General features: G+C 65.8%; 49 protein-coding genes, 1 tRNA gene and 4 pseudogenes (1 of these 54 cut by a window edge). 15 read left to right on the top strand and 39 right to left on the bottom strand.

All coding sequences use genetic code 11. The features are described 5' to 3' along the window. The 3 genes from H7U32_RS06610 to H7U32_RS06600 form a co-directional block, all read right to left on the bottom strand. Positions 1-667 carry the 5' portion of a carbohydrate ABC transporter permease gene (locus tag H7U32_RS06610; RefSeq protein WP_204469159.1) on the bottom strand. The gene continues 197 nt to the left of window position 1, outside the view, so 667 of the gene's 864 nt are visible here — the first part of the coding sequence; its start codon is at positions 665-667; its stop codon lies beyond the left edge, outside the window. 1 nt (position 668) lies between these two features. After that, complete coding sequence (locus H7U32_RS06605; RefSeq protein WP_204469157.1) at positions 669-1,709, bottom strand: carbohydrate ABC transporter permease; 1,041 nt, start codon at positions 1,707-1,709, stop codon at positions 669-671. Positions 1,710-1,836: 127 nt separating this feature from the next. Beyond that, positions 1,837-3,120, bottom strand: a complete 1,284-nt coding sequence (locus H7U32_RS06600) for an ABC transporter substrate-binding protein (protein WP_204469155.1) — start codon at positions 3,118-3,120, stop codon at positions 1,837-1,839. Positions 3,121-3,339: 219 nt separating this feature from the next. On the opposite strand from H7U32_RS06600, the gene H7U32_RS06595 reads away from it, so the two are divergent. Further along, positions 3,340-4,554 (top strand): LacI family DNA-binding transcriptional regulator, encoded by a 1,215-nt coding sequence (locus H7U32_RS06595; protein WP_239457575.1) that lies wholly within the window; start codon positions 3,340-3,342, stop codon positions 4,552-4,554. A 137-nt stretch (positions 4,555-4,691) separates the two neighbouring features. Here the strand turns inward: H7U32_RS06595 and H7U32_RS06590 are convergent, their stop codons facing one another. The 7 genes and pseudogenes from H7U32_RS06590 to H7U32_RS06565 all read right to left on the bottom strand — a co-directional run bounded on the left by H7U32_RS06590 (position 4,692) and on the right by H7U32_RS06565 (position 12,528). Then, positions 4,692-5,561, bottom strand: coding sequence for an ATP-binding protein (locus tag H7U32_RS06590; protein WP_239457574.1), 870 nt, complete (start codon positions 5,559-5,561; stop codon positions 4,692-4,694). Positions 5,562-5,614: 53 nt separating this feature from the next. Then, positions 5,615-5,854, bottom strand: a pseudogene (locus H7U32_RS10795) (AAA family ATPase); the annotation flags it as partial. Between the two features lie 278 nt (positions 5,855-6,132). Next, complete coding sequence (locus H7U32_RS06585) at positions 6,133-6,873, bottom strand: MFS transporter (protein WP_204469153.1); 741 nt, start codon at positions 6,871-6,873, stop codon at positions 6,133-6,135. Then, a complete protein-coding gene (locus H7U32_RS06580; protein WP_323804602.1) occupies positions 6,846-7,316 on the bottom strand; it encodes an MFS transporter in 471 nt (156 codons plus the stop codon). Before H7U32_RS06580 ends, H7U32_RS06585 begins: the two co-directional genes overlap by 28 nt. Before the next feature lie 96 nt (positions 7,317-7,412). After that, positions 7,413-9,317 (bottom strand): glycoside hydrolase family 43 protein, encoded by a 1,905-nt coding sequence (locus H7U32_RS06575; protein WP_204469150.1) that lies wholly within the window; start codon positions 9,315-9,317, stop codon positions 7,413-7,415. Positions 9,318-9,581: 264 nt separating this feature from the next. Further along, positions 9,582-10,928, bottom strand: a complete 1,347-nt coding sequence (gene xylA / locus H7U32_RS06570; protein ID WP_204469148.1) for a xylose isomerase — start codon at positions 10,926-10,928, stop codon at positions 9,582-9,584. 682 nt (positions 10,929-11,610) lie between these two features. Then, positions 11,611-12,528 (bottom strand): EamA family transporter, encoded by a 918-nt coding sequence (locus tag H7U32_RS06565; protein WP_204469146.1) that lies wholly within the window; start codon positions 12,526-12,528, stop codon positions 11,611-11,613. A gap of 164 nt (positions 12,529-12,692) precedes the next feature. Here H7U32_RS06565 and H7U32_RS06560 point away from each other — a divergent pair, with 164 nt between their 5' ends. Continuing rightward, positions 12,693-13,976, top strand: a complete 1,284-nt coding sequence (locus H7U32_RS06560) for an O-acetylhomoserine aminocarboxypropyltransferase/cysteine synthase family protein (protein WP_204469144.1) — start codon at positions 12,693-12,695, stop codon at positions 13,974-13,976. Between the two features lie 11 nt (positions 13,977-13,987). Further along, positions 13,988-14,776, top strand: a complete 789-nt coding sequence (locus H7U32_RS06555) for a YdcF family protein (RefSeq protein WP_204469142.1) — start codon at positions 13,988-13,990, stop codon at positions 14,774-14,776. Between the two features lie 19 nt (positions 14,777-14,795). Here H7U32_RS06555 and H7U32_RS06550 read toward each other — a convergent pair whose 3' ends face one another. Further along, entirely contained in the window at positions 14,796-15,425 is a 630-nt protein-coding gene (locus H7U32_RS06550; RefSeq protein WP_204469141.1) for a pentapeptide repeat-containing protein, read from the bottom strand. 344 nt (positions 15,426-15,769) lie between these two features. On the opposite strand from H7U32_RS06550, the gene H7U32_RS06545 reads away from it, so the two are divergent. Then, positions 15,770-16,552: a hypothetical protein gene (locus H7U32_RS06545; RefSeq protein WP_204469139.1), complete on the top strand. Its 783-nt coding sequence runs from the start codon at positions 15,770-15,772 to the stop codon at positions 16,550-16,552. Positions 16,553-16,693: 141 nt separating this feature from the next. Further along, the gene (locus H7U32_RS06540; RefSeq protein ID WP_204469137.1) at positions 16,694-18,067 is read left to right on the top strand and encodes an ATP-binding protein; all 1,374 of its coding nucleotides are present in this window, start codon (positions 16,694-16,696) and stop codon (positions 18,065-18,067) included. Here the strand turns inward: H7U32_RS06540 and H7U32_RS06535 are convergent. After that, on the bottom strand, positions 18,003-18,665 hold the full coding sequence (locus tag H7U32_RS06535) for a YczE/YyaS/YitT family protein (RefSeq protein ID WP_204469136.1): 663 nt from the start codon (positions 18,663-18,665) through the stop codon (positions 18,003-18,005). The two genes, H7U32_RS06540 and H7U32_RS06535, sit on opposite strands and share 65 nt — an antisense overlap. A 174-nt stretch (positions 18,666-18,839) precedes the next feature. On the opposite strand from H7U32_RS06535, the gene ettA reads away from it, so the two are divergent. Together ettA and H7U32_RS06525 are read left to right on the top strand one after the other, a co-directional pair. Further along, positions 18,840-20,519, top strand: coding sequence for an energy-dependent translational throttle protein EttA (gene ettA / locus H7U32_RS06530; RefSeq protein ID WP_204469134.1), 1,680 nt, complete (start codon positions 18,840-18,842; stop codon positions 20,517-20,519). A 164-nt stretch (positions 20,520-20,683) separates the two neighbouring features. Continuing rightward, a pseudogene (locus H7U32_RS06525) lies at positions 20,684-21,577 on the top strand (acyl-CoA thioesterase); the annotation flags it as partial. A gap of 121 nt (positions 21,578-21,698) precedes the next feature. Here H7U32_RS06525 and H7U32_RS06520 read toward each other — a convergent pair. The 6 genes from H7U32_RS06520 to H7U32_RS06495 all read right to left on the bottom strand — a co-directional run bounded on the left by H7U32_RS06520 (position 21,699) and on the right by H7U32_RS06495 (position 29,622). Continuing rightward, positions 21,699-23,240 (bottom strand): glycoside hydrolase family 28 protein, encoded by a 1,542-nt coding sequence (locus H7U32_RS06520; RefSeq protein ID WP_204469132.1) that lies wholly within the window; start codon positions 23,238-23,240, stop codon positions 21,699-21,701. 42 nt (positions 23,241-23,282) lie between these two features. Continuing rightward, on the bottom strand, positions 23,283-24,095 hold the full coding sequence (locus H7U32_RS06515) for a sialate O-acetylesterase (RefSeq protein WP_204469131.1): 813 nt from the start codon (positions 24,093-24,095) through the stop codon (positions 23,283-23,285). Between the two features lie 76 nt (positions 24,096-24,171). Further along, positions 24,172-25,242 (bottom strand): LacI family DNA-binding transcriptional regulator, encoded by a 1,071-nt coding sequence (locus tag H7U32_RS06510; protein ID WP_275051227.1) that lies wholly within the window; start codon positions 25,240-25,242, stop codon positions 24,172-24,174. A gap of 30 nt (positions 25,243-25,272) precedes the next feature. Then, the gene (locus tag H7U32_RS06505; protein WP_204469127.1) at positions 25,273-27,504 is read right to left on the bottom strand and encodes a glycosyl hydrolase 115 family protein; all 2,232 of its coding nucleotides are present in this window, start codon (positions 27,502-27,504) and stop codon (positions 25,273-25,275) included. Between the two features lie 179 nt (positions 27,505-27,683). Then, positions 27,684-28,700 carry a carbohydrate ABC transporter permease gene (locus tag H7U32_RS06500; RefSeq protein WP_239457573.1) on the bottom strand — a complete coding sequence of 339 codons (1,017 nt, stop codon included), beginning with the start codon at positions 28,698-28,700 and terminating at the stop codon, positions 27,684-27,686. Next, positions 28,693-29,622: a carbohydrate ABC transporter permease gene (locus H7U32_RS06495; RefSeq protein ID WP_204469126.1), complete on the bottom strand. Its 930-nt coding sequence runs from the start codon at positions 29,620-29,622 to the stop codon at positions 28,693-28,695. Before H7U32_RS06495 ends, H7U32_RS06500 begins: the two co-directional genes overlap by 8 nt. 1,462 nt (positions 29,623-31,084) lie before the next feature. Between H7U32_RS06495 and H7U32_RS06490 the strand changes: the two genes are divergently transcribed. Further along, entirely contained in the window at positions 31,085-31,864 is a 780-nt protein-coding gene (locus H7U32_RS06490; protein WP_204469124.1) for an SGNH/GDSL hydrolase family protein, read from the top strand. Here the strand turns inward: H7U32_RS06490 and H7U32_RS06485 are convergent. From H7U32_RS06485 to H7U32_RS06440, 10 genes and pseudogenes are all read right to left on the bottom strand, one after another. Next, positions 31,797-32,342, bottom strand: a complete 546-nt coding sequence (locus H7U32_RS06485) for a DUF3180 domain-containing protein (RefSeq protein WP_204469122.1) — start codon at positions 32,340-32,342, stop codon at positions 31,797-31,799. The genes H7U32_RS06490 and H7U32_RS06485 overlap by 68 nt on opposite strands. Further along, positions 32,339-32,809, bottom strand: a pseudogene (locus H7U32_RS10790) (2-amino-4-hydroxy-6-hydroxymethyldihydropteridine diphosphokinase); the annotation flags it as partial. The gene H7U32_RS06485 and the pseudogene H7U32_RS10790, both read right to left, overlap by 4 nt. A gap of 337 nt (positions 32,810-33,146) precedes the next feature. Further along, complete coding sequence (gene ftsH / locus H7U32_RS06475) at positions 33,147-35,234, bottom strand: ATP-dependent zinc metalloprotease FtsH (protein ID WP_204469118.1); 2,088 nt, start codon at positions 35,232-35,234, stop codon at positions 33,147-33,149. Continuing rightward, entirely contained in the window at positions 35,231-35,803 is a 573-nt protein-coding gene (hpt, locus tag H7U32_RS06470) for a hypoxanthine phosphoribosyltransferase (protein WP_204469116.1), read from the bottom strand. Before hpt ends, ftsH begins: the two co-directional genes overlap by 4 nt. Further along, positions 35,781-36,914 carry a tRNA lysidine(34) synthetase TilS gene (gene tilS, locus H7U32_RS06465; RefSeq protein WP_204469114.1) on the bottom strand — a complete coding sequence of 378 codons (1,134 nt, stop codon included), beginning with the start codon at positions 36,912-36,914 and terminating at the stop codon, positions 35,781-35,783. The genes hpt and tilS overlap by 23 nt, the downstream gene beginning before the upstream one ends. A 48-nt stretch (positions 36,915-36,962) precedes the next feature. Continuing rightward, positions 36,963-38,399 (bottom strand): D-alanyl-D-alanine carboxypeptidase/D-alanyl-D-alanine-endopeptidase, encoded by a 1,437-nt coding sequence (locus H7U32_RS06460; RefSeq protein ID WP_204469112.1) that lies wholly within the window; start codon positions 38,397-38,399, stop codon positions 36,963-36,965. Between the two features lie 24 nt (positions 38,400-38,423). Further along, positions 38,424-40,076, bottom strand: coding sequence for an ABC transporter permease (locus H7U32_RS06455; RefSeq protein WP_204469110.1), 1,653 nt, complete (start codon positions 40,074-40,076; stop codon positions 38,424-38,426). After that, complete coding sequence (locus H7U32_RS06450; RefSeq protein ID WP_204469108.1) at positions 40,073-40,981, bottom strand: ABC transporter ATP-binding protein; 909 nt, start codon at positions 40,979-40,981, stop codon at positions 40,073-40,075. The genes H7U32_RS06455 and H7U32_RS06450 overlap by 4 nt, the downstream gene beginning before the upstream one ends. An 85-nt stretch (positions 40,982-41,066) precedes the next feature. Continuing rightward, positions 41,067-42,293 (bottom strand): glycosyltransferase family 2 protein, encoded by a 1,227-nt coding sequence (locus tag H7U32_RS06445; RefSeq protein ID WP_204469180.1) that lies wholly within the window; start codon positions 42,291-42,293, stop codon positions 41,067-41,069. Next, positions 42,293-43,792, bottom strand: a complete 1,500-nt coding sequence (locus tag H7U32_RS06440) for an AI-2E family transporter (protein ID WP_204469106.1) — start codon at positions 43,790-43,792, stop codon at positions 42,293-42,295. The genes H7U32_RS06445 and H7U32_RS06440 overlap by 1 nt, the downstream gene beginning before the upstream one ends. A 100-nt stretch (positions 43,793-43,892) precedes the next feature. Between H7U32_RS06440 and H7U32_RS06435 the strand changes: the two genes are divergently transcribed. Beyond that, positions 43,893-44,774 (top strand): glycosyltransferase, encoded by an 882-nt coding sequence (locus H7U32_RS06435; protein ID WP_204469104.1) that lies wholly within the window; start codon positions 43,893-43,895, stop codon positions 44,772-44,774. 158 nt (positions 44,775-44,932) lie between these two features. After that, positions 44,933-45,286, top strand: coding sequence for a cupin domain-containing protein (locus tag H7U32_RS06430; RefSeq protein WP_204469102.1), 354 nt, complete (start codon positions 44,933-44,935; stop codon positions 45,284-45,286). A gap of 113 nt (positions 45,287-45,399) precedes the next feature. On the opposite strand, the gene fucO is transcribed toward H7U32_RS06430, so the two are convergent. After that, positions 45,400-46,551, bottom strand: coding sequence for a lactaldehyde reductase (gene fucO / locus H7U32_RS06425; protein WP_204469100.1), 1,152 nt, complete (start codon positions 46,549-46,551; stop codon positions 45,400-45,402). A 329-nt stretch (positions 46,552-46,880) separates the two neighbouring features. On the opposite strand from fucO, the gene H7U32_RS06420 reads away from it, so the two are divergent. From H7U32_RS06420 to H7U32_RS06405, 4 genes are all read left to right on the top strand, one after another. Then, positions 46,881-47,882: a DUF362 domain-containing protein gene (locus H7U32_RS06420; protein WP_204469098.1), complete on the top strand. Its 1,002-nt coding sequence runs from the start codon at positions 46,881-46,883 to the stop codon at positions 47,880-47,882. 195 nt (positions 47,883-48,077) lie between these two features. Continuing rightward, positions 48,078-48,821 (top strand): virulence RhuM family protein, encoded by a 744-nt coding sequence (locus H7U32_RS06415; RefSeq protein WP_239457572.1) that lies wholly within the window; start codon positions 48,078-48,080, stop codon positions 48,819-48,821. A gap of 324 nt (positions 48,822-49,145) precedes the next feature. Continuing rightward, positions 49,146-50,237 (top strand): L-lactate dehydrogenase, encoded by a 1,092-nt coding sequence (locus tag H7U32_RS06410; RefSeq protein ID WP_239457571.1) that lies wholly within the window; start codon positions 49,146-49,148, stop codon positions 50,235-50,237. A 119-nt stretch (positions 50,238-50,356) separates the two neighbouring features. Then, positions 50,357-50,428 (top strand) — tRNA-Glu (locus H7U32_RS06405). Positions 50,429-50,578: 150 nt separating this feature from the next. Here the strand turns inward: H7U32_RS06405 and H7U32_RS06400 are convergent. After that, entirely contained in the window at positions 50,579-51,076 is a 498-nt protein-coding gene (locus tag H7U32_RS06400; RefSeq protein ID WP_204469096.1) for a hypothetical protein, read from the bottom strand. Positions 51,077-51,120: 44 nt separating this feature from the next. Then, positions 51,121-51,588: a hypothetical protein gene (locus H7U32_RS06395; RefSeq protein WP_204469094.1), complete on the bottom strand. Its 468-nt coding sequence runs from the start codon at positions 51,586-51,588 to the stop codon at positions 51,121-51,123. Positions 51,589-51,683: 95 nt separating this feature from the next. Here H7U32_RS06395 and H7U32_RS06390 point away from each other — a divergent pair, with 95 nt between their 5' ends. Next, on the top strand, positions 51,684-51,962 hold the full coding sequence (locus H7U32_RS06390) for a helix-turn-helix transcriptional regulator (RefSeq protein WP_204469092.1): 279 nt from the start codon (positions 51,684-51,686) through the stop codon (positions 51,960-51,962). Between the two features lie 20 nt (positions 51,963-51,982). Here H7U32_RS06390 and H7U32_RS06385 read toward each other — a convergent pair whose 3' ends face one another. From H7U32_RS06385 to H7U32_RS06350, 8 genes and pseudogenes are all read right to left on the bottom strand, one after another. Beyond that, entirely contained in the window at positions 51,983-52,372 is a 390-nt protein-coding gene (locus H7U32_RS06385) for a hypothetical protein (protein WP_204469091.1), read from the bottom strand. A 197-nt stretch (positions 52,373-52,569) separates the two neighbouring features. Continuing rightward, on the bottom strand, positions 52,570-53,928 hold the full coding sequence (locus tag H7U32_RS06380; protein ID WP_204469089.1) for a hypothetical protein: 1,359 nt from the start codon (positions 53,926-53,928) through the stop codon (positions 52,570-52,572). Continuing rightward, complete coding sequence (locus tag H7U32_RS06375) at positions 53,925-54,218, bottom strand: hypothetical protein (protein WP_204469087.1); 294 nt, start codon at positions 54,216-54,218, stop codon at positions 53,925-53,927. Before H7U32_RS06375 ends, H7U32_RS06380 begins: the two co-directional genes overlap by 4 nt. Then, positions 54,215-54,469: a helix-turn-helix domain-containing protein gene (locus H7U32_RS11805; protein WP_204469085.1), complete on the bottom strand. Its 255-nt coding sequence runs from the start codon at positions 54,467-54,469 to the stop codon at positions 54,215-54,217. The genes H7U32_RS06375 and H7U32_RS11805 overlap by 4 nt, the downstream gene beginning before the upstream one ends. Before the next feature lie 110 nt (positions 54,470-54,579). Next, complete coding sequence (locus H7U32_RS06365; protein ID WP_204469083.1) at positions 54,580-55,155, bottom strand: hypothetical protein; 576 nt, start codon at positions 55,153-55,155, stop codon at positions 54,580-54,582. Further along, positions 55,152-56,354: a tyrosine-type recombinase/integrase gene (locus H7U32_RS06360; protein WP_204469081.1), complete on the bottom strand. Its 1,203-nt coding sequence runs from the start codon at positions 56,352-56,354 to the stop codon at positions 55,152-55,154. Before H7U32_RS06360 ends, H7U32_RS06365 begins: the two co-directional genes overlap by 4 nt. A gap of 405 nt (positions 56,355-56,759) precedes the next feature. Then, positions 56,760-57,005 (bottom strand): hypothetical protein, encoded by a 246-nt coding sequence (locus tag H7U32_RS06355; protein WP_204469079.1) that lies wholly within the window; start codon positions 57,003-57,005, stop codon positions 56,760-56,762. After that, positions 57,002-57,259, bottom strand: a pseudogene (locus tag H7U32_RS06350) (IS3-like element ISBlo10 family transposase); the annotation flags it as partial. The pseudogene H7U32_RS06350 and the gene H7U32_RS06355, both read right to left, overlap by 4 nt.

The following is a 57,259-nucleotide window of genomic DNA, read 5'->3' as shown; positions in this document are numbered from 1 at the left end:
TATAGGCGTTCCAGCTCTGTACGAAGGCGAGGATGCCCACCGTAGCCACGCCAGGCCAGCTCAGCGGCAGCACCATGCGCCAGAAGAACCCAAGGCGGGAGCAGCCATCCAGCTCGCAGGCTTCCTCAAGCTCCACCGGGATGGATTTGAGGAACGGCACGAGGATGATGACGGCTTGCGGCAAGCCGAACGCAATCTGCGGCAGGATGATGCCCAGATGGGAGTTGATGAGGTGCAGATAGCGCAGCAACAAGTACAGCGGGGTGATCGCCACGGTGATGGGGAACATCATGCCAGCGGCGAACAGCGCGTACATCACGCCGTTGAGCCGGAACCGATACCGCGCGATGACAAAGCTCACCATCAAGGCGAGCGCCACGATGCCGACCATCGTACCCAGCGACACAATCAAGGAGTTGACGAGCTCGGTCCAGAATGTCGGCGAAGTGACCACCGTGTGGTAGTTCGCGAAGTTCCATGGGTTCGGCAGACCGGCGGGATCTTGGGTGATCTGCGAGTTGGTACGGAATCCTCCGAGGATGATGTACAGCACCGGCCCCACGCAAATAGCGACGAGCACCAGCGAGAAGAAATAGACGATGGGGTTGCCCCACGGGGTTTTGGATGATTTCTTGAGCGCATACGGGTTCTTGATCGCGGCGGTCATCTCACGCCACCTCCTTCGCTACGACGGCATGGCCCTTCCTGGCGAGCTTCGCCGCTTCCTTCTGCGCGCGCTTCTCGCGACGCTTAGCATCCTTCTCGTCAGTGATCGCGCCCTCGAGGTCCCGGTTGAGAATGAACCTCTGGTAGGCGAGCGAGATGACAAGCGAAATGATGAAGATGACCACGGCGACCGCCGAGCCATAGCCATAGTTATTGGCAAGCCGGCCTTCGCGCACCATGTAGGTGGCCATCGTGGAGGTGCCCGCCGTGGACGACACGTACTGACCCCAAACGATGTACACCAAGTCGAACAGCTGCAGGGAGCCGATGATGGACAGGAACGCCCAGATACGGATGGTCGGGGCCAGCAGCGGCAGCGTAATGCGCCACTGCATCTGCCAGAAGCTCGCGCCGTCGACTTTGGCGGCTTCGTACAGTTCCTCGGGAATGGCTTGCATGCCGGCAATCATCAGGATGACCGCAAAGCCGATGTATTTCCAGGTGATGATGAACATCAGCGTCCAGATAGCGATATGCGGATCGGAGATCCAGTCGGCACCGCTCAATCCGATTTTTTCCAGCAAAGCATTGACCGCGCCTGCGCTCTGGAGCATCAGGCTCCATCCCGTACCGACGATGACCTCGGAGACGACATACGGCACGAAGATCAGCGTGCGGATGATGGCCCGCCCCTTGAACTTCTGGTTAAGCAGCAGCGCGAACAGAATCGCAAGCGGCCCCTGGATGACCAAGGACATGACCACGACGAACATCGTGTGGCCGACGGCTTGCTGGAAGTTCGGGTCGGTGAGAATCATCTTGTAATTGTCGAAGCCGATGAACTCGCCGTTAATGGAGGGGGAACCGTACCCTTTCCACCTGTAGAAGCCATAGTAGGCGGCCATGAACACCGGCAGAATCACGAACCCGAGGAACATGATAAGCGCCGGCGCGGAAAGAATGGTGATTTCAATGCCTTTGCGCCGCTTATCGCTCATCGATGAGCCACGGCGCCGTCTATCCATCTTCGTTGTCCTGGACATTGTGCACTTTCCTTAGAACTGATATTGAAGAGCCGTGGCACCGTCTGCGGCACGCGCCACGGCTCATCGATTGCCTGTTGGGAGCGGAGCGCCGGCCCATCCTTCCTCGGATGGGCCGGCCGCTCCGTCAGCCCTTGGCAGCCGCCGACTCCACGCCCTTGATGATGTCCTCAGCGGAGCCCTTGCCCGCCATCATGTTGACCACACCCTCGTTGAGGGCGTTGCCGACATTCTGGCCGAAAAGCGTGTCAAGCCACAGAGACATGCTCTTAGCCTTGCCGTATACCGCAAGCGACTCCTTGAGAGCCGGATTCTCCACGACTTCCTGTGCATCCTTGGAAGCCGGGATAGTGGAAAACGCCTTCGCGTACTTCTCCTGGTAGTCCTTCTCGGAGATGAAGTTGAGGAAGTCCACGGCCTCTTCCGGAGCCCAGGCGCCCACGGCCATCGCGTTCATACCGCCCATAACGGCAGTCGGATCGCCCTCGCCACCGTCCACAGTCGGGAAAGCAAAATAACCGAGGTCAGCCATATCCTTCTTATCCGGTGTCAAATCGCGAATCACGCCAGGATCCCAGCCTCCCATAAGCTCCATTGCCGCCATGTGGTTGGCGACAAGGCCGGCGGACGAGCTCGCGCCCTGCTGGGCGGGGGTGGTCAGGAATCCCTTGTTGAAGGCGTCAAGGTCGATAAGCTTCTGCACATCTTCGCCCGCACGCGTCCAGCAGGCATCCGTGAACTTCATGCTCTTCGTCGACTTGTCGAACGTATCGGAAGAGCACTCGCGCAGCGCGAACCAATACCACCAGTGGGCGGCGGGCCAGGCGTCCTTGGCGCCGAGCGCGATGGGCGTGATGCCAGCGTCCTTGAGCTTCTGCACCACCTGCACAAACTCGTCCCAGGTGGTGGGGGTCTCGGTGATACCGGCCTTAGCGAACAGATCCTTGGAATACCAGATGCCACCAGGCTCCACGGACTGCGGAACCGCATACACCCTGCCATCAAAGGTTTCGCCCTTCAACGCGGTGGCCATCTGGGTTTTCACCGTGTCGGATAGCTTATCGGTCAGGTCCATAACCTGGCCGGCGTCGATAATGTCCTGAAGCTTCTGACCACCACGAGCGAAGAAGACATCAGGCGCGGAGTCCGGATCCTGCAGGGCGGTCTGGAGCTTGCCGTCCAAATCCTCATTTTGGATGGCTTCCATCTTGATGGTGACGTTGCTGTGTTCCTTCATGTAGTCAGCGGCGGCATCATCCCAGAACTTCTTGCCATCGCCGGTGGTGGAGTTGTGCCAAACGGTGAACTCGACCTTGCCGTCCGCATTGGCATCGCCCCCGCTGCCACAGGCGGCCATGCCGACCATGGTGGCTACAGCGAGTGCACTTGCGGCGATACGCTTGAACCTCATCGTTGTCCTCCTTAACAACCCATGCACCCCGTCGGCACATGGAAGAAACTTTCAAAGCCGCCTCATCCCGCTAAAACCACAAAGTTTTGGCGTTCGGAAGCAAATCAACTTAAGCTATATTTTCGAAAGTCTCCTGTCTTTTTTCGACAATCCATACGATAACACCCTTTAATCAAATCGTCAAACTTTAAAGCATCAAACAACCGAACGAAGCGTAAAATGCCTGATATTCCAAGGCTTATGCATCTCCGGCACAAGACTCGCCGAGACAAGCCAATCAAAATCGCACAGATTCATACAACTCGAAAGTTTCGTGATATGGTAGACATCATGACAACCACGGACATCCGCACCAGAACAGCCCCTACGTCCGACGCCCATGATACGCACACTGGCAGAGAGGCACGGGCGCATCGCCCCCAGCTGGCTGACATCGCCGAGCAAACCGGCTTTTCTCTGGCCACCGTGTCCAAGGTGCTCAACGGACGGACTGATGTCTCCGAGCAAACACGCCACACCATCAACGAGGCGCTCCGCGCCAACGGCTATGTGCGGCGAAAGAACAGCCGCAAACCCAATCCCACCATCGAGATCGTCTTCGAATCCTTCGACACCATCTGGGCACTGGAAATCCTCCGCGGAGTCATTCACGCGGCACAGATGGAAGAATTGAGCGTCATCACCACGGAAAGCGGCGACCGACGCCACCCCGGCGCAGATTGGATCGACGGAGTGCTGCGGCGTGCACCGGTCGGCGTCATCCTCGTGTTCTCCAATCTGACAAACAAGGAACGGGAGCGTCTCGTAGAGTACAACATTCCCACGGTCATCCTCGACCCCTCCGGAGACCCCTCACCCGAGAACCTGTCCATCCAAGCGGACAACTGGACCGGCGGTCTCATCGCTACCCGGCATCTATTGTCCTTGGGACACACGCGCATCGGCATCATCACCGGCCCGATGACGATGATGTGTTCGCGCGCCCGTCTTGACGGATATTCCGCGGCATTGGCCGAGCGCGGACTCGTCTACGACGCCTCGCTGGTGCGCGAAGGCGATTTTCACACCGAGGAGGGCCGGCTGCAAGCCATGTCCCTTCTCGCAGATCCGCAGGCACGTCCCAGCGCGATCTTCGTGGAAAGCGACCTCATGGCCATGGGAGTCTACGAGGCGGCGCGCAGCCTGGGCATCCGCATCCCCGAGGACCTATCCGTGGTGGGATTCGACAACATCCAGACCGCCCAGTTCATGAGCCCGCCGCTGACCACCGTCACCCAGCCTCTGGAGGAGATGGGCGCCACCGCCACACGCACCATCCTCGACCGGCAGCACGGCCTGCAGGTCCAACCTCGGACGATTCTGCCCACCACGCTGGTCGTGCGAGATTCCACCCAGCGTGCCGATGACGCGGACGATGCCCTGCCCGACTTTTGACCTTCGCATTTCGGCGCCGCCACAACCAGCCATCGCGCGCTCGCCACAGGCGCGTACGCCGGCTCCTGGCTCGACCGGACACGAGTCCGGTCGAGCCAAGCCACCCTCACGTTGCAGGGCAAACCGTCTGTTCGCATTCACGGCGCGAGCATGGCGAGCGGCACCACATACACGCCGTCGTCGCGCCGGTATGCCGCCTGCGTGCCAGTGAGCACCATGAGGAAGGACGGCGTCCCTTCCCTGCTCTGGTCCACACGATCGGCGAACTTGAGCAAATGCGCGGCAGCTTCGTTGATCTGCCGCGAGCCCAGCTTCACTTCGATGGGCGCCCAGCGCCCATCTTCCAACGTGACCACGGCATCCGCCTCAAGCCCTGTCTTGTCCCGGTAATGACGGACCTCGCCGTGCATCGCGTCGGCATACACGCGCAGGTCACGCACGCACATGGACTCGAACAACAAACCGAAGGTCTCGAAATCCTCCAGCAGTTTGGCCGGTGTCACGCCCATCACAGCAGCAGCGATAGACGGGTCGACGAAATGCCGCGTACGGCTGGTTCTGACCACCGTCTTGGACCGCAGCCGCGGGTTCCATGCCTCGAGGTCCTCGACCACGTACGCACGGGACAGCACATCCAGATAATCGGCGACGGTGTCCACGGACGCCGGCTCGCCGCTCATGTCCGCGGCGATTGTGGTCGTCGCCGCCTCCGACGAGAGGTTACGGGCATATGAGCGCATGATTGACCGCATCCATGTGCGGTTGCGAGACACGCCATCCATCTGTCCGATGTCGGAATCCAGCAACTCCCTGACGTAATCCGCGGCCATGTCTAGCACGTCGTCGCCATCGCCGCCCACGACCACCTCGGGCCAGCCTCCGCGGCACGATGTGAACGCAATCCGCTCGATGTCGAAATCCACCAGTCCAGACACCTCGGCGGCCCCGTCGAACAACGCAGACAACGACACTGCCCCACTGGATTCACCCGATTCGAACAACGACATGGGCGCATGGTCATCCGCAAGATGCGGCCCACTCCGGAATGGCTCGGACGTTCCCCATCCCGAGCCGGTGTCAAAGATCCGGTGAGGATGAACCGACCACGCCCATGGCCCCGGTCAATGGCATACCGCACCGCATCCCACAACTGCGATGCCATCTGCCACTCGTCAATCAGCCTCGGCTCGGCGCCAACGAGCAGCGCGGATGGCTTGGCATCGGCCAATGCCAGCAGTGCGGCGCTCCTATCGGGATCCTGCATATACACTTGGCTTGCCGAACGCCGCTGCGCTGTCACAGTCTTGCCGCACCACTTCGGTCCGACGATTTGCACCGCACCGGAAGTGCGCAGCTTGCGTTCCAACACCCCGTCCGCCACACGAGGCAAATAACACCCTCACTCTCCAGCCATACCCATCCCCTCTAACCCTTGCTGTTCCAACGATTTTCTCAGCGTATTCCCCGAGTTGGCCGGTTTTCGTTCCCCGAGTTGGCCGGGTTCCGTTTCCGCGGTTCTGGCCCACACGGCACGACGCCGCCTATGGCCGAGCACTAGGCGCCCGCCGTCGGCACCGCCTACCGCACGCGGCGGATCGACGCGAACAGGGCTGCCGCTGCGAGCACGGCCACGGCCTGGCCCACGAACGCACCGCCGTACCCGACCACGCCGATGACCGCAGCACCAGCGAACGATCCGCCGACACCGCCCAGCGTGTTCGCCAGATTGAGGAAGCCCAGGTCCTTGGCCGCGGCCGCGGGATCCGGCAGCACTTCGACGCTGATGGTCTGGATCAGCGACGAACTCGCCCCGTTAGCCACGCCGACAATCGCCGAGAACGCGACCAATCCTCCCGGCGTAGGCACGAGGAACGGCACCAAGGCGCCCACGGCCATCATGCAGGCGGTGACGACCGTCAGCAGCTTCGGCCGGCCGATCCGGTCGGCGATCGGCCCGGCCACCAGGCAGCACACGAGCCCGACCGCCAGCGTGATTGCCGAGGTGACCGACAGCATGCGCTGCGAACCGGTCTGGTCCAGGCGCAGGTAGTCCTGCAGGATGTACAGCATGTAGTTCGAGACTATGCCGCTGCCCACCGTCAGCAGGAACCGCGCGGCCAGGGTTTTGTAGAAGTCACGGGCGCCATGCGTGGGGAACATGACCATGCCCAGCAGCTCGCGCGGGCGGAACGGGACCTTCGGATCGTCGAGGTTGCTCCGCTCCCCCGCCAGCAGCGCGGAAAGCACGCCACCGGCCAACGCGACCGCCGCGAACACCTCCACGCCCAACGTCACATCCTCGAGGAACTGCGCGACCACGAGGATGCCGCCTGCCCACCGATCATCTGCCCGAGCCCGTAGGCGGACGACATCGTGCCACGCCACCGCGGCGGCACCCGGTCGGACAGCTGCGCGATCATCGCCGCGGCCACGCCGTTGACGACGAGTTCGTACAGGCACCACCAGGCGAGCATCGCGCCGATGCCGTCGGCACGGCTGAACGCGACCAGCACCAGGCAAGACAGCGCCAAGCAACCGATGATCCACGGCTTGCGCTTGCCGAACCGCGTGCGCGTGCGGTCGGAGCAGGCGCCGAGCACAATGTTCGCCACAAGCGCGATGAGCATGGCCACGGTGGAGAACATCATGACCAGCGAGACCTTGTTCGCCGGGTCGATGTCACTGATTCGCTGCGGCAGCAGCGTGGCGATGGCGCCCTGGTGCGGCGCAAGCCAGGCGGCCGGTCCGATCACCAGCGCAATCGCCAGCCGCCAAGGCAGGCGTGCGGCATTATCCTCGGAGCCGCGCGCGATGCCTACTCCGAGCCCCGTCTGCGCCGCGCCACGCTTTTTCCACGATCATCGGCTCCCGTTCCACGCTGCCGGCAGGGGCGGCATCCCGGCCCCTTCGCCAGTCAGCACGCCGGCCAGGCAGCCGACGAAGCCGCCGGCCCATTCGGTGCTCAGGAACCGTGCGTCATGCCGGCCGAGCACGCGGGTGCCGCTGGGGAGGGCCGCGCCACCGGCCACGGCGTCGGCGGCCTGGCGCAGGTCGTCGGCCCGTCCGCAGGCGATGACCGTCAGCGCGTTGTCGCGTAGCAGCACGGCGACAGCACCGCCCGCCTCCCCGTAATCATGGGGTTCCACATGGTCGCCGTCGATCAGCGTACAGGAGACGCGCGCGTGCGCCGGTTCCCCGGACGCCGTCAGGACCGACAGACCGGACGGAGCTGCGACCGACTGCCGGACCACGGCCAGGTGGGTCGAGTTCTGGCGGATGACGAGCGTGCCGCCGGCGGGGACGGGCATCAGCACATTGTCCGAGGCGATGCGCGCGTACCGGACGCCGGTTTCGTCGCGGATGATGAGGTCGGCCTCGCGGTCGGCGTCCAGCAGCCGGCTTCCGGCCGCGGCGCCGGCCCCAGCATCGTCACTGCCGCGGCCCAGGCCGATGGCGACGCGCGCCCCGCGCCCATCGGCGACCTCGACCATACCGGGACCGGCCCAATCGCGGGCGTCGCTGGCATCATCGGCGTCATCCGCATCGCCGCGGCCATCCGCCGGCATGAGGGCGATGCGCTCCGGCAGCCGCCCCAATCCGGGCGCCACCACTGGCCAGCCGGGGTCGCCCGCATCGGCGACCGGCGCACCGCCACCATCCAGCTTCCAGCTGGCGGGGTTATGCTCCCACGTCACCGGCGCCAGGAACGGCTCGCGTCCCAGGTAGCTCAGCAGTTCTCCGGGATTCGGGCCCTTGGTCTCACGCACGCCGAGGCATACCATCCACCAGCCGAGCCGCGGATGGTGAATCAGATCGCCGTGGCCCACGCATTGCACCGGTTCGGCGAGTCCCAGGTGGCGATGGGTGAGGATCGGATTCTTCTTGTTTGCGTGGAACAGTCGGCGATGCGTGCCGACCACACGGCATTCGCTGGCCCCATCGACCGCAACATCTCCTTCAACTCCACCGTCCCCATCGAGGAATGCGCCGATTGCGGCCCGCAGCCCGTGCGGCGCATGCGTGCGCATCGCCATCTCGCTGTGTTCGAAGCTGGTGCCACCCTCGGCGGTGAACAGGTACACCCAGTCGCCGACGCGGACCAGATGCGGCCCCTCGGCCCAGACGGCTTCGACGCCGTAGCCGCGCCACAGCACGGTCGTGCGACCGCCCGGCGCGCCGTCGTCGGCCAGCGACCAGTCGGCCGGGTCGAGACGACGCGTCCACACCTCGGTCTGCCCTTCCCACTGAGGGTCGTGGGAGGGCCGGGTCTGCGTCCACCAGACCGTGCCGTCGGAGTCCTCGAAGATGTCGGGGTCGATGCCTTCGGCGCCGGCGATCCAGAAGGGCCCTCGCCATGGGCCTTCGAGCCGGTCCGCTTCGATGATGAAGTTGCCGTCGGCTGCGGCAGTGGCAGCGAGTTCCGCCTCGGTCGCGCCGCCGCGCCGGGCCAGGTCCGCGTCGATGCGCGCGATGGTGCAGGCGATGACGTAGCGGCCGGCGATGCGGCGCAGCGTCGGCGCATACACGCCGCCGGAATCGGCCACGAACGGGATGAGCAGCCGGCGCGCCATATCCGCGTCGATGGCGTCGGCCAAATGCTTCCAGCGGCCCAAGTCATCGGAAACGTGGATGGGCAGGCCAGGCACAAGCTCGAAGCTTGAATTGACCATGGCGATGCGCTCATGTGCTTCGTCCCACATCCAGGACGGATCGGGGTACATGCCGCGCAGAACGGGGTTCTCGATGAAGGTGACGGATTGCATGAAACGCCTTTGCTAGGGAAGGAAAAGAGGGGCGGGCAGAGGACGAAGGAATGTCGCGGAAAGTTTCGAAGCCCGCCAGATAGGCGAGCGCCCGCGGAACGGATCCGCGGGCGCTCGTCCTGCAATCAGGAAGAAGGAAGGAAAGAAAAGGAGAGGGAGGGGACGGGAAACCGGGGCTTTCCAGTCCCAGGAAAGGAAGAGGCGAATCCCATCCGGCGACGCAGCGCAGTTCGGCGCAGCGCCGCCGGACGAGGCCCATCGACATCAGGCCTGGGCCAGGGTGTCGATGATGTAGTTGTTGATCGTCGCCTTGACGGACTCCAGGTGATCGGACTTGGTCGCGGCGATGAGGTCGGCCTGCGGGATGTCGATCGCGTACTCCTCGAGCTCGGCCAGCGAGGTGGCGCCCTCGTCGATCTTCTTGCCGATGCCGGTCTCATAGGAGGCGTAGCGCTCGGCCTGGAGGTCCTCGATGAAGTGGTCCTGGTGCATCTTGTCGGCGACCAGCAGACCGGCGGCGAAGGTATCCATACCCGCGATGTGCGAGCGGAACAGGTCCTCGGCGGTGAAGGAGGTGCGGCGCGGCTTGGCGTCGAAGTTCAGACCGCCCTTCGGGCCGATGGAGCCCGCGGCGAGCACCTCCCACATCACGGTGGTGGTCTCCATGAGGTCGGTCGGGAACTCGTCCATGTCCCAGCCGATGAGCTTGTCGCCCTGGTTGGCGTCCAGCGAGCCCAGGTAGCCGGCCTCGCGGGCGGTGCGGATCTCGTGCTGGTAGGTGTGGCCGGCCAGGTTGGCGTGGTTGCCCTCGAGGTTGAGCTTCATGAAGTCGATGTCGTAGGTCTTGAGGAACGCGATGGCGGTGGACGCGTCGAAGTCATACTGGTGCATCGTGGGTTCCTTGGCCTTCGGCTCGATGAGGAACTGCGCGTCCAGACCGATCTCCTTGGCGTACTCGTGGCACATGCGGAAGAAGTTGGCCATATGCTCCTGCTCGCGCTTCATCTGCGTGTTCCACAGGTTCTCGTAGCCCTCGCGACCGCCCCAGAACACGTAGTTCTCAGCGCCCAGGCGCTTGGCGATCTCCAGGGAGTGCTTGAGCTGGCCGGCGGAGTAGGCGTAGATGTCCGCGAACGGGGAGGTGGAGGCGCCGGAGACGAAGCGCGGGTTGGTGAACAGCGAGGAGGTGTTCCACAGCAGCTTGACGCCGGTGGACTTCATGTTCTCCTCGATCTTGTCCACGACCTTGTCGAGGTTCTTGTTGGTCTCGCGAAGGGTGTCGCCCTCCGGGGCGATGTCGCGGTCATGGAAGCAGAAGTACTCGGCGCCGAGCTTGGTGAAGAACTCGAAGGCGTAGTCCACCTTGGCCAGGGCCTCGTCCATCGGATCGGAGTACTTGCCGTACCACGGGCGCTGCGCGGTGCCGGTGCCGAACGGATCGACCAGCTCCTGGTCGAAGGTGTGCCACCAGGCGACGCCGAAACGCAGCCAGTCCTTCATCTTCTTGCCGGCGACGACCTTGTCGGCGTCGTAGTAATGGAAGGCCAGGCCCTCCTTCGGTCCCTGCCCGCGGCCGACGTACTCGATCTTGTCGATATCCCACAGACCCATAGGTTGCTCCTTTGCTGATGCGCACGGCCGTTGTCCGATGCGCGGTGGTTCGTTGCACTTCCCAGCGACGACTGGGTTGCCATCGCTCGTTGCCCTAATAGTAAAACGGCCGAACTATATATGTCAAATGAATTGACTTTACGGCGCGTCGTCGAATCAGCGGATTCCGGCCTGCCCGATCAGCCCACTCGGCCGACGGAGTTGCGCATCTCGGTTCGTTGGGGCGCCACCGACTGGATATCTCGGTTCGTTGGGGCGGATTTTCCGTTCTGCAGACATCTATCTGCGTTCATTGGGTCCTCCCCAGCGTGATATCCCACCTAGAAAAGTCCTCAAAACGGCGGAATTCCAAGGCCCGGGTTCCGCGATGCATACGGTCGGAGGACCCAACGAACGCAGATAGACCTCCGCAACATGGAAAATCCGCCCCAACGAACCGAGATACACCCCGCCAGACGACCCAATGAACCAAGATATCCGGCCACTCACGCCCCAACGAGCCGAGATACCGTCCCCACGGCGCCCCAACGAACCGAGATAGCCCAGCCACCGCACTTCAGCACGACCCAACGAACGGAGATAGCCCCCTACAGAAGCCCCAACGAACTGAGATAACCAGCCACTCAAGCCCCAACGAACCGAGATATCCACCCCACGTGCGCTTCCCCGACGGCGGCTCGCCTCACTCCTTGCCAGCGCGCGGCAGGGCCCTGGCCTGGCGCACCAGATCGAGCGAGTAAATCGCGCAGGCGACCCAGATCACGCCGAACGAGAGGAAGCGCTCGGGCGGCACCCGCTCCCCCAACACCACGATGCCCAGGATCAGCTGGATCGTGGGGGTGATGAACTGGGTGAAGCTCACCAGCAGGAAGGTCGCGTGCTTGACCGCGAACGACGTCAGCACCAACGGAATCGCCGTGAGCACGCCGCAGCCGGCCAGCAACGCCCACACCCACCACGGGGAGCCGGCCGGCACGCCCATGCGCGGCTGCACGGCCAGCGCCACCAGCGCGAACGGCGCGAGCACACCGGTCTCGAAGGTCAGCGATTCGAACGCTCCCAGCGGCACGAAGCGCTTGAGCAGGCAGTAGCCGGAATAGCTGAGCACCATGATGAGCGCGATGCCGGGGACGGCGCGCGTCTGCACGCAGTACAGTACGCAGCCGGCCAGCGCCACGACCATCGACAGTCCGCCGAGGAAGCCGGGCCGTTCCTTGAGCAGCACCAGCGCGAAGAACATGCTGATAAGCGGCATGATGAAGCCGCCGGCGCTGGCCTCGGAGGTGCGCCCGATGGACACCAGGTAGATGTAGCAGACCCAGTCGATGGTGACGAGCACGGCCGCCGCCACGGACATCCAGAACACCCGTGGCGTGCGCCACATCGCGCGCACGTGGTCGACGAGCGGCCTCCAACGGCGGGTGGCGAGCATGAACAGCGCCATCACCACGGCAGCGGTGAGGATGCGGTACAGCATCACGTTCATCGACGGCACGGAGGCGAGCGCCGCCCAGTACAGCGGGAACGTGCCGTAGACGACGGCCGAGGCCAGGGTCGCCGCGATGCCTTGCGGCGTCTGTTTCACTTCTGCTTGGTTCACCGGATGATGATACCGCCGCCACCCGCCGGACGAGGGGATGGAACGGGGGTAGGACAGGAGCGCTGTCCCGCGCCGCGCCGTCCATCGGAACGCCGCCACCCGCCGGCCGCACGCTGGGTACAGTGGTGGTGACACAACGCATCCGACCACGGAAGGAGCACCGCATGAGCGACGAACGGATCGACACCATCTGCGTGCAGGACGGCTATCAGCCGGGCAACGGCGAGCCGCGCACCCCACCGATCGTCCAGGCCACCACGTTCAAGTACACGTCCAGCGAGCAGATGAGCCGGCTGTTCGATCTGTCGGAGTCCGGCTACTTCTACTCGCGCCTGCAAAACCCGACGAACGACACGGTCGCCGCGAAGATCTGCGAACTGGAGGGCGGCGCCGCCGCGATGCTCACGAGCTCCGGCCAGGCGGCGAACTTCTTCGCCCTGTTCAACATCTGCAACGCCGGCGACCACATCGTCGCCTCCTCCGCGATCTACGGCGGCACGTTCAACCTCATCAACGTGACGATGGCCAAGATGGGCATCGAGGCCACGTTCGTCAGCCCCGACTGCTCCGAGGAGGAGCTCGAGGCCGCGTTCCGCCCGAACACCAAGGTCGTGTTCGGCGAGTCGATCGCCAACCCGGCGCTCATCGTGCTCGACTTCGAGAAGTTCGCCGCGGCCGCGCACCGCCACGGCGTGCCGCTGATCGTGGACAACACCTTCCCCACGCCGGTCAACTGCCGCCCGTTCGAGTTCGGCGCGGACATCGTCACTCACGCCACCACCAAGTACATGGACGGCCACGGCTCCTGCGTGGGCGGCGCGATCGTGGACTCCGGCAAGTTCGACTGGATGGCCCACGCGGACAAGTTCCCGGGCATGACCACCCCGGACGACTCCTACCATGGCGTCACCTACGCGAAGGACTTCGGCCCGGCCGCCTACATCACCAAGGCCACCGCGCAGCTCATGCGCGACTTCGGCTCCACGCCCTCGCCGATCAGCTCCTGGATCATGGGCATGCACCTGGAGTCGCTGGCCGTGCGCATGGAGCGCCACTGCGCCAACGCACAGAAGGTGGCCGAGTTCCTCGCTGCCGACCCGCGCGTCAGCTGGGTGCATTTCCCCGGCTTGCCCGGCGACCGGTACCATGCCCTGGCGCAGAAGTACATGCCGAACGGCACCTGCGGCGTCATCTCCTTCGGCGTGCCCGGCGGCCGTGAGAAGGTCTCCTCCTTCCTCGACCATCTCAAGATGGTGTCGATCGCCACGCACGTGGCCGACGCCCGCAGCTGCACGCTGTACCCAGCCGGCACCACGCACCGCCAGCTCACCGAGGAGCAGCTCGAGGAGGCCGGTGTGGGCATCGACCTGGTGCGCCTGAGCTGCGGCATCGAAAATGCCGACGACATCATCGCCGACCTGGACCAAGCGCTCGCCGCGGTCCAGTGAGCGGACCGGCCATGTCGCCTGTGGTCAGCCGTGTCCTCGCCGCCGTATGCTTCGTGCTTGCGGCGGCGTGCGCGGCATATGCCGTCGCGGTGCTGGGCACGCATTCGGGAACCGGGTTCTGGGTGGTGTGGCTGGTGTTCGCGCTGCTGCTCGTGCTGTTGGGGCTGAGCTTTCCGTTGCGCTGGTGGTCGCTGATGCCCACACTGGCACGCCGCGCGATCGTCGCGGTGCTCGTGCTGGCGCTGGCATGCTTCGGCGCGGTCGAGGCCCGTATCATCGGCGCCATGACCACCACCACGCAACCAGGGCTGGACTATGTGGTGGTGCTCGGGGCGCAGGTGCGCGCCAGCGGCCCCAGCCGGGTGCTCCGGTACCGTCTGGACGAGGCCATCGACTATCTGAACGCCAACCCGCGCACCATCTGCATCGTCTCCGGCGGCAAGGGCCCCAACGAGCCGTTCCCCGAGGCGCAGGGGATGGCGGAGTATCTGCGGGACCATGGCATCGCCGGCGAACGCATCCTCGAGGAGCGCAAGTCCACGACCACCCAGGAGAACATCCGCTTCAGCCGCAGGCTCATCGAGGAGGCCGAGGCCAAGGCCGGCGGCGACGGCACGCCGTCGGTGGGCGTGGTCACCAATGATTTCCATGTCTTCCGCGCGCTGCAGATCGCGCATGCCCAGGGACTGCCCCAGGCGCAGGGCATCGCGGCGGGTTCACCGCCCGACATGCTGGTCAACAACATGGTGCGCGAGTTCTTCGCGGAGGTGAAGTACCTCATCGGCTCCGTGGCCGGCTGACCGGCGGGCGCGGGTACCGTCACTCCAATCGGATGCCGATGCTGGAGGCGAAGGCGGCGGCCAGGCCGGCGATCTGGTCCAAGTCCATCGTCGCCCCGGCCAGATGCTCGACGCCGGCGATGCCCCGCAGCCTCGCCCCGCGCAGGTCGACGTCCTGGAGGCGCGCGTGGCGCAGGTCCAGCGAGGCGACCGCGGTGCCGGGGAAGGCGAGCCGCGTCAGGCGGGCGTCGGCCGCGTCGAAGACGCCGATGCGGCAGTCGCGGAAGGTCACGTCGCGCCATTGCGCGCCGCGCAGATTGAGGTAGTCGATGCGGCAGCCGTCGAACTCCACGACGCGCAGCACCGAGTCGATGGCAGTGGCGGCACCGAGGCGGCTGGCCGTCACACGCACGTCGTCGAGCGTGGCGCCGGCGAGCGAAACCTCGGCCAGCGAGCAGCCGGTGAGGTCGGTGCCCGTCAGGCGGGCCCGGTCGAGGACCAGGGACTCCGCGGCGATGGCGTCCAATCCGCAGCCAAGGAACGATGCCAATGTGCAGTCGATGACAGCGGGGACCGCCGCATCACCGATGTCTGCCGCCATGGCGCCGGAGAACCGCAGCCCGTCGTAGGTGCCCTCGGGCTCCAGCGCGCCCACGCGCCCCTCGGCCATCCGTGCGGCGCGTCCCCGCCGCGCGGATGGCGCCCGCGGAGGTTTAGTCGTCGCATCCATGCCGCCAGTATATGGACGGTCCCGCTCCGTCCACAACGCCCGGCCGGGGTCTGGCCGTCCACAGAATGTTCCGCCGTGCCGCGCCGGGTTATCCACAATCCTGCGCGACACGGTCTGGTTATCCACCGGCCCGAAGACCCCGACACGCCGCTCCGTCCACTTATCCACCGTCCGGGGGGATGGCGGTTGTCGCCGCCCTCCCGCCCCTCCTATCGTGGCGGGCACAGGCGGCAACGACGTCGCCTGGGCATCCCGGCCGAGACCGGGAGACAGGAGGGCACAAGATGACCATGACCGTGATCGACGACACCATCGACCGCAGGCCGGACAAGCATGACGGCGCCGGAGGGACACCCTGCGAACCGACGATGATCCAGCCGCATGCCATCGCCGAGCTGTTCAAACGCGTGGACCTGTCGCTGTACGGGGACGCCCGCCGCGACTTCCTGGCCCAGGTCGATCTGGAGCCGAACCGCAAGCCGGACAAGGATTTCGATGCGATGATGCAACGCGCCTTCGAGGATTGGTTCACGTTCGACTGCGAACTGGACATCTGCGGCCAGACGCCCTTCGACATCGCCTCGAGATACCTGCGCCGCAAGCTCAACTGCATCGGACGGCGCGAGTACACGGACCTGCGCGAGGTGTCGGCCACGAACCGCGCCTCGTGGTACCGCATCATCGATGCGAACGCGGTCAGTGGCCGCATCTGGCTGGAGGACCGCGCCGGCGGCGACGTGTACGCGGTGCACGCCCGCGAGCTCGCCTCCCGCTGCGACGGCACGAAGCGTGGCACGCTGGTGGGGCGCATCGCCGAGGCCCGGGGCGTGTGGAAGGTGATCGGCACGCCGTTGCACCTCTCGCGCCGCGAGGACGCCGACCGCGCCCACATGCGCTTCTGCCGGATGCTCGGCCAGCGCCGGCCGCAGTACGCGGACCTGGTGCGGTTCCTGTTCGGACGGGACACCGGCGCATGGGTGGACGCCGCGCCGGCGCGCGACTACGAGCGCATACACGGCGTGGAGGATGTGTGGGCGAAGCTGTCGCGCACGGAGCCGGAGCCATGACCGGCGCGTCTGGTGCGTCGGGTGCGTCGGGTGCCGCCTGCGCGGGCCGCCCGACGACCAGGCTGCGGCATCGGCCCCATGCCGCCGCGGTCCGTCCCGCCGGCCGTATGATGGGAGGCATCACACGGCGGAGGTGGCGGCATGGACAACGGCGACTACACGGCCCGGATGACCCGACTCATCCGCCTGATGCGCATCATCGGCAACGACACCCAGCAGTGCGAGGTCAAGGAGTGCCGCCGGCATATCAGCACCACGATGGCGGAGACGCTGTCCGCGTTCTCGAACGGCAATGGCGGCTATGTGATCCTAGGGTTGAGCGAGAAGGCGGGGTTCACACCGGTGGAGGGCTTCGACGCCCGCGCGATGCAGGAATCCCTGAGCCAGGTGTGCGAGAAGCTCACGCCGCCGGTGCGCCCGGTGATCGTGACCTGCCCGTTCGAGGGCGCCAACCTGGTGTTCGCGGTGATCGACGAGATGCTGCCGCGGGAGAAACCCTGCTATATCACAGCCGTGGGCCCCCACGGCGGATCGTATATCCGTACCGGCGACGGCGACCGGAAGATGACCGAGTACGAGGTGGCTCGCCTGTTGGAGGAGCAGCGCCAGCCGGAACATGACATCGCGATTGTGGAGGAGGCCACCACCGATGACCTCGACCCGGCCGCCTTGCGCGCGCTGCTGGAATGCGAACGCACCCAGCATCCGCACGTGTTCGCGCACCGCGACGATACGGATATGCTGCTGGACCTACGCGTGATCAGGCCTGCCGACGACGGCTGCCAGCGGCCGACGCTGGCGGGCCTGATGGCGTTGGGGCACTACCCGCAGAAGTTCTTCCCGCGGCTCAACGTCACCATCGCCGTATACCCGGGCACCTCGCGCGACGAGGTGCTGGCGGGCGAGGCGCGCCTGGTCGCCTCGCGCACCATCACCGGACCGATCCCCACGATGATCGCCGACGCAGTGGATGCCTTGGCCGAGCTGACCGCCCGTGACCCCGACCCCACAGCGGAGGATGGCTCCGGCGCCGAGGACGGGCATCCGGCGTATCCGCGACTGGTGCTGCGGGAGGTGATCGCGAACGCGCTGGTGCACCGCGATTACTCGCAGGACGCGCTGGGCACGCCGGTCATCGTCGAGGTGTTCACCGACCGCATCGAGGTGACGAATCCCGGCGGCCTGTACGGCGCGGTGTCGAAGAAGCGGCTGACGCGGGAGGCGCTGACCTCGGCGCGCAACGCGTTCCTGGTCGCGCTGCTGCAATCCACGCCCTGCCCGGGGTGCGGCACCGTGCTCGGCAACGACGGCACCGGCTATATGCGCATCGGCGCCGCCCTGCGCCGCGAGCTGCGCGAACCGGTGCACATCGACAACAGCCTCGACCGGTTCCGCATCGTCATCCCCGGCCGCAACTTCACGGCCCACGCCGACGCCACCGCCGACGACCTCAGCGGGCGTCGTGGGCCAGCGCCAGCGCGCGGATGCGGTCCGGGAACCGGAAGACGCGGTTGATGACGTTGATGACCGGTCCGACCAGCAGCGCGGAGACGATGGTGCCCACGCCCACGCCGCGCAGCCCGTGGAAACACACGAGTGACAGCACCACGGCAATGACGATGAGCGACACGTCGAACACGGCCTTGACGGTGCCGTAGCGCACGCCGGTCACGATGGCGAGCGCCCGCACGACGCCCTCGCCGGGCACCACGATGACGTTCGGCGCCACCTCGATGACGATGCCGAGCGCCAGCACCACGCATCCGGCCACCACGCACAGCAGCTGCTGCCACAGGGCCGTGGGATGCAGGAAGCCGAACAGGGCCATGCTCACGTCGATCATCGCACTGAACAGCAGGTTGGCGGCCACCTGGAGGAACTGCGAGGGCTTGAAGCGCCGCCGCAGCAGCGCCACCTGGATAAGGATGAACAGCACGTTCCAGATGAACGTCGTCATGCCGAAGCTCAGCGCGGGGAAGGCCAGGCTCGCCACATACGGCGTGCTGGAGATCGGCGAGGTGCCGAGGCTGCCGAGCGTGATCAGCGAGATGCCCATCGAGTTGATGCCGGTGCCCAGCACGAAGAACAACAGTCGCGGCACGATGTGGTTCATATGGCGGTGTGGTCCTTTCCTCTCCTCGGCGAAGTCACCCCACATACAAAGCAGCTCCCCCGACAAGGCTCCTCCCCTCCCCCGCCGCGGCCGCCACGGCCCGGGCGGCACCCCTTGTGGAATAATGGGGATGTTTGACCGATTCCCTATGTTTTCCAAGAGAACGGAACCCAATTGGCTGAATTCGTATTCCAGATGATCAAGGCGCGCAAAGCCTTCGGCGACCGCGTGATCCTCGACGACGTGACCCTGAGCTTCCTGCCCGGCGCCAAGATCGGCGTCGTGGGTCCCAACGGCATGGGCAAGTCCACGCTGCTGAAGATCATGGCCGGCCTCGAGACCGTGAGCAACGGCGAGGCCACGCTCACCCCCGGCTACACGGTGGGCATCCTCCAGCAGGAGCCGCCGCTGGACGACACGAAGACCGTGGGCGAGAACATCAAGATGGCCTTCGGCGAGATCGCCGAGAAGGTCGCCCGCTTCAACCAGATCGGCGAGGAGATGGCGAATCCGGACGCCGACTTCGACGCCCTGATGGAGGAGATGGGCAAGCTGCAGAACGAGATCGACGCCGCCAACGGCTGGGACCTCGACTCCCAGCTCGAGCAGGCGATGGACGCGCTGCAGTGCCCGGACCCGGACACCCCGGTCAAGGTGTGCTCGGGCGGCGAGCGCCGCCGCGTGGCCCTGTGCAAGCTGCTGCTCGAAGCCCCGGACCTGCTGCTGCTCGACGAGCCCACGAACCACCTGGACGCCGAGTCAATCCTGTGGCTCGAGCAGTTCCTGCACCAGTACAAGGGCGCCGTCATCGCCGTCACCCACGACCGTTACTTCATGGACAACGTGGCGGAGTGGATCTGCGAGGTGGACCGCGGCCACCTGTACCCGTACAAGGGCAACTACTCCACCTACCTGGAGACCAAGGCCAAGCGCATGGAGATCCAGGGCGCCAAGGACGCCAAGCTCGCCAAGCGCCTCAAGGACGAGCTCGAGTGGGTCCGCTCCTCGCCCAAGGCCCGCCAGGCCAAGAACAAGGCCCGTCTGGAGCGTTACGACCAGATGGAGCAGGAGGCGCGCAACAACAAGAAGCTCGACTTCTCCGAGATCCAGATCCCGGCCGGCCCGCGCCTGGGTTCGCTGGTGCTCGAAGCGAACCACATCCACAAGGCCTTCGGCGACCGCGTGCTCATCGACGACCTGTCCTTCACGCTGCCGCGCAACGGCATCGTCGGTGTGATCGGCCCCAACGGCGTGGGCAAGTCCACGCTGTTCAAGACCATCGTGGGCCTGGAGCCGCTCACCAGCGGCGAGCTCAAGATCGGCGACACCGTCAAGATCAGCTACGTGGACCAGAACCGCGAGGGCCTGGACCCGAACAAGAACCTGTGGGAGGCGGTCTCCGGCGGCCTCGACTACATCGAGGTCGCGGGCGTGGAGGTGCCGACGCGCGCCTACGTGGCCAGCTTCGGCTTCAAGGGCTCCGACCAGCAGAAGCTCACGGGCGTGCTCTCCGGTGGCGAGCGCAACCGCCTCAACCTGGCCCTGACCTTGAAGCAGGGCGGCAACCTGCTGCTGCTCGACGAGCCCACGAACGACCTGGACGTGGAGACCCTGGAGAGCCTGGAAAACGCGCTGCTGCAGTTCCCGGGCTGCGCCGTGGTCATCTCCCACGACCGTTGGTTCCTCGACCGCGTGGCCACGCATATCCTCGCGTGGGAGGGCGACGACGAGAACCCGGCCAAGTGGTACTGGTTCGAGGGCAACTTCCAGGCCTACCAGGAGAACAAGGTGGCCCGCCTGGGCGAGGAGGCCTCCCGTCCGCACCGCCTGCACCGCAAGCTCACGCGCGTGTGACCCATCCGCGCCGCATGACGCATCCGGAGCCCCGTCCCGCCTCGCCGCGGGGCGGGGCTCCGCCGCATAGGTCGTTCCCAGCGTCCCGTTACATGCCGCGCATCGGACGGACACCTCCACCCATTAGACTGCATACAGCAACAGACGAACAGAATCGAGGCATGATGAGCGACGAGAACGTCAGCCCGCTGCAGCACCTGATCGAGGTGCTGCGTCTGGGCACTCCCTCCGATTACCGCAACCACACGTATCTCAACGGAGAGAGCCTGTACTTCCCCACCGGCCGCGTCTACGGCGGCCAGGTGATCGCCCAGTCGCTCATAGCCGCGGCGCGCACGGTGCCCGAGGGCCGTCTGCCCCATTCGATCCACGGCTACTTCATCGCCGCGGGCGACATCCACCAGGACCTGCTCTTCGACGTGGAGTCGCTGCGCGACGGCCGCTCCTTCTCCGCGCGCCGGGTGAACGTGACGCAGGCCGAGGGCGCGATCCTGACCGCGATCGCCTCGTTCCAGGAGGCCGGCCAGGCGGGCGTCGAGTTCTCCGACCCGATGCCCGCCGACCTGCCCGATCCGGAGTCGCTGACCTCCGCGAAGGAGCTGATGGCCCCGTTCGCGGGCAAGTCGCCGTTCGCCGACTACTATGCGCAGCGCTCCCCCTTCGACATCCGCCACATCACCCCGACGGTGATGCTGCGGCCGGACCGCGAGTCCGCCGACGCGGACTCCGGCCGCCAGATGGTGTGGATGAAGGCCGACGGCCACGCCGACGTGCCCCAGGAGATGCACCGCGCGATGCTGGCGCTGGGCTGCGACCAGGTGATGATGGAGCCGGTGCTGCGCCGCGCCGGCCTGTCGATCGCGACGCCGGGCATCTCCTACGCCTCGATCGACCATTCGATGTGGTGGTACCGCGACGTGGACATCAACGACTGGCACCTGTACGTGCAGGACACGCCGACCGCCGCGCACGGCCGCGGCCTGGGCACCGCGAAGGTGTATTCGCGTTCGGGCGAACTGGTGGCGGTGATGGCCCAGGAGGCGATGATCCGCGTGCCTGACCCCACCATGGCTTCCAAGTCCAAGACGGACAAGTCCAAGGCCGCCAAGCCCACGGACAAGACGGCGGGCACGGCGGCGCCCGCGCGCGGAGCCGCCACTCAGGCCTGAGCCGCCGCGCTCAGTCGACCTTGGTGGTCGGATTGGCGCTGGCGGCGACGCGCTCCATCGTCAGCCCGGCCACATGGCTGAGCTCCATGGTGCCGCTGCCGCCGTCGACGCCGCCGAGCGTGACGTCCCTCAGGGTCACGTCACGCACCTCGTGGCCGGGCTCGTCAAAGCCGACAAGGAGGACGGCCGGCACCGCTCGGCCGGCGTCATCCCCGCGCCACTGCCGGCCGAGCGCATGCACCCGTTCGAAGCGGAACCGCTCGAACACGGGCTGGCCTGGGCCGGCCTCGCCGTCGTCGTTGTAGGTGACCGCGTGCACGGTGATGGCGGCGACGGTGCAGTCGCGCACATCCACCTCCCGCACATAGCCGCCGCGCTTGGGGGTGCCCTTGATGTGCACGCCGTACAGCGAGCGGGACAGGTCGCAGTCCCAGATGCGCACGTCCTCGACGCCGCCGCTCATCTCCGAACCGATGGCGATGCCGTGGCCGCCGGTGGAGGAGCAGTCGAAGATCCTCACATGCCGGGTGGGCCGGCCGATCGTGTTGCCCTCGGGGTTCTTGCCGGATTTGATGGCGACTATGTCGTCGCCGGTGTCGAACCGCGTGTCGAAGAGCACGCAATTCTCGCTGGAGTCCGGGTCCCAGCCGTCGCCGTTCCACACGCCGCGGGAGGCGATGGCGCAGCCGTGGGTGACCACGTCGCGCGAGTAGATGAGGTGCAGGTTCCAGCTGGGACCGTCGGCGAGGCTGGGACCGCACAGGCGCACATGCTCGGCGTTGGCGATGGTGACGAGGCGGCCGCGGGCGCGCGCCGGCACCGTGTCCTCGTTCTCGCAGGTGGCGATGTAGTCGGCCATCGCCGCAAGCTGGTCGGCAATGCGCGCCCGCTCGGCCTCGGTTTCGGCCCGGGCGAGCGCCGCCCCGCCGCCGCGGATGGTGCCCGGGCCGCTGATTCGCACATCGCGCGTGGTGAAGCCGGCGGCATGGTCGAGCGTGCCGATGGTGATGAGGCTGGCGTAGCACAAGCGCTCCACGCCCTCAAACCGGCTCCAGACGCGCGGCTCGTAATCGGCGGGGTCAGCGCTGCCTTGGAGCGTGGCTCCGGCGGCGACGTGCAGCTCGCTGCCGGAATGCATCCGCAGCGCGCCGGTGAGGAAGGTGCCGGCGGGGATGACCACGCGGCTCGCCGCGTCGCAGTCGTCGAGCGCCTGTTGGATGGCGGCCGTATTCAGCGTGACGCCGTCGCCGGCCGCGTGGTACGGCGCGGCGGTGACGACGATGTCGCGTTTGGCGGGCGGCACGCGCACCGTCAGCTCCCCGAGCCGGACAGGCCGGTCAGTGCCGGCCGGCAGCATCGTCACCGTAGCACGGTGCGGCCCTTCGGCCAGCCCCTCCAGCGTCAGATGCGTGCGCGTGGTAGTTCCGGCCGGAGCGCCGTCCACCTCGATGGCGTAACAGGTGCCGGGGGCGGCGGCGTCGGGCTTGTCCCAGTACAACGTGGCCGCGTCGGCGTCCACGCAGGCGTCGAACAGGTCGAATCCGGCGACCATCGTTCCTCCGTTTCGAGTCGTTCCGTTGCCCCGGCGCCGCGGTCAGCGCCCGGAATCAAGCCAGGCGGCCGTGTTGCGGGCGGCCTCGGCGCCCACCTCATCGTAGGCCTGCTGGACGTAGTGGAAGTCGTCCTTCATGAGTCCGCGCGCCTTCATTCCCTCGAAACCGGTGGCCACAAGGGTGACGCGCGGGTCGTCCGCGGCGATCGCGCGCTGCTCGGCGCGGATCGGCGCGTAGTCGACGGTGGGGTTGGCGCCGTTGTACCGGCCGATGAGCACGAGCAGGCAGTGTTCGATGCCCGCCGTGCGCATCGCGCCGAGCATCCGGTCAAAACGTTCGCGGTAGACGGCGGGCGGCGTGGCCACGTCACCGTCGGATTCGCCCTGGCACCACAGCATGAGGCGGTGGCGCACGGCGATGCCCTGGCCGGCGAGGAAGGCGTCGGCGGCGTGCAGCCGTCTGATGGCGTCCGTCAGGAACCGGCCGCCGGGCTGCCACTCGTCGATGCGGCTGCCGCCTTTGGAGGCGGAGACGCCGACCACCGGCGTCCCGGTCAGCGGCGCGAGCGCGTTGACGAAGGCCGTGGCCATCGATCCGGTTTTCATCGTGCCGTCGTCGATGCCGCTGGCTCGGTTCTCCTTGACGCCGAAAGGCTCGGCCAGCGGGCTGAGCCGGTCCGGCGCGGTGACGGCGCGGTATTCCCAGCCGACGCCCGGCAGCGCGGCCGGGGCGCCCTCGGGATGCTCGGGCGTCGTGATGCCGCGGCCGGCCATGTTGGACTGGCCCATGAACATGATGAGGTCGACGGCGCGGGGCGACGCCTGCGCCGTCGGTTCCGATGGATGCGTTGCCATCCGGATCCCTTCCCTTTCCGATGCCGTTGCGCATCGATATCCGACGATGGCGGCACGGGGTGTGCCGCCCTGACGATCACGTCCGTCTGCGGAAGTCGACCGTCGTCTCCCTGGTGGTGACGTGGTCGGCGCGGACCGGGCGGATGACCTGCGGCCGGCCGGGGTCGTTGATGCGGTCGATGAGCGTGTGCAGCGCGGTAACCGAGACCTCGCGCGGCATCTGCGAGATATTCGTCGGCTTCGTCTCGAAGCCCTCCAGCCTCGAGTCGGGGCAGATGCTCAGCAGCGTCAGGTCCTGGCCGGGCACGACGCCGAGGCGTTCCAATGCGAACATGATGGTTTTCGTCGGCTGCGGCTGGCGGGTGACGATGGCGAGACGGTCGCCGATGCGCTCGGAGATCGCCTCCAACACGGCGGGAATGTCCCGCTCGTCGAAGGGCACCACGGCGAAATCCATGCCGTGCGCGGCGCAACGCTCCCGCATCGCGTCGTAGAGCCGCCGTATGTAGAGGAAGCGGCCGGAACCATCGGCTAGCTCGTCGAGGAACAGCACCTGGTGGGTGCCATGCGCCGCCAGATAGTCGACGATAAGCCCGCCGGCATGCGCATAGTCGAAGTACACGCAATCGAGGCCATGGCTGTCGCGCGGCTGGCCGAACACGACGGTGGGCAAGCCGATCTCCGCGGCCACAGGGATGCGGCTGTCGTCGGCCTCGATGTCCATCAGGATGAAGCCGTCGCAGATGTTGCGCCCCTCCATACGGGTGAGGCTGTTCGGGTCGGCCTTCGTGGTGTTGAGGATGACGTCGTACCCCAGGCGGTACGCCTCCTCGATGATCGTGGTCATATAGGGAATGACGTCCGAACCGACGGAGTCATAGGACAGCCGTTCGATGAGGGTGATGAGGTTGGTGCGCTGGGTGCGCAGCGTGCGGGCGCTGGAGTTCGGGTGGTAGTCAAGCGCCTTCATCGCGGCCTCGATGCGCGCGGATGCATTCTTGGACACCGGCCGGCTGCCGTTCATGTAATAGGAGACCGTGCTCTGCGCCACTCCGGCAAGTCGCGCGACGTCCTTGCTGGTGGCTTTGGCGCGCGTTCCTGGCACTATGGGGGTTCTCACTGGCGCTCCTTGGTCGAACCGTATCATCTCATCGTATGGGGCCCGGCGGATGTCCGTTCAGGCCACCGTGTCCTCCCATGTGACGAGCATCGCCTCGAAGAGTTCGTCGTCGTCCAGGTGTTTCTCGAGCGTGAGCAGGGTGGTCACCTTGCGTTCCTCCTTCGAGTAGATGAAGTCGCGTTGCCATTGGTAGCAGACCGGTCCGTCGCCCATCTGGCGCAGGAAGCCCATGAGCTGGCTCATCGTCCAGGCGCTTTGCTCGATGTCGGCGAATCCCTCGTTGTGGTAGAAGCCGTGCCAACGGCCGTGCCCGCGTCCGAGCATCGCGGCGCGGGCGCGCCGGAACTCGCGGCGGGCCAGGCCCGCGCGCCAGAAGGCGTGCTGCCAGTCCTCGCGCAGGCCGTCGCGCAGGGCCACGCAGGCCAGGTGCGTGCCTTGGGCGCAACGCGCAAGGACCTGGGCGTGCATGGCGATGGAGTCGTCGAACAGGCGGCGCGCATGCGGCCGCATGGCGACGGCGGCGGCCGTGTTCCGGTCGGCGAGCGTGCCGTAGGCTTCGGCAGCCGTTTCGGCCACGTGGTCCACCGCGTCGATCTGTCCGGTCAGGTCGTGTGCCGTCGGCGCGGCCCAGGCCAGGCCTTCGGCGGGGGTGGCGCCGGTGTGGTCGCGTATGAATTGGTTGGCCAGTATGCGCGGGCAGTGGTTGAAGTATTGGTCGCCGGCGGCGTTGTCCCAATGCCGGCCGTAGTGCGTGGCGGCGTGGAAGTAGGCGCGGTGGGATTCGGCGGCCGCGGCGGCGTCGGCCTTCTCCGGCCCGTAGTACGCGGCGGTGTAGTCGGTCAGGTGGCGGTCCACGGCCGTCTGTGCCTCGGCGAGGCCGGCCGCGCTGAGATAGGGGTCGTCTCCGGGGGCCTCGGCGGGCGAGGATGCCGCCGTGGCCGTCACGCCGGAGGCGGGGGCGCCGTCCGCACCGGCGGGGGCGGTCTCGCCTTCGCGCCATAGGCGGGCGATGAGGTCGAGGTAGTAGACGTGTGGTTTGACGTTCGAGGAGTTGATGACCCAGAACGCGTCGCCGCCTCGGCGCAGCACCTGGCCCAGCTCGGCCGTCACATGCGCCGGGTCGCTGGGCAGCGTGGTCACATGCGTGGCGGCCTGCAGGTCGTAGAAGGAGGCGTGGTAGTAGATGCCCTGGGCGCCGTGGTCGGCGGGGTTGGGCATCGCGTCGATGCGGGGGTCGTGGTTGTCCTGGCGGCGGGTGACCATGCGGCCGTAGCCGTTGTCGGACCAGACCTTGATCACGTCGTCGGGGATGTCGAGCACGCCTTTGCGGTACAGTTCCAGCGTTTCGCCGTACAGGTACGCGCAGCAGCGCGCCGTGGGGTCGGCGTCGGTGACCATGCGCCGTTGGATGCGGATGATCTCGGAGATGAGGGCGCCGCGCTTGGCGTCGGTGTCGTAGCTGGGGTCGCTGTTCCAGAAGGGGGCGTCGCCCTGGCCGCGGAAGCCGACGTTCCAGATCACGTGCTGGCCGCGGTGCGCCTCGATGGATTCCCGCCACAGGCCTTCGAACAGGTCGCGGTGCCGGTCCCAGGAGGGGTCGAGGTCCGGGTAGGCGGAGGAGAACGGGCGCGCGCCGAGTGGCTCGGCGTGGTGCTGCGCGATGGCCAGGCCCCGGGCGGAGGCGGCGCGGGCGTGGCGGGCGGCGTTGTTGCCGGTGCCGGGGATGACCATGTTGCCGCCACAGCGCAGCAACGCCTCGAACACCATCTGCCAGGGCAGGTCGGGGTCGTTGCCGAGCTGCCAGTCCATGAGCAGGATCTCGTCGTTGACGAACCAGCCGCGCTCGGCCACGGCGTAGGGGCGGGACTCGTAGCGGTAATCGTCCGGAATCTCGACGGGACCGGTCTGTTCCGGCGTCCAGTCCATCCAGAACCAGAAATCCGGCACGCCGAGCAGCTCCCGGCTGATGTGGTACAGGCCGTGGACGAAGCCGAGCTCGTCGCCGGCCTCCACGGTGAGCGTGCTGGATCGGGCGTCGGCCGTGATGCGGAACATCTCGGCCCCGAGGCCGGGGGTGTCCTTGAGCTCGATGCGTCCGATGGCCCCGGCCGGCGCGACGGCATCGTCCATGGCCCCGTCCGACCGGCGCGGCAGCGGCGCCGCGGCGGCGGTGTCCGGCGCGACGCCCGCGCAGACGGTCATGAGATCGCGGGCGAGGTCGGCGGCGGCCGCCTCGACGGCGCTGCCGCGACCGACGGTGTCGATGGTGGTGGATGCATCCAGAAGCATCGGAATCAGTCCTCCTGTGTCCGGGCGGGAGGGACGGAGCGCCCAGGCTCCGCCCGGCATGGCGACGGATAAGTGCATGGTGCGGTGGTTCCGGCGTCACCGCCGCGGTCCGCCGCGGACCGGCCGGATATCACCCTCCGGCGTGAGATCTGCCGTTCACGGGCGTCTGGCCCGTCCTGTCAGCGGATGACGTAGGCCGCCAATCCGCTGCGCGCGGCCACCGCGCCGGCCACGCCCATGAGGGACAGGCCGAACACCGGCAGGACGAAGAAGGTGTAGGGCAACAGCAGCACACCGACCGCCAGCACGGCCAGGTCGCAGGCGAGCAGCCCGAGGTTGGGCAGGATGCGCAGCGGCACCATCGACAGCACGCTCATCGCGAACATCGGTCCGTAGGAGGACTGGCTGGTCGCGTCGATGAAGGTGCGCAGGGCGATCGGCACGGTGTACTTGGCCGGGTCGGTCAGGTAGATGAGCTGGCTGAAGAAGTCGTTCCACGTCCACATGAACGTGAACACCGCGGTCGTGCCGATGGCGGGCTTCATCAGGGGCAGCAGCACCTGGAAGAAGATGCGGACATGGCCGGCGCCGTCGATCTTCGCCGCCTCGTCCAGGTCACGCGGCAGGCCACGGATGAACTGGTAGAACAGGAAGGTGAAGAACCCGTCCATCGCCAGGAACTTCGGCACGATCAGCGGCACGTACGTGTTGATCATCGACAGGTTGTTCCAGATGATGTACTGCGGGATGATCGTCACCTGGGCGGGGATCATAAGCATGAGCAGCATGAACCCGAACATGAGCCCGCGGAAGCGGAAGTTCAGCCGGGCGAAGGCATAGGTGGCCATCGAGCAGGTCACGATGTTGCCCACGATCGCGAACGCGACGATGATCAGCGAGTTGAGGAAGTACTTGCCGAACGAGTAGCTCAGCGCGTTCCAGCCATCCGCGTAGTTATGCCACTGCGGGTCCGACACCCACAGGCCCATGTTCGTGAAGATCTCCGAGGGCTTGCGCAGCGAGCTGGCGATCATCCACAGGATCGGGTAGAGCATGAGCAGCGCCACGGCGAGCACCACCAGCTGCTTGACCACCTGCAGCACGATGCGGCGCGCCTTGTGGTGCTCCTTGTGCACGGGGATGTACGGCTCCGTCTGCGCGGCGGGCACGGCCTTGATAGCGTTTGCGTCAGTCATCGTAATGCACCCAATACTTCGAAAGGACGAAATTGATCACGGTCAGCACGGCCACGATGACCACGAGGATCCACGCCATGGCGGCGGCGTAGCCCATCTTCATCGAGCCGAAGCCCTGCATGTACAGGTAGAGCGTGTAGAACAGCGTCGAGTCGTTCGGACCGCCGGTGCCGCCCGAGACGACGAACGCCTGCGTGAAGGTCTGGAAGCTGTTGATGATGCTCATCACCAGGTTGAAGAAGATGATCGGAGAGAGCATCGGCAGCGTGATCGACACGAACTGACGCCACTTGCCCGCCCCGTCCACCGAGGCCGCCTCGTACAATTCGCGCGGAATCTGGCGCAGACCCGCCAGGAAGATCACCATCGCCGAGCCGAACTGCCACACATGCAACGCCATGAGCGTGAAGTTCGCGGTGGACAGGTTCGCGATCCACGACTGGGTGACATGCAGTCCGAGGAAGCCAAGCGCCTTGTTGAACAGGCCCTCGGCGCCGAACACCATCTTCCACAGCACCGCGATGGCCACCAATCCGCCGAGCATGGAAGGCAGGTAGAAGGCCGACCGGTAGAACGTCAGTCCCTTCATGCCCCGGTCCAGCACCACCGCCAGCGCCAGGGCGGCGATCAGCTGCAGCGGCACCGAGATGATCACATAGGAGAACGTCACGCCCAACGACTTGATGTACCGCGGATCCTGGAACAGCGTCTGGTAGTTCTGCAGCCCCACGAACTTCGGGCTCGTGAGCATGTTGTACTTCGTCAGGCTCAGGTACAGGGAGACGATCATCGGAATGAACGTCAGGCACACGGCGCCCACTATCCACGGGGCCAGGAAACCTATCGCCGGCTTGGTGTCGGTGGGACGGTCCTTCTTGCCACGGTTCTTCACCAGTGTGGCGAACTCAGCCGCGTAACTCATGCGGCACCTCCCTCCCTGGCCACGGCGGAGATGGACTCCGCTTCGAATGTATTGACCAGCACTTGCGATCCCCTTTCCTTCCGTTGCAACGACGCAACCCTGTGAGCATCTGTAGTCCAAGGGACCGGTTGTCCGGCGGTCATTGCCGTCCATCCAGTCGATACGTATTTACTCGATACGTATTTACAATATATGCCTCCGATCGCAGCTGTGCAAATACGTATCGATACGGCGCGTCTTCTACGTCACATCACCAGAAAACCCTTCTCTCCGCTGGCATTCCACGGCTCGTCACCCACGCGGCCATGCCATCGAGTCGATACGTATCGTCTCATTCCGGCGCCTTCCGGCGCCTTCTGGCCCTGAGCGAGCATGACTCAAGGCAACAGCGGACACCAGCCGATACATGCTCCAAGGCGGGAGGACATCAACCAAGCACCATCCAAGACAAAAGCAAACACCAACCAGGCACCATCCACAACAGGAACGAACACCAACCGAGCATGCTCCAAGGCAGGAACGGACACCAACCAGGCACCATCCACAACAGGAACGAACACCAACCCATCCAAGACAAAAGCAAACACCAACCGAAGAAAATCCCACAAAGTCCGAGCAAGGTGCGGGCATCGGTCAGTGCGGCAAACCGTACTCTTACGGCCAGTCAGCGTACGGTTCGCCGCATTCATACGGAGTCTGTGCGGCAAACCGTACCCTTGCGGCCAGCCAGCATACGGTTCGCCGCATTCATACGGAGTCTGTGCGGCAAACCGTACCCTTGCGGCCAGTCAGCGTACGGTTCATCGCATTCACACGGATTCCGTGCGACAAACCGTACTCTTACGGACGACCAGCGTACGGTTTGCCGCATGGGGATACGGTTCGCCGCATGGGACCGCGCACCGCACTGTCTAGTCCGAGCAGATGATTGACGCATGTCTCGGGGCATGGTTGACGCATGTGCTGGGGCATGGTTGACATGTGCGGGACCGGTGACGTCATGGTGTCACGGATTGCCTGGCAATGGTCCGGCGGAGTGATCGGCGTCAGTTCTTCCCACGCTATGCCTGGGATGACAGCCGTTCCATCCCTGCATGCACAGCTGTGCACCAGATGGTCATGAACAATGTCCCCGCATGCACAGCTGTGCACCGAATGGCCATGGCACGCCGACGAACGGCCTCTCCATGGCCATCCCATGCACAGCCCCGCCCACAAACGTCATGCCATGCACAGCCCCGGAACCCGCAACAGTCACGCCATGCACCGGCCAGGACTGTCTCCGGTCCGCTCCCGCGCAGCTGAGGATGGGCCCGCCACGACACATCTGCCGGGACCGCTCGGGGTCGTCCCGCGCACGGCTATACTCACTCGGGAAGGGCCGTGACAGGGCCGGGCCGCATGCCCAGGGAAGGACATGCGCCGTCCCGTGCCCACACACAGCAACGGAAAGAGCCATCACATGGACCAGCACACCGACGAGCACCCTCTGGCCGGCGCACTCATGTACGCTTTCGGCGACGGCATCGTCGCCGGGCACGCCTATCCCCAGGCGAGCTTCGCCACCGTGGTGGCCGAGCGGGAGGGAATGCGGCTCGAGCGCTTCGCCGTCAACGGCGCGACCATCTGCGACACCCCGTTGCGCCGCCCCCACCTGAGCGGCATGGTGCTCAGGCAGATCGAAGGCGTGCCCGCCGGCGCTCCGGCCCCTGACCTTGTGCTGTTCGACGGCGGCACCAACGACGGATGGCTGCTGTTCCGCGGCGAACTCGACGTGCATGGCGATCCTGTCCCCGGCGCCCACCACGACGCGGCCGAATACGCCGCCTGCTTCGAGCGAACCATCGGAGCGATCCGCCGCCGCTGGCCGCAGGCCGTCATCGTCTATGTGGCGGTGGCGCGGATGACCAGCCCGGACCGCGCCATCCAGGACGAGTTGCACCGCATCGCGATGGACCAGTGCGCCAGGCACGGCGTCACCGTCGCCAATGTGTACGAGGACGCGGATCTGGACACCGCGCGCGAGGCCGACCGCCTCGCCTGGTCCTTCGACGACCTTGGCTCGGATGGCCTGCCCGCCACCGAACGGACCACGCTGGTCCCCTATGACGGCGCGCGTCCCTCGGGAACCCACCCGAACCTGCCGGCGGTCGAGCGCTTCTATGCCCCGGTCGTCATTCGTGCTTTGCGCGCAGCTTGGCGGTCGCCGGAGCCACGCCCCGGCGCTGGCGCTCGGCCTTGAGCTTGGGATGCTCCGGTCCTTCGGTGGGCGGCAGCTGGCACAGCCACTCCCCCACGATGCCGATGACCATGTCCGCCACGCAGATGACGGCGGCCACCGCGCATTCCAGGATGGCCTGCGAGTAGTAGTCGGCCTCGGCGTGCGCCAGGGACATGAGAATCTGCCCCAGGTAATACCCGGCCAGCGCGGCGCCGGCCAGCCCGAGCGCCTTGGCGAGCACCAGCGTGTACAGCGCGCGCGTCGGATTGATGAAGGTGTGGGGGCGCCGCTTGGGGTCGGTGGTCGCGTATTTGTGCACTTGGATGGCGAGCACCAACACGAGCACGCCGAGCGCGGCGAAGATGGCGGAGACAAACCATGGGGCGCCGATGAGCGACTGCCCGTAGCGTTCCGCCCAGGCTGCCACACCGACGCCGGCCAGCAGGCCGAGCGCGATGGCGGCCACGAACTGCCACCACGGCGTGCGCCGCGCCCTCATACCGTGCCTCCGAGCACCCAGTTGTCGGAGAGCAAGCCCACCTGGCCGGCGTCGGGGGCCAGGGCCAGCAGGTAGGAGACCGGGTCGCGCCCGATGCGCGCGTCGGGGTCCATGTCGAGCCAGGGGGCGAGCACCGAGGCGTGGGTCCGGGCCGAGGGCCAGGGGACGCGACAATCCGGCTCGTCGGATTCGACGCCTTCCATGTCCACCAGGTCGAGGTCGAGCTGGTCGGCGTGCGAGGCTTCGATGGCGCCGAGCGTGGCGATGAGCTGGCGGGCGCCGAGCTTGGTGGTGAGCTGCACGACGGCGGCCATCGCGTCCGGCCCGTCGATGGCGCTCACATGGTAGAGGGGCGAGATGCCCTCGATCTCGCCGCCGGGGATGCCGTCGAGCGCGACGATGGCGGAGCGGAACAGCGTCTCCGCCTCCATCGACGTCGAATCCATCGAGATGACGGCGCGGCGGGATGTGCCGTCGGAGTCAGTGCCGTCGGAGTCGGTCCCGATGGGCCCATCGGTCCCGTCGGGCCCGTCGGTCTGGAATCCGGCCCCGTGCCGCATGCCAGGCTCGGCGGCCGCCCCGGACCCGGCAATCCGGGCCCCGGCCCCGTCGGCGACCAGGTTCAGGGCGGCGCCGTGGACGAGGCCCGAGTGGCGGCCGTCGGCGCTGTGGACGATGACGTCCACATGCGCGCCGTCGCCCAGCAGCCTCGCCTGCGCCGGTGTGAGGCGCAGCGTCACTTCGGCGGTCAGGCCGGCCAGCAGCGCCTCGCCGGCCGCCATCGCATCGTTGCCCATGGCCGGATCACTCCCCCGGCTTGATGCCCGCGGAGCGCTTGAGCTCCTCGGGGATCTCGACCGGAGGCTTGTCGGAGTCGGGGCGGCGTTCGTCGCTCAGCCACACCGGGCGCTGCGGCGCCTTGCGGATGTTGGCGAAGATGGCGGCGAGCTCCTTCTCGTTGAGCGTCTCCTTGACCAGCAGCTGGCGGACGAGCTCGTCGAGCACGTCGCGGTTCTCGTTGATGATCGTCCACGCCTCGGTGTGCGCGGTCTCGACGAGCTGGCGCACCTCCTCGTCGATGATCTCCGCGGTGCGGTCGGAGTACTTGCGCGGCGAGAGGCCATCCATGACGGTGGTCTGGTCGTCGTCATCGGTCCACTTGATGGCGCCGAGGCGGGCGGAGAAGCCGTACTCGCCGACCATCGTGCGGGCGATGGCCGTGGCCTTCTCGATGTCGTTGGACGCGCCGGTGGTCGGGTCGTGGAACACGACCTCCTCGGCGGTGCGGCCGCCCATCGCATAGGCCATCTGGTCGAGCAGCTGGTTGCGCGACTGCGAGTAGCGGTCCTGCGTGGGCATCACGGCGGTGTAGCCCAGGGCGCGGCCACGCGGCAGGATGGTGACCTTGGTCACCGGGTCCGTGTTGTTGAGCGCGGCGGCGACCAGCGCGTGGCCGCCCTCGTGGTACGCGGTGTTGCGCATCTCCTCGAGCGCCATGCCCTTGGACTGGCGCTTGGGGCCGGCCTGCACGCGGTCGATGGCCTCGTCGATGGCGCGGTTGTCGATGAGCTGCGCGCCGGCGCGGGCGCACAGCAGCGCGGCCTCGTTGAGCACGTTGGCCAGGTCGGCGCCGGTGAAGCCCGGCGTGCGCACGGCGATCATATGCAGGTCCACGTCCGGCACGAAGGGCTTGCCCTTGGCATGCACTTTGAGGATCGCCTCGCGGCCCTCGAGGTCCGGGGCCTCCACGGCCACCTGGCGGTCAAAGCGGCCCGGGCGCAGCAGGGCCGGGTCGAGCACGTCGGGGCGGTTCGTGGCGGCGATGATGATGAGGTTGGTGTCGTTGTCGAAGCCGTCCATCTCCACGAGCAGCTGGTTGAGGGTCTGCTCGCGCTCGTCGTGGCCGCCTCCCATGCCCGAGCCGCGCTTGCGGCCGACGGCGTCGATCTCGTCGATGAAGATGATGGCAGGCGCGTTTTTCTTCGCCTCGTCGAACAGGTCGCGCACACGGGAGGCGCCCAGACCCACGAACATCTCCACGAAGTCGGAGCCGGCCATCGAGTAGAACGGCACGCCCGCCTCGCCGGCGATGGCGCGCGCCAGCAGCGTCTTGCCGGTGCCGGGAGGGCCGTACAGCAGCACGCCACGCGGGATGCGCGCGCCGAGCGCCTTGTACTTGGACGGGTCCTTGAGGAAGTCCTTGATCTCCTCGACCTCCTGCACGGCGGCGTCCTCGCCCGCCACATCGGAGAACTTCGTGGTGGGGGTCTGCCCCTCGAGCAGCTTGCCGTTGTTCTTCTTGCCGCCCATGCCGAACATGCCGCCGGCGCCGCCCATGCGGCTCATGAGGAACCAGAACAGCGCGAAGATGATGAGGAACGGCAGCAGCGAGGTGACCAGGTAGCTGAGCATGCTGGTCTGCTGGATGGAGGCGGTCCATCCCTTGGACGGATCGGCCTCCTTGACGGCCTTGATCACGTCGGCGCCCTGGGCGAACGTGTAGTAGAACTGCACGTTCTTGCCGTAGTTGTGCGTGCGGCCGGTGTCCGGGTCGCGCTTGGTGTAGTCGCTGCTGAGCTCCAGCTTGACGGACTGGGTGTTGTCCACCACCTTCGCGTAGGTGACGGTGTCGCCCTTGAGCAGGCTCATGCCGTCCTTGGTGTCGATGGTCTGCGTGCCGCCGCCCATGAGCATCTGGAACATGAGGATGACGACGAGCACCACGACCACGCCCCACAGCCACGGGGACTTCCAGAACGGGCGCGGCTGGCCGGCGTTGCCCTTGCCGGAGCCGCCGGCGTTGTTGTTCGGGTCGCGGCGGAACGGATTGGTGAACGGGTTGCCGCCGCCCTGGTTGTTGTTCTGCGGGTTCGGGTCCTGGAGGAAACTCATGCCTGACCTCCTTGGTACACGGACGGCTTGAGCACGGCGATCGAATCGAGGTTGCGGAAACGCTCGTCATAGTCGAGTCCGAAGCCGACGACGAACTCGTCCGGGATCACATACCCGTGGTATTTCACGTCCACGTCCACCTCGTGGCGGGACGGCTTCTCGAGCAGCGCGAAGATCTCCACGGAGGCGGCGCCGCGGCGCTTGAGCTCCTCCGCCAGCCAGGCGAGCGTGCGTCCGGAGTCGATGATGTCCTCGACGATGAGCACGTGGCGTCCGCGCACATCCGTGGACAGGTCCTGGCGGATGGTGATGGTGCCGGAAGACTCGGTGCCGGAGCCGTAGCTGGACAGGCTCATGAAGTCCATCTCGACGGGGATGCTCATCGCCTGCGAGAACGCGGCGAGCGTGTTCACCGCCCCCTTGAGCACCGCCACCAGCAGCGGGGCCTTGCCTGCGTAGTCCTTGCTCGCCTGTTCGGCGGCTTCCTCGATCTTGGCCGCTATCTGGGCCTTACTGACCAACTCGTGGTCAATCATGTCCTGAACGTCAGCGATTCGCATGCGCTCCATCTTGGCACACGTGAATGACGTGTTTCTGGCGGTTCGCTGAATGTCCGCCGGGAAGAGCCACGCCGCCCTGGCCGTGCCAGTCAGCGACGAGCCGGTCGATGGCGGCGACCTGCCGCGCGTTGCTCGCGATGCCCGCCGCGGCCAGGGCGCGGGCGATGACGCGGGTGCGGATGGCGGGATGTTCGGCCTGGAGCGAACGGGCGTCGATGGCCGCGAGGTCGCCGGGGCGCAGCAGTCCGGAGGGGCCGCCGGCCGGTTCTGCGGCGAGGGCGACGGCGCGTTCGCCGGCCGCGTCGGCGAGCGCGTCGAGGCAGTCGCGGTCGCGTTGCGCCAGGCGCGCCCCCTCGGCGAGCCGGCGCGTCACGTCGGTCCCGGCGAAGTCGGCAAGGAAAGGGACCAGGTCGTGCCGCACGCGCGAGCGCAGCGGATAGTCGCGGGGCAGCGGACCGTCGTCCGCCGCCGCGTCTGGCCCGTTGGTGGGGTCGTCCCACCAGTCGAGGCCGAGGGACCGGCAGATGCCGGTCGTGTCCTGGCGCGTCAGGTCGAGCAGGGGGCGCAGGAAAACCACGCCGTGGTGGACGGCGCGCGGCGGCATGCCGGCCACCGCGTCGAGGCCGCCGGAGCGCAGCAGACCGAGGAGCACGGTCTCGGCCTGGTCGTCGCGCGTGTGGGCGAGCAGCACGGCGGCGGCGCCAAGCCGGGCCGCCTCGTGGGCGAGCGCCGCGTAGCGCGCCTCGCGGGCGGCGGCCTCCACGCCCTGGCCGGCGTCGCCGGCCACCTGCACGCGCCGCACCGCCACCGGCGCCAGGCCAAGCGTGCGGCAGCGGTCCGCGGCCGCCTGGGCCACGGCGTCGGAGCCGTCCTGCAGGCCGTGGTCGACGACGACGGCGCCGCAGCCGAACCCCCAGGCGGCGCAGACGATGCGGGCGACGGCGGCGAGCGCCATCGAGTCGCGTCCGCCGGAGCAGGCGACGAGCAGCAGCGGCGCGCCGGGGGCGGGCTCATGCTCGCCGTGTTCGAGGAAGCGTGGGTCCGCCGGCCCCAGGCCGAGGCCGGCCAGCGCGGCGCGCGTCGCGCCGATGGCCGCGCGCATCCGAGCGTCGTAGGGCATTCGCGCCGTCCTTTCCTTACCGGTTCCGCAGGTCCGCCGTCTCACCGCTCACAGCGCGGCGAGGCCGGCCATGAGGTCGTCGATGGCCTTGGAGGCCTCCCATTCGTTGCCGGCGTGGTTGACGATGACGGCGAAGCAGAGCACGCCGCCGTCCTTGCGCGAGACGTTGCCGGCCATCGACCGGACGCCGACGAGGCTGCCGGTTTTCACGCGCAGCAGGCCGTTCACGGAGGCGTCGGCGCCGCGGCTTTTCGCGGTGCCGACCAGCCCGGGCACGGACATGCCTTCCAGCGCGGCGGCGCCGCCCTTCTCGCCGAGCAGCCTGGCCTGCACGCCGATGAGCGTGCGCACGCCCAGGGTGGTGCCGGGGGCCAGTCCCGAGCAGCTGGTCAGGTGCAGTCCGTCGGTGGGGATGCCGTGCGCGGCCAGCACTTGGGCAACGGCTTCGGCGTCGCCGGCGGAGGAGTTGCCGGTGCCGAGCCGCAGCGCGGTGAGGCGGCCGAAGAGCTCGGCGAGGGTGTTGTCGGAATGGCGCAGCATGAAGGCCATGACCTCGCCAAGCTGGGCGGAGCTGACCTGGGCCACGGGGGTGGCGCCGTCCGGCGCCTGCCCGGCCTGCGCCGCGCCGTCCACGGCGATGCCTTGCTCCCGCAGGCGCGCGGCGAAGGTGTTGGCCGCGTCTTGGGCGGGGGTGGTGGACAGCCGCGGGTAGGCGCCGGAGTCGTCCGGGTCTGCGGGCTTGGGCAGGTCGGTCCACTGGCGGCCGCCGTCCACGGCCATCGTGGCGATGCCGGTGTAGTAGCGGTTGTCGCCGTTGTTCTCGACGATGGCTGCAGGCGAACGATCCTCCCCGAACAACGTGTCGTCGTAGCGCACGGTCACGGCGGAGACGCCCTGCGCCTTGAGCGCCCGGGCGGTGCCGGCGGCGAGGGTGCCCAGGCCGGCGCGGCCGTTGGTGTGATCGAGATCGTTCTCCCCCGCGCCCAGCAGCATATCGCCGTGGCCTTTGAGCGTGACGGTGGTGGCGCCGTCGTCCGCGTGCGTCACATAGGCCTCGGTCTGGATGGTGGAGCCCATGTCGAGCGTGTGAGCGGCGGCGAACGCCGTCAGCGTCTTGGTGACGGAGGCCGGCTCGCGCACGGTGTCCGCGTTGCGTTCGGCGACGATGTGGCCGGTGCCGTCGGCGATGGCGGCGGAGAAGTCGGCGCCCACGCCCGGCGCCGCGGCGAAGGCGTCCAGCAGCTGGCTGGCCTTGGCCGCGTCCACCGGCACGTCCAGTTTCGCGTCGGCGACCGCCGGGGCGCCGGCGCGCGCGGTCAGCGTGGCCGGCACGGCCCTGGCCGCCGCGTGGCGCGCGGTCAGCAGGCCCGGCGCGACATCCGTCAGGTCGGCGGCGAGGTAGCCGCCGCCCACCGCCAGCGTGAGCGCGACCGATGTGATGACGGTGACGGTCCGGTATGTCCGCTGCTTCCGGTGACGACCCACGGTGCTGACTCTCCTCGCCTTGCGTTACTTCTGCAGGGAGGCGAACGAGTCGAGGATGCGCACGATCGCCGTCTCCCGCGCATCCAACAGCCTACCGCCCAGCCACACCCCCAGGGCCAGCGCGGCCAGTCCGTTGGCCAGGGCCACCGGCCCGGCCGCCCACATGAGCACGGCCGAGCCCGCCGTCAGCGCCACGGCGATCGCCACGATGCCCGTGGGCAGCATGAGCAGCACCGAGCCGAGGATGTGCACGAACGGGAAGAATCCCTGGGCGACGGCCCGTCCCTGCGGCGAGGAGAACGGCCGGTCGATCGAAGGCACCGGGTACATGAGCACGCAGGAGAGCACCTCGGCCAGGCCGAGCGCGGCGAAGCACACGCCCAGGCCGATCAGCGTGCACATGAGGCCGAGCGCCAGGCCGTCCGCCGTGCGCCAGTCGCCGGTCACGGCGAAGATCACCGCGGCCAGCGCCACCAGATACACGGTGGCGAACGCGCCGTACACGCGCACGCGGCCCCGCCGGTCGTCGCGGCCGCGCGTGCCGGCCAGCACCTGCATCACGAAGCCGCCGCCGTCGTAGGCCAGGCCGTTCGCCTCGCACATGAGCATGAACAGGCCCATCCAGGTCAGGCTTTGCCAGACCACGGCCGAGATGCCGTGCGACTGCATGGCGAACAGCACCACGAGCACCAGCGGCATCAGGTAGAGGACCGACTGGCGCGCGTCGCGCCGAAGATAGATGACCAGCCGCGCGGAGATCGCGCCGGAGGGACTGTCCGGTATCCAGCCGAACGCGCCGATTCCCTTGGTCTTCCCCGAGCCCGCCGTGCGGCCGGCGACCAGGCGTTCGCGGCGCAGGCACCAGACGCCCAGCAGGAAGCACACCACCCAGGTGGCGGCGAGCACGGCCACGCGGCCGGCGAACGGCAGCCACGCGCCGGCGAGCGCGTCGAAGGGCAGTTGGAAGGCGGCGGACAGCGGCGTCCAGGCGAGCACGTCGGCGATCGGGGTGAACAGGGCGAAGTAGTCGGCGGCGCCGAAGCCGTCGATGACGCCGGAGTTGACCACGAGGTTCGGCACCTGGCACAGGAGCACGAACACCATGATGGACACGACGTAGAACACGTTGCGCCCGCGGCTGGTGGCGACCAGCAGCGTGGCCAGCGAGATGACGAGCTTGGACAGGCTCATCAGCGTGACGACGGCCAGCGGCGCGGCCACGATGGCGGCGATCACCGGCGCCGGTCCCATCCACCGGTAGGCCAGCGACCACAGGGCCAGCGCCACGGTGCCGGCGATGGCGGGCAGGCCGCTCAGTCCGGCCAGCAGCAGCCCGGCCTGCAGCGTGCGGTCGGGGATGCCGTACAGCGCGAAGCGGCCGGGGGCCATCGTGGAGCCTTCACCGATGATCATCACCTGGATGACGACGACGAACAGCGTGACGAAGACGCCCACGAACGCCATGGCGATTCTCGGGATCCGCCCGAGCATGGCCGCCTCGACGCCCAATGTGGCCGGGCCGCCTCCCAGGAACACGGCGGCGGCGGTCAGTCCCACCACGCCGCCGAGTGCGAACACCGCGCTGACCACGTAGCCGACGGTCTGCCAGGGAGATTTGCGCATCGCCGCCCAGGTCAGCGCCCAGCGCAGGCGGACGATGGTGAGCACGGTGCTCATCGCGCACCGCCGGAGGCCGGGGCGGCGGGCTCGACGGCGGCTCCGGTCTCGTCCGTGCCGCCGTCGAGCCAGGCGAGCCGGGCCGCGGCGTGGCGGCCGCCGACCAGCTCAAGGAAGCGTTCCTCCAGGTCGCTGCCGGCCGCCACCTGCTCCACGGTGCCGGCCGCGCACACCTGGCCCTTGTTGATGATGGCCACATGCGTGCACATGCGCTCCACCAGCGCCATGACATGCGAGGAGATGATGATGGTGCCGCCGGTGGCCGCGTATTCGACCAGGATGTCCCTGAGGTTGGCGCTGGAGACCGGGTCGACGGATTCGAACGGCTCGTCGAGCACGAGGATGCGCGGGCTGTGGATCATGGCGGCGGCCAGGCAGATCTTCTTGGTCATACCGGAGGAGTAGTCGGTGACCATGGTGTCCGCGGCGGATTCCAGGTCGAAGGCGGCGAGCAGGTCCTTGGCGCGGCGCACGGTCTCGGCGCGGCGCATGCCGCGCAGCATGCCGGAGTAGACGAGCAGCTGCCGGCCGGTCAGCCGGTCGAAGATCTGCCCGGCCTGCGGCATGACGCCCAGCTCGCGTTTGACCCGGTCGAGGTTGCTCCACACGTCGGTGCCGAGCACCATGGCGCCGCCGGCGTCGGGCCTGAGCAGGCCGGTGACCATGTTGAGCGTGGTGGTTTTGCCGGCGCCGTTCGGGCCGACGAGGCCGTAGAAGGAGCCGACCGGGATGTCGAGCGCCAGGCCGTTGACGGCCACCTTGCCGTCGAACTGCTTGAACAGGCCGCGGATGGACACCGCGGCCCGGGGGTCGGGTGGCACCGGCGCGGCGGCGGGCGGCGCGGCGGGCGCGGCGGGCGCAGCGAGCGGCGCGGCGGGCGCCGGGAATGGGATGTCGGCAGTCATGCTCCCAGCATAACGTGCGGCGCCCTCGCGCCACCGGACCTTCCCAGAGGCGTCGTCAGGCGTTCACCCGGCGTACACCGTGCCGTCACTGTCCCTTATGCACGATCGGCTTCCACTGCGCCTTGGAGAACATCGCCTGGAAGGAGATCGGCACATAGCTCAGCAGGTAGATCGGGAAGCTGAGCACATAGGCGATGAGCTCCTTGTTCGTCGCGCCGATGTGGTCGCGCTCCGCCGCGATCGTCAGTCCCGCGAGCGCCATCATGCCGAGCACGGCCATCACGATCATGCCGGTCCAGCCGGTCAGCGAGCCGATCTGGCTCTGCCAGGTCACGAAGCCGAAGGCGGCGAACAGCAGCCCCAGGACCACGCGGATGACGGACAGCACGGTGAACGGGCACAGCAGCAGCGTGAAGTCGATGCTGGAGAAGTCGCGCTCGCGCACCGCGCGCTGGATGAGCGCCGGCCCGTAGTAGCGGAACACCTGCAGGAAGCCCTTGCTCCAGCGCAGCCGCTGGCGCCAGCTCTGCTGGAAGGTGACGGGCTGCTCGTCGTAGAGGATGGCGGTGCCGCAGTAGCCGATGCGGTCGCCGTGGAGCACGGAGTCCATCGTGAACTCGAGGTCCTCCGTCAGCAGGTGGAACTTCCAGCCCTTGTTGCGGCGCATGACCTCCTGGGAGAACATGAAGCCGGTGCCGCCCACATGGCAGGAGGAGCCGAGAATCATGCGTGAGTTGGACAGGAAGCGGGATTCGCGGATGAACCACAGCGCCGAGCCGGAGGAGACCCAGTTGTCGTTGAGGTTCTTCGAGTTGCGGTAGCTGGTCAGGATCCGGAAGCCGGATTGGAAGGCCTTGTTCATCTCCTCGAAGTAGTGGCGGTCGAGGATGTTGTCCGCGTCGAACACGAAGAAGGCGTCGTAGGGGTCGGCGGCGTGGGATTCGATCATCGCGCCCAGCAGATAGCTCAGCGCATAGCCTTTGCCCACGAGGTCGAGGTTGTGCCGTTCGACGACGTGGCAGCCGCGGGCGCGGGCCACATCCGCGGTGCGGTCGGTGCAGTTGTCGGCCACGAGCCAGATGTCGATGAGCCGGGCCGGGTAGGTCTGGGCGCGGATCGAGTCGATGAGGTTGCCGACCACATGCTCCTCGTTGCGCGCGGAGATGAGCACCGCGTACCGCTTGTCCATCGGGGCGTCCGGAAAGCGGACCGGCTTGGAGAACAGGCCGATGAGGATGCAGGCGCCCTGGTAGATCATGCCGGCGGCGCCGACGACGAAGATGATGGCGTCGAGGACGGAGAGCAGGACCATCAGCGCCACCCCGCCCTCGGGTTGTCCGGATTGCCCGCGGCCGGGCGGTTGTCCGGCTTGTCCGGATTGTGCTCTGGCCCGACCTCCGGCTCGCTCTCCGGATTCCCGGTGCCGTTGAGCCCGGCGCCCGCATGGCGCCGCAGGGCGCCCTTGGGGATCGCCACCGTGGCGGACTCGTCCTCGTCGGCCTCGCGGCGCGAGGTCTCCTCGCGGTTGAGCGCGTACACGGCCTCCTGCAGCCGGCGCAGCTCGTCGTTCATCGGCACATGGGCGCTCGAGCCCTGGGCGGCGCGCGGCATATGGTCGCTCACCGGCTTGATCACATGCTCGGCGAAGGCCTCGGCGCCTTCGACGACCTTGGACTTGCGCTCCGGCACCGGGTCGTTCATCAGCGGCGAGTCCACGAGCTCGTAGCGCCGGGCGTACGTCTTGAACACGGCCTGGAAGCTCGCGGTCATCGGCAGCGCGAGGAACGCGCCCAGCGCGCCGAACAGCGAGCCGCCCGCCAGCACCGCCAGGAACGCGACGGCCGCGTTGATGTCCATCGTGCGCTGCGAAATCTTGGGGCTGAGGATGAGGTTCTCGATCTGCTGGTACACGACGATGAACACGAGCACCGCCACCGCGTACGGCCAGCCGCGGTTCGCCCAGGCGAACAGCACGGGCAGCGCGCCGCCGATGTAGGTGCCGACCGTGGGGATGAACTGCGAGACCAGGCCGCAGAACAGCGCCAGCGGCAGCCAGTACGGCACGTGGATGACCTCGAGGAACACGGCGGTGCAGGCCGCGTTGATCGCCGCGAGGATCGTGCGGGAGAACAGGAAGTTGGAGATCTGGTCCTGCACGATCGTCCACACGAGCAGGAAGCGGCGCTGCTGGCCGCCGCCCAGCCACTGGCACATGCTGCGGCGCAGGCGCGGGCCGGCGGCGGAGATGTAATAGGTGACCATGACCACGGTGAGCAGATTGAGCAGGAAGGAGAACAGTCCGGAAACCGTGCTGATGGCGGTGCCCGCCAGGTTCGACACCCACGAGGCCTGGATGTTCTTGAAGATCTCCCCGCCCAGGTTGGAGATCTCCGGCATGCGGAATGACGTGGCCTCCTCGATCGCGACGCTCAGCTGGCGGTACAGAGCCGGCATGCCCTGCAGCATGGAGATCATCTGCTGGACGAACATGTTGCCGAACAGCGTGAGCAGCCCCACGACCACGACGGCCAGCCCCACCAGCGCCATGGCCGAGGCGACGCCGCGCTTCCAGCCGTGCCGCACCATGCGCACCACCAGCGGCTCGACGGCCAGGGCGATGAACAGGGAGATGATGACGTTCAGCACCAGGTAGTCGATGCGGCCCCACGAGCGCCACACGAACAGCGCCACGAAGATGGCGATGGCCGTGTACAGCAGCGCGCGTCCCCACCATTCGGGGGGACGGCGCGCGTCGCCCTTCGCGGGGAACACCGAAGCGAGGTCTATCGTCTGCTCGTTGCGTTGCGTCATGCGCCCCATTCTAGGCCCCGCGCGCCCGGGGCCCGCGGCGCCCTGTCGTCGCCTGTCGACAACGGGCCGCAGCGTACAGACGGGTCCTTATTCTGAAAGCATGCTCAACGTCTCGATCATCATCCCGGCGTGGAACGAAGAGGAGCGCATCGCCGACTGCCTGGTCAACGCCGTGAGGCAGACGGTGACGCCCCATGAGATCCTGGTGGTCGACAATCGCTCCACCGACGGCACCTGCGCCGCCGTCGAACGGTTCATGCGCGACCATCCGGACGAGCCGATCCGCCTGCTCCATCAGAACGAGGAACAGGGGCTCATTCCGACGCGCAACTACGGATTCGACCACGCCACCGGCGACGTGCTGGGGCGCATCGACGCCGACTGCATGCTCAAGCCCGACTGGGTGGAGGTGGTCGCCGGCATCTTCACCGAGGATCCGGAGGCGATGGGCGCCACCGGACCGGTCACGTACTACGACATGCCCGCCCGGCATACGAGCCTGGCGGCGGACGACCATGTGCGCCGGCGCACCTACCGTGCCGACGGCGGCGAGGTGCTGCTCTTCGGCTCGAACATGGCGCTGCGGGCCTCGGCCTGGCGGCAGATCGCCGGCGAGGTGTGCCGGGACAAGGCCGACGTGATGCACGAGGACGTGGACATCTCGCTGCATCTGCTGGGCAAGGGCATGAAAACCGTGTATTCCAAGCGCATGATCTGCGGCATCTCCGCGCGGCGCATGGACACGTCGTTCAAGTCGTTCCACAACTATATGAAGCGCTTCAAGAACACCTTCGAGGCGCATCCGCAGCACTGGCGCAAACACAAGTCCGAGCACACGCTGTATCTGGCGTATCCGTGGCTGCGCGCGCTGTACCCGGTGTACCAGCAGCTGCTGGAGATCCGCGACATCAACCCGGCCGAGCGCATGTGGTTCGACGAGCAGCTCGCCCTGGTCGAGCGGGACGACATCAAGCTGGACTAGCGCCTCCCCTCCGGCCCCCGCCGCGGCCTGTCGCAGAGGCCGTCCGACACGCCTTTGGCCACGGCAGTGTCATGGTTGTGCCTATGATTGGTACATCTAATGTAACAATGTTAGATACAACCCGGCCGCCGTCGCGGCCCTATCCCATGGAGGCACCAATGACCAACTTCACCACCGCCCACGTCGACGTCACCGCCCCGCGCACCGAGCTGCACGAACTGCTGGGCCTGACCGGCGCCGAGATCAGCATCAACTCCCTGCCCGCCGGCGCCAGCGTGCCCTTCGTCCACTCGCATCAGAAGAACGAGGAGATTTACGGCGTGCTGGCCGGCAAGGGCAAGGCCGAGATCGACGGCGAGACCGTCGAGCTCACTGCCGGCGACTGGGTGCGCATCGCACCCGCCGGCAAGCGCCGCTTCTTCGCGGCGGACGACGAGGGCATCACCTACGTGTGCGTCCAGGTGAAGGCCGATTCCCTGGGCGGCTACACCACGGATGACGCCGTGATGTGATCCTCCCCTCGCCCGAGGGCACGGCCCGACGGCGCAGGGCATGCACAGGACATAAAACGGGGGCGGCCGAATCACTTCGGCCGCCCCCGTTCGTCTTATGCCCGGGATGTTGCTCACATCAGGGACTTGTAGATGGCGAGGATGTCCTCCTCGGTGGCCTTGCGCGGGTTGCCCGGCGTGCACACGTCGTTGAAGGCGTCGTGGGCGAGCGGGGCCAGGTCGGCCTCGGTGGCGCCCACCTCGGAGATCGTCGTCGGGTTCTTCAGGTCACGGGTGAGCTTGGCGACGGCCTGCACGGCCTCCTCGCGCACGGTCTCCAGGTCGCCGGTGTAGGCGTCGGCCACGCCGAACGCGTCGGCGATGTCACGGTACTTCTCGCCGGTGTAGTCCTTGTTGTACTCCATGACCGGAGCCAGCAGGATGCCGTTGGCCACGCCGTGCGCCACGCCCAGGCGGCCGCCCAGCGGGTGCGCCATGCCGTGCACCAGGCCCAGGCCCACGTTCGAGTACGCCATGCCGGTGATGTAGGAGGCGTAGGCCATCTGCTCGCCGGCGGGCACGTCGCCGTCGGCGGACTTGGCCAGGTTCTTGGCGATCATGCGGATCGTCTGCATGCTCAGGCAGTCGGACAGCGCCCACGCGCCCGGCGTGATGTAGCCCTCGATGGCGTGGGTCAGCGCATCCAGGCCGGTGGCGACCTTCAGGCCACGCGGCATGGAGTCCGTCAGGTCAGGGTCCACGAACGCCACGATCGGGATGTCATGCGGGTCCACGGCCACGAACTTGCGCTTGTTCGCGGTGTCGGTGATCACATAGTTGATCGTGGTCTCGGAGGCGGTGCCGGCGGTGGTCGGCACGCCGAAGATCGGCACGGACGGGTTCTTCGTGGCGGCCACGCCCTCCAGGGAAAGCACGTCGGAGAACTCCGGGTTCGCGGTGACGATGCCGATGCCCTTGCAGGTGTCCTGCGGGGAGCCGCCGCCCAGGCCGATGAGGAAGTCGGCGCCGGAGTCGGCGAACTTCTTCACGCCGTCCTGGATGCACTCGACCGGCGGGTTCGGCTTGACGTTGTCGAAGACCTCGTACGGCATGCCCGCCTCGTCGAGCACGTCGGTGACCTTCTTGACGGTGCCGGTCTCGAGCAGCACCGGATCGGTGACGATGAACGCCTTGGTGAAGCCGTGCGACTTGGCGACACCCGGAATCTCCTTGATCGCGCCGCGGCCGAAATACGCGGTCTGGTTGAAGATCATGCGATAGACCATGAGTGAACCCTCCTTTGAGTCCAGATGCTCCGTTCTGTCCGGCCACTCAGCTTCGAGGGCGGCCGACGCCTCCCATCGTAGTGCCGAATCTGTGAATCCGCTGGACATTCGCGGAGTGTCCCGCGGGATGTACCGCGCCGATTCACGCACACGGCTTCCCGGCGGAGCATCCACGCCAGGCCATGGCACCACTGCTCCGCTGGCATGCTCCGGACACTGGCGAGGACCGGGATTCCGGGCGGCCCGTCGTGGCGGACCGCCCGGCGATACAATGGGACGGGCATGCGCATACGGCGCGACAGTGCCGTCCCACGTCAAAGGAGCATCACATGGCAGCACAGGACCCGGTCCCCGGCACCGGCGGCAACCGCTACATCCCCTACGCGGAGCGCACGGGCGAACGCTCCGACGTGTTCTTCACGCGCGACCTGTCGGCCGAGGGTCTGCGCCGCATCGCCGCGCGCGTCACCGGCGCGCTGAGCGGCAAGGTGGCCGTCAAGCTGCACACCGGCGAACAGCACGGCCCGAACATCCTGCCGCGTCCGTGGGTGCGCTCGCTCATCGAGAACGACCTGCCCGACGCGACGATCGTGGAGACCAACACCTACTACGAGGGCGACCGCTACACCACCGAGCAGCATCACGAGACGCTCAAGACCAACGGTTGGACCTTCTGCCCGGTGGACATCATGGACGCCGAGGGCACGGCCATGCTGCCGGTCAAGGGCGGCAAGTGGTTCACCGAGATGTCCGTGGGCAAGGACCTGCTGGACTACGACTCGCTGTTCGTGCTCACGCATTTCAAGGGGCACACGCAGGGCGGCTTCGGCGGCTCGAACAAGAACATCGGCATCGGCTGCGCGGACGGGCGCATCGGCAAGGCGATGATCCACACCACGCCCGGCTCCTCCGACCAGTGGGACATCCGCACCGAGGAGTTCATGGAGCGGATGACCGAGTCCACGAAGGCGGTCGTCGACCATTTCGCCGGCAACATCTGCTACGTGGACGTGATGCGCAACATGTCGGTCTCCTGCGACTGCGAGGGCCGGAACGCGCAGCCGGTCGTCACGCCGAACGTCGGCATCCTCGCCTCGCTGGACATCCTCGCCGTGGACCAGGCGTGCGTGGACCTCGTGTACGCGATGCGCCCCGAGGAGAACCATGCGCTGGTCGAGCGCATCGAAAGCCGTCACGGCCTGCGCCAGCTCACCTATATGAAGGAGCTAGGCATGGGCCACGACCGCTACCGCCTGATCGACATCGACCACGACGACCGCGAGATCACGGCCGCCGACGGCGTCAGGGACCTCGCCCCGTTCAAGGCGTAGGCGAGCGTCCCTGATCTCCCACGCTCTCCCCTGCGGGAGCATCATGCGCCCCCCCCCTATACGGCAAACCGTACTCTGACGGCCCATAAGGATACGTTTTGCCGCATGGGGATGCCAATTACAGAGCATCCGGCAAGCCACGGCATAATGGCACCGCACCATACCGGCGCAGTTCGCATGCGAAAGGGCAGAGCAATGAGCAACATGACCGGATCCTCCGGCACCGGCGACCGGCAGGTGGCGCTGTACGAGAGCCACGACCACACCGTGCACCTGGACGTGCATGTGGACGACGACACCGTCTGGCTGACGGCGCAGCAGCTCGCCACGCTGTTCGGGCGCGATGTGACGACCGTCCGCCGGCACATCAGAAACGCGGAAAGTGAGGAATTACAAGGGATTCCAGTTAGTGCAAAATTTGTACGAACTGCCTCCGACGGTAAAACGTATCAGGTCGAACACTACAACCTCGACATGATTCTGTCCGTCGGCTACCGCGTCAAGTCCAGGGAGGGCGTGTACTTCCGCCGCTGGGCCAACAACGTGCTCAAGCAGCATCTGGTGCAGGGATACACCGTCAACCGGAAACGGCTGGAGACGATGGGATCCATCGTCAGGGTGCTGCGTCGCTCAAGCGAACCCGAAATCTCCGGCGCGGCGGAAATCATCGACGCCTACCTGCCAAGCCTCGGCCTGCTCAACGCGTACGACGAGGGCAAGGTGAACGAGCCCAGAGGTGATGCCCCAAGCTGGACCTTGACGTATATGGATGCGATGGCCTTCATCCACTTCCTCGCCCGCAACGGCATACTGCGCGGAGAAAACGGTCAGCGGGTGGTGGAGGGCAACGCCCTGACCGCCATGACGCTGATGATCGCCCTGTCCGATCCCAAGGAAAAAGACATGATGACCGCTATGGTGGAACACTTCATCTCCTGACCCCGTCACCTCATGTGGAAAACCGTACTCCTGCGACCTGCAGGAGTACGGTTTTCCCATATGCAGAGCACCTCGGCATTGCGGGGGATTCCAGTTAGTGCATTTTTTGCACTAGTTGCCTCCGACGGCACGCGACAACCGCTGGCTTAGCCAATAGCCATGCTCGATGAAGTCCCATGCGCCTGAAACAGGGATCCTACGGGAGAGGTTCACGAGGCGACCTGCGCCATGAGATATCGCGGCAGCTTACGGAGCGACGCACCGCGATACATGGACGGGCTACCATGGAGCCGTCAACCGCAGGGGAACGGTTAGGAGAACAGCATGACCATTGGACCAGTTCGCATCGGCATCGTCGGCACCGGGCATGTGGGCCCGCATGTGGCTTACAGCCTGATGATGCAGGGCATCGCCGACGAGGTGCATCTGTGCGACGTCAACGACAGCAAAGTCACCGCGGAGGCGCAGGACCTGAACGACGCCTCCGTGTTCGCGCCGCACCGCGTGCGCGTGTGGAACCATCATACGGATTACGAGGCGCTGGCATCCTGCGATGTGATCGTCAACGCCGCGGGCCACGTCACGCTGTCGTCGAAGGACCGCGACGGCGAGCTCTATGCCACCGCCCGCATGGTGCGCACCTTCGTCGGGCGCATCGCCGCGGCCGGGTTCACCGGATTCTGGGTGAATGTGACGAATCCGAACGACGTGGTCACGCGCGAGATCCACCGTCTGTCCGGCCTGCCCGCGTCACATGTGATGGGCACGGGCACCTGCCTCGACTCGGCGCGCCTGCGCTCGGCCATCGCCTTGGCGACGGATGTGGCGCCGGAATCAATCGTCGCATACATGCTGGGCGAGCACGGATTCAGCGAGATCCCCGCCTGGTCCGCGGTGTCGTTCGCCGGCAAGCCGTTGGCGCAGCTCGCGGCCAGCGATCCGGACCGTTACGGCTTCGACAAGGCCGAGCTGAGCGAACAGGCGCTGCGCGGCGGATACTGGTGCTACACGGGCAAGCATTGCACGGAGTACGCGATTGCCAACTCAGCCGCGCGGATTGTGCGCGCCATCGTCCACGACGAGCATGTAGTGCTGCCGGTCTGCACGTATCTGGACGGCGAGTACGGGCAGCGGGGGCTGTTCATCTCCGTTCCAGCGATGGTTTCGGCGCAGGGCGTGGGCCCGGTGACCGAACTGACACTGACCGAAGAGGAGCAGGCCGGGTTCGCCGCATCCTGCGACAAGGTGCGCGCCAACTACGCCAAGCTGCCGCCCTTCGCCGTGGAGGACGCGCGCCGGGTCCCGGTGACGATTCCCGCCGATCCCGCGCATGATGATGTGTATGCGCGCGGCGGATTCATCGGCATCGCCTGCGGCCCGGAGGTGTTCCCCTCCGATCCGCAGGCGGCGCGGTAGCCCCGCTGGACGCCTTCGTCCGTGGGTGTGCCAACAAGGCGCGACACGACGGACACGCCATGGACACGCCCACGGTTGCATGAGGCCTGTCACTCGCGTATTATCGCACGAGTTGGATTGCCCCCATCGTCTAACGGTTAGGACACCAGACTTTCAATCTGACAACGAGAGTTCGACTCTCTCTGGGGGTACGCAAGTAAAATCAAGGGCTCCGAGGACTTCCCCGGAGTCCTTGATTTTATTACGTGTGACTACTGTGTGACTAAAAGTCACGTTATTTTGTCTGATAACAAGCGCTCGCAAGCTGCTTTGAGTTGTTTTTACTCGGGTGCAGCGCTTGTCTACTGTGCTTCTGTTTCGTTGACGCTGATGACGTTGATGTTGTCCTTGGTGCCGTCCACAAGGCAGGTGATGGCGGTATGACGGTTGTCCACGGTCACGTTGTAGACGGCGAGGTATTGGGTGTCGTCCAGTCCGAGCTGTCCCTTCTGCTTGCCGAGGATGGGGCTGCTTTCGTAGTTAGCTCCGGGAAAGAGTTGTTCGCGGGCCGCGTTATCGCATGCGATCACGGCGTCCCCGTAGCCGATGCCTCCGCTTGTCGTGTCCCCGTCGTCGGGGATCGTCTCGCCGTCCGCCTGTTCCTGCTGCGGTTCGGCCGGCTGCTGCGTATCCGTGGCGGTGCCGGCGCTCGGCGTTTGGCTGGCTCCGGTGTCCGTGTCGTTGCCCGCGCCGGTCGCGCCGCCGATGGCGGCCAGCACCAGCACGACGATGACCCAGAACCACCAGCGCTTCCAGAACGGTTTTGCTGTCGTCTCGGCGTTCCGATTCGTCTTGGGCATGTTGTTTCCCCTCTCCGTGTCGTTGTCTCTCGGTTTGCTTGGTCTTAGTGGTTCTTCTTGACTTGGTTGTTTACCGCGAGCGTGAACTTCTGCGCGTCCTTGATGGACTTGCGGTCCACCTCGGCACCCCACATGAACTCCGGCCCCTCGATGGTCAGGAACTTCGTGCCGCCGCTCTTCTTCTTCGCCGCGAGAGCGAACACGCCCAAGAGCACCAGACGGGTCGCGGTGACGCGCGACTGCAATTCCTCGCCCGCCTCCAGCCGGGCCGTCACGTCCGTCAGCGGCTGTTCCTCGCCGTCCTTGTCGATGGCGTGCTCGTACAGCGTGAACTTCTGCTTGTCGGCCTCGAACGCCGCGACCTTCCTGCCGCGCGCCTCGGCGGCGGCCTTCTTCTCGGCCTTGGCCGCGTCCGCGTTGGCCTTGGCCTCCGCCGCGGCCGCGAGCGCCTGCTGCCCCGCGTCCTTGGCGAGTTGCGCGGCCTGCGCCTTGAGATTGTCGAATAGCCCCATCGTCGGTTCCTTCCGTATCTTCTTGGTAAGGCTTTACGGATTATGCCTTACCGGTAAGTCCATAGTTTAGTGAGCGGGGTTCTAGCTTGGCAACCATGCCACACACCCCGCTGCCCGATGGATGGGCGTCGTACGCCAAGGAACTCGGCCTGAACGTCCAGCGCCGCAGGCTGGCGTTGGGCATGAGTCAGGAGCGCGTGGCGTACAACGCCAACCTGTCGCGGTTCGCCTACCAGCAGTTGGAGCGGGGCGAGTCCCGTCCCGGCACGCCGTCCAACCCGAGCCTGCTGAACGTGATGGCCGTGGCTCAGATGCTCGGCGTTACCGTGGACGAACTGCTACCCGAGCCGTGGCCCGACCTGCGGGCGCGGTAGCGCTCGCAGGCCTGTCGTAGTCAGTCGGCGTGGTTGCCGGGGTTGTCGTCACAGAAACTGATGTTGATAATCGGCGGCTCGTATGCCGTCGGTTCCTCGGCTGTGGTGCGGGGTTTGCCCTCGGCCCGGTCCATGAGTTGTTTGAACGCCGTGAGCTGCTGGGGGTCCTGCGTGTCGGTGGCGCGGTCGAGCATGTTCAGTGCGATGCGTTCGGCCTGTGTCAGATCGGTACGTTTGCGTTCGGCTTCCAGCTGGCTGTCGGTCATGTCGAGAAGCCGTTGCACGGCCTTGCTGAACGAGTGCCGGTTGCCGGGGAACCTGCCGCGCCGTTCCGGGTTGGTGTGGAATCCCGTCACAGGGTGGTTGCCTGCGGCGAACCTGCCGTGTTCGTCGCGTTCGTTGTCTGCCATTGTCGTCGTCCTTTCTTTATCGTTCCGGCCGCTTGAGCGCAAGCGGCGGGTTGACATGTCAAAACGTCAAAATCGTTGGAATCGCGGGGTTTTTGCTGTCAGCGCGGCTGTCAAAGAGTTGTGATGCTGACGCCTGCTTTGACATTGGGAACCGCTCGGGTTGCCGGATTCTGACGATTTGACATGTCAGAATGCCCTTAACGTGCGGAGACCGCCCACAGCGTCGATTGAGGGGTTGGCCCGCCACCTACCTTGTCCACCTTGCCTTCGACGTACAGGCTTTCGAGGGCCGCGTAGACCATGCCGTGTTTGCTGTCACGACCTCTCGCGCGGCTGATCTCGTGGCCAACGACGCCTTCGCGTCCGGGATCATGCTCGTCAAGCCATTTAAGCGTAACCGTCTTGATCCGGTTCATCCGCCGTGCGTCGGCCTCGTCCCGTGCTTCCGAGTCCAATGCGTACGCTTGGGCCTTCAGATTGCGTTTTATGTCCTCGAATTGCCGGATGGCCTTATCGCGGAACTCGGCGGAACGCCGGTATACGTATTCTGCGAGCGCCCAGTCCTCTTCCGTGACGGTGAGGGAATCCGGCCGAGAGAGCAATGCGAGAAGCCCGGCGATCTTGACGGTTAGACCGATGCGGTGGGCGTCCAACGGGTTTTGACGGGCACGATGCAGCCGTTCCCATCCGTCTTTCTCCGCAGCCGTGAACGCGGATTGCGGGTATCGGAGGATCGTCAGCGGATAGTTGGCCTCCCCGTGGTCGATCATGCGCCAACGGTCACCGGCCTCGTACAGTGCGTCCAGTCCGCTGTTCGGCATGTCCTCAGGCAGTGCCGACACGTCGAACCCAAGTCTTCCGGTTGGCATGGGAGGCACTTTCTCGGGCGCGTCGTAGTCCGCGGTATCGGCCCACAGGAAGCGTTGCGGCAATCCCGTTCCCTCTTCGTCCATGATGACGTTGAGGTTATGGGGTTGGACGCCTGTAATCAGCGCGATGCGATAGCCGTGCTCGGGCACCGTGAGACGGTTTGCCTCGTTTTTGTTGAATCCGCCCAACGCTTCGCCGCTGTACGCGCTTGTCAGCGTGGGGATGAGCGTGGAGCCGATGCGTTTGGCGGAACCTCCCAATGCGGTGATTTCCGGTACGGAGAGCAAAGCTCGTGGATTGACACACCTGATGACGGTTCGTCTGCCATCCTCTTCCTGCGTTTCGCGTGTGGCGAACAAGGCCGGGATGCCCTCGCCGGACACCGGCAGCGCCGTGGTGGCGTTTCTGATGTCGGGCAGCAGCGTGCGCGCCATTCGCTCGGTAAGACCTTTGCCGTCACCACTGCCGCCGAGAACGGCGACGAACAGGTTCAACGTACCCGGAGCATTGCCGTACAACGGCTGTGTCATTACATGGGGCGGAACGGTAGCACAGACGCGCGCCAATACGACGGATAGCAAGGCCCACAGGGAGACCTGACAGGCCCGTGCGTAATCATGGATATACGTTAGTTCGGATCGCGCATGCCAGAATTCCGCATCGCCGTTAATCTGAGGGGCCATCATTCGGGCCTCCCCATCTCGGCAATCCGATTGTAGGCATTACTGATTTCTCGCCTACGTTCCGTGGTCATACCCGCGTAGCCATGCTGTTTCCCGAACTCGTCAATATCAAGCCGTTGCCTGAGACGATCCGATTCCTCCGTCAATGTCGTGCCGCTACGGTCATTCAATACGCGGGCAAGGCTGGCACCGGCGTTCATAAGGCCGTATGGAATATGAAACCCATCAGGACGATCGAACTCGATAGAGGTGAAACCGGGACTCGTGACGTTCTTATTTTGTGGGTTTCTCATTTCGACGCCCCCGTAGTCCCGGCGAGCGCCGTTTGAATGTCTTCGAGAGTGGCACCGATGAGTTTTGCGACATCCTTGATGCGAAGCCTGACTGGCCTGTTGTCTCTGACACGGTTGGGCTTTCGTCTTCCCAATTTGATTCTTGGGAGTTCGCCAGAAGCGATCCACCGTTTGACAGTGCTTTCACTGACGTTGGCAACAGAAGCGACTTCTTGGATTGTCAGAAGAGCTGCGTGCTTAGTATTAGGCACCTTTTTTCCTTAGCGCAGGCGCACGATACCTGCATCCAAGGTTGGTTCGAACGTCCACACCGATTAGTGTGAACTCCCACTGTGCTCATTACCTGTTATGCTAGCATGAGTCATCTACGTCCATCAGTATTTTTGTTGTTTCTGCTTTGAGCAAACTTCCAAAGGTCGCATACCCTCGTTTTACCTGTAAATGGAATAACCTCCTGTGATTTCGCAATGGAACTGTCAAGGATAAACAACGTAAAACGCACGCCGCTCGGCATGATTTCGCGCGACCCTACTAGCTCAATTCTGATGCCGTCATTACGCATTTTTTCTCGCTGTTCAGACGAGAACGTATTCATACTATCTTGCGGTGTCAGTTTGACCACCCATTCGTTTTCCGCAAAAGGGTACAGTTCGGCGATATTGCGCCATCCATGCTGCAATCTTCCTCGGTACTTAATCGGTTTCCTCGGCCGTTTCCATTGCATTGTTTCTTTGTCAAAGAGATATCGGAATGCCTCATTCTCGCGGTGATGAAGCACAGTTTCGTCTTCGTCGTGTTCGAGTCTATGACGTATATCCTGTGCCTGTCGGCGGGTGTTCACTGCTTTATCTTCTTGCCCGAGCTGTTCAAGACGATTAGCCAGACGCTCTAGGACATGGATGCTCTCTTCCTCTTCATCTGTTAGTTTGCGAATCATCTCATTGCCTTTCTCGGAAATGCGACTAGTGAATCATCATCAAGCCTAGGCAATCTATTTGCCAGCTCCGCCGTTAATCCATGTTCTTGCTCCAAATACGAGAGTGAAGCAGCTGGCGTGCCATGCCCTAATGCGGCCTGAAGTTCTTTGATACCAACACCGCTCTTGGCAAGGTTCGTACCGAAGAAGTGCCTCAAATCATGCCAGTGTATCGGCGCGTCTATACCCGCGTCGGCCATCGCCTTATGCAGTACACGCCCCCATGTGGCCGTACTCACGTATCCATTTCCGCGACTAGTTTTGAAGATTCGGGAGCTGGGGAATCGATCCACTTGTTTGCGTAAATGGTTCTTGATAGTCGGGGTTATCCATGCTGGGAGTGTAACGAAACGTATGCCGTCCGCAGACTTCGGCGGTCTTAAAGTCCACTCCCCATCAACCCATTGCGCCTGTTTGCTGACATGAATAGTTGCAAGACCGTCGTTGAAAGTAATGTCCTGTCGCTCTAACGCTGACAATTCACCAGCCCTGAGACCGCCGAACGCTGCAATCAACACGGCGACACGCCATTGCCCTTGCAAATGATTGACGATTTGTGTCAATTCACCGACAGAGGGTGGACGATGCGGCTTCCCTGTCTTGGACCGTGTGAGTTCGCCCGGCACAGGGTTCTTCTCCAAAACGCCATCGTTCACAGCAGTTTGCAGTATCGCCTTCAATACCCGGGCCTCATTGCCCGCCGTCGTGGCCCCGGCGTTCTTGTAGCGCTGAGCGTGCCATTTACGAATTAAAGGCGCGTCAATGTTGCTCAGCGAATACGAATCGAAGAAGCTCAACCCGTGATTGAGCATCCTCAGGTTCTCCGCCTTCGTTCGTGGTGCCAGAGCCTTGCCCTTACTGGTTCTATGTTGTTCCACCCAAGTGTGGGCGTACTCTTTGAAGTTCGTGGCCTTGATAGCTGCGGGAGGCTTCAAGGTACCGGCCCTACGCTTCACTTCGAGTTCCGCGCGGTAGCGTTCCGCCTCCATCTTGTCGTCAAAAGCAGATGTGGCGTACCGGTGGCCGTTCAAATAATACTTCACACGCCACTTACCGGATTTCAGCATTTCGAGTGTACCGAACGTTTCCGTCCGCTTCTTACGCTCACGGGTAACACCATTGATGGTGTATTCGACCGTCGGTGTTTTACGCCGTGCCATCTATACCTCCAGTTTTTAGTCCCACGATTAGTCCCACATGTGACTACTGTGTGACTACTTGCTGGTATTACCTGACCTTATATGAACTATTCTAACATGACCTAAAGCCAATAAACAGTAAGCTTGAGAAGCTATAAAGCAGCTTAAAATCAAGAATGGCGGAATATCAACAAAAAAGGTTTATTGTCAGACTTTCAATCTGACAACGAGAGTTCGACTCTCTCTGGGGGTACGGAACAAAAACCCCGGAAATACTACGCTTTCCGGGGTTTTTCAATACCCGACGGCGCTCGCCACCGTGACCCCGCATCCTTGCAGGACCATGCGCATTCGCTCGTACGTCATGTCCCGGCCAATGGACGGGGCGGATTGGGAGACGCTCGCATGCCAGCTCGTCGTAATCGCTCACTTCCAGTGCAACGGGTGGAGAATCCCCTTGGCATATCTCCCGTCTTCGCTGACGAAGCCCGTGAGTTCGTTTGCATACGACGCGTCGCCGTCGATGTGCCCCACGCGATACATGAGTGTGGCCAATAAGGTCGCGACGGACTTCGGCACCATGTGGATGCGCGGGAAACTGGCGACGATGTGAACTGGCCTGGTTTTTGTTCCGCCCTTATAGTGAGGCAGCTTGTGCTGCCTGGTGTTCATAGTACTCGTTCTCGACCTGCTGTGGTGTCTTGTAGCCCAGGGACTGATGGAGCCGCTTCGTGTTCCACCACGAGACCCACTGGAACGTGGCCAGTTCCAGCCCGTCCAGACTGCGGAAGGGCCTGCCGCGCCAGACGAGCTCGGTCCTGTACGCGCCGTCGACGGATTCGGCCATGGCGTTGTCGCACGAGTCGCCGACCGTGCCGGTGGACGGGAGCATCCCGTACTCCATCACCCTGGTGGCGCACACCGTG

The organism is Bifidobacterium pullorum subsp. saeculare (assembly GCF_016899725.1).
GTDB lineage: Bacteria > Actinomycetota > Actinomycetes > Actinomycetales > Bifidobacteriaceae > Bifidobacterium > Bifidobacterium pullorum_C.
Note: the sequence above shows the minus strand (reverse complement) of the source record. Positions and strands in the feature narration are given on the sequence as shown.

Coding starts and splice junctions, on each gene's coding strand:
- H7U32_RS06605 (WP_204469157.1), bottom strand. CDS start 1,709: ATGTCCAGGACAACGAAGATGGATAGACGGCGCCGTGGCTCATCGATG.
- H7U32_RS06600 (WP_204469155.1), bottom strand. CDS start 3,120: ATGAGGTTCAAGCGTATCGCCGCAAGTGCACTCGCTGTAGCCACCATG.
- H7U32_RS06595 (WP_239457575.1), top strand. CDS start 3,340: ATGCCTGATATTCCAAGGCTTATGCATCTCCGGCACAAGACTCGCCGA.
- H7U32_RS06590 (WP_239457574.1), bottom strand. CDS start 5,561: ATGTCGTTGTTCGAATCGGGTGAATCCAGTGGGGCAGTGTCGTTGTCT.
- H7U32_RS06575 (WP_204469150.1), bottom strand. CDS start 9,317: ATGCAATCCGTCACCTTCATCGAGAACCCCGTTCTGCGCGGCATGTAC.
- xylA (WP_204469148.1), bottom strand. CDS start 10,928: ATGGGTCTGTGGGATATCGACAAGATCGAGTACGTCGGCCGCGGGCAG.
- H7U32_RS06560 (WP_204469144.1), top strand. CDS start 12,693: ATGAGCGACGAACGGATCGACACCATCTGCGTGCAGGACGGCTATCAG.
- H7U32_RS06555 (WP_204469142.1), top strand. CDS start 13,988: ATGTCGCCTGTGGTCAGCCGTGTCCTCGCCGCCGTATGCTTCGTGCTT.
- H7U32_RS06550 (WP_204469141.1), bottom strand. CDS start 15,425: ATGGCCGAGGGGCGCGTGGGCGCGCTGGAGCCCGAGGGCACCTACGAC.
- H7U32_RS06545 (WP_204469139.1), top strand. CDS start 15,770: ATGACCATGACCGTGATCGACGACACCATCGACCGCAGGCCGGACAAG.
- H7U32_RS06540 (WP_204469137.1), top strand. CDS start 16,694: ATGGACAACGGCGACTACACGGCCCGGATGACCCGACTCATCCGCCTG.
- H7U32_RS06535 (WP_204469136.1), bottom strand. CDS start 18,665: ATGAACCACATCGTGCCGCGACTGTTGTTCTTCGTGCTGGGCACCGGC.
- H7U32_RS06520 (WP_204469132.1), bottom strand. CDS start 23,240: ATGGTCGCCGGATTCGACCTGTTCGACGCCTGCGTGGACGCCGACGCG.
- H7U32_RS06515 (WP_204469131.1), bottom strand. CDS start 24,095: ATGGCAACGCATCCATCGGAACCGACGGCGCAGGCGTCGCCCCGCGCC.
- H7U32_RS06510 (WP_275051227.1), bottom strand. CDS start 25,242: ATGATACGGTTCGACCAAGGAGCGCCAGTGAGAACCCCCATAGTGCCA.
- H7U32_RS06505 (WP_204469127.1), bottom strand. CDS start 27,504: ATGCTTCTGGATGCATCCACCACCATCGACACCGTCGGTCGCGGCAGC.
- H7U32_RS06500 (WP_239457573.1), bottom strand. CDS start 28,700: ATGACTGACGCAAACGCTATCAAGGCCGTGCCCGCCGCGCAGACGGAG.
- H7U32_RS06495 (WP_204469126.1), bottom strand. CDS start 29,622: ATGAGTTACGCGGCTGAGTTCGCCACACTGGTGAAGAACCGTGGCAAG.
- H7U32_RS06490 (WP_204469124.1), top strand. CDS start 31,085: ATGGACCAGCACACCGACGAGCACCCTCTGGCCGGCGCACTCATGTAC.
- H7U32_RS06485 (WP_204469122.1), bottom strand. CDS start 32,342: ATGAGGGCGCGGCGCACGCCGTGGTGGCAGTTCGTGGCCGCCATCGCG.
- ftsH (WP_204469118.1), bottom strand. CDS start 35,234: ATGAGTTTCCTCCAGGACCCGAACCCGCAGAACAACAACCAGGGCGGC.
- hpt (WP_204469116.1), bottom strand. CDS start 35,803: ATGGAGCGCATGCGAATCGCTGACGTTCAGGACATGATTGACCACGAG.
- tilS (WP_204469114.1), bottom strand. CDS start 36,914: ATGCCCTACGACGCTCGGATGCGCGCGGCCATCGGCGCGACGCGCGCC.
- H7U32_RS06455 (WP_204469110.1), bottom strand. CDS start 40,076: ATGAGCACCGTGCTCACCATCGTCCGCCTGCGCTGGGCGCTGACCTGG.
- H7U32_RS06450 (WP_204469108.1), bottom strand. CDS start 40,981: ATGACTGCCGACATCCCATTCCCGGCGCCCGCCGCGCCGCTCGCTGCG.
- H7U32_RS06445 (WP_204469180.1), bottom strand. CDS start 42,293: ATGGTCCTGCTCTCCGTCCTCGACGCCATCATCTTCGTCGTCGGCGCC.
- H7U32_RS06440 (WP_204469106.1), bottom strand. CDS start 43,792: ATGACGCAACGCAACGAGCAGACGATAGACCTCGCTTCGGTGTTCCCC.
- H7U32_RS06435 (WP_204469104.1), top strand. CDS start 43,893: ATGCTCAACGTCTCGATCATCATCCCGGCGTGGAACGAAGAGGAGCGC.
- H7U32_RS06430 (WP_204469102.1), top strand. CDS start 44,933: ATGACCAACTTCACCACCGCCCACGTCGACGTCACCGCCCCGCGCACC.
- fucO (WP_204469100.1), bottom strand. CDS start 46,551: ATGGTCTATCGCATGATCTTCAACCAGACCGCGTATTTCGGCCGCGGC.
- H7U32_RS06420 (WP_204469098.1), top strand. CDS start 46,881: ATGGCAGCACAGGACCCGGTCCCCGGCACCGGCGGCAACCGCTACATC.
- H7U32_RS06415 (WP_239457572.1), top strand. CDS start 48,078: ATGAGCAACATGACCGGATCCTCCGGCACCGGCGACCGGCAGGTGGCG.
- H7U32_RS06410 (WP_239457571.1), top strand. CDS start 49,146: ATGACCATTGGACCAGTTCGCATCGGCATCGTCGGCACCGGGCATGTG.
- H7U32_RS06400 (WP_204469096.1), bottom strand. CDS start 51,076: ATGCCCAAGACGAATCGGAACGCCGAGACGACAGCAAAACCGTTCTGG.
- H7U32_RS06395 (WP_204469094.1), bottom strand. CDS start 51,588: ATGGGGCTATTCGACAATCTCAAGGCGCAGGCCGCGCAACTCGCCAAG.
- H7U32_RS06390 (WP_204469092.1), top strand. CDS start 51,684: ATGCCACACACCCCGCTGCCCGATGGATGGGCGTCGTACGCCAAGGAA.
- H7U32_RS06385 (WP_204469091.1), bottom strand. CDS start 52,372: ATGGCAGACAACGAACGCGACGAACACGGCAGGTTCGCCGCAGGCAAC.
- H7U32_RS06380 (WP_204469089.1), bottom strand. CDS start 53,928: ATGATGGCCCCTCAGATTAACGGCGATGCGGAATTCTGGCATGCGCGA.
- H7U32_RS06375 (WP_204469087.1), bottom strand. CDS start 54,218: ATGAGAAACCCACAAAATAAGAACGTCACGAGTCCCGGTTTCACCTCT.
- H7U32_RS06365 (WP_204469083.1), bottom strand. CDS start 55,155: ATGATTCGCAAACTAACAGATGAAGAGGAAGAGAGCATCCATGTCCTA.
- H7U32_RS06360 (WP_204469081.1), bottom strand. CDS start 56,354: ATGGCACGGCGTAAAACACCGACGGTCGAATACACCATCAATGGTGTT.
- H7U32_RS06355 (WP_204469079.1), bottom strand. CDS start 57,005: ATGAACACCAGGCAGCACAAGCTGCCTCACTATAAGGGCGGAACAAAA.